The following is a 56,341-nucleotide window of genomic DNA, read 5'->3' as shown; positions in this document are numbered from 1 at the left end:
TGTCGACGGTAAAGTGAAACCGCTCTTCATCATCCCAGGTAGCAGCCGGCGCTTGCGAACGGTTCTTCGCAACAGTCAGGATCTCGTCGCCATAGGTGCCGGAACCGGTCTTAAGCCCATTGAGAACCATGTAGCCCGCCTCAAGAAACACTTCGAGCGAAAACAGGTGGCGCCACTGCGTCATGGTTGAATGGAGGGAGGCGACCATCCCGGTCCGGGAGTTTTTCATGATCGCAAAGACATTGTCCTCAATGCCATCGAGTTGCCAGTAGAGGCTGGAGACGAACGCGTTCACCTCGTCAAAGCTTCCGCCAAGATGAAGGAAGAGGTCGAGCATATGAATGCCCTGGTCGAGCAGAATGCCGCCGCCGGCAAGCTCCTTTTTTGCCCGCCAGGTGTCCAGATAGCTGCTGTCGACGCTTTTGCCGTAGCGCCCGCGCATCCAAAGCACTTTGCCGTAGCGTCCGCTATCGACCAGCTCCTTGATTTTGACCACTGCATCATGGTGACGATGGTTAAAACCGTACATCAGCTTTTTGCCGGTGGCCTTCTCAACCTCGATCACCTCTTGAACTTCCGCAGCGGTAAATGCGGGGGGCTTTTCGCAAAAGACGTGTTTACCGGCCTTCAAGGCTTCCAAAGTCAGCGGTTGGTTAAACGCAGTGGGCAGGCACAAGACAACCGCATCGACTTCTGGTGAATTGATGATAGCGGAATAGTGAGCGGCGACCGGATAGTTCGCTGCCGTTATCCGGTCGTTGTCGTAGATCAGGGCAATCTCCCCGCCGACGGCTGCAAAAGTTTCAGCTCTCAGCTGACCCATCTTGCCATAGCCGATAATTCCGAAACGGATCATTCCAATAACCTCTTCTGCGTGTGCCACCCGTACCGCTTGATAACAGACTGCCTCTCGGACACCAGAGTGTGGCTCGCTTTTTCAGTGCAAATCGAGGTTGCAGTACTGCCTGGGCCGATGGACGGGCGTATTTGAGACGCAGGATGAGAGGCCGGCGCTGTCGACTTAGACACTCAGGACCTTAAGTGCCAAGGTCTGGCCCTGGTGCTCAAGGGTGACACGAATCGGAGTGCCCTCGTTCACTGACAGTGTCGTCTCGAAGCCGGCTTCATCCTGCTCATAGATGGGATGCGCCTTGGCCACGTCTGGACGCTTCAACCGCCGCATGATGGTTTCCTGCTGATTACCATAGTGGATGCAAAGCTTAGCCGCGGTGTACGGCGACAGAACCCAGCCGCGGACATGTACAACCTTGGCATCCAGCCGCTTTCCGCTCACCTTCAGCAGCGTTTCCAAATCCGACGAGCAACTGCTCTCAGGCTTTTCCGGAATTGGCCTGTCATGGTTTTCCGAAATTTGCGTGAGGGAAATCCGGCCGTTGCGAGGCGACAATCCCTTGCGTTCGTACCAGTCCGGATCCAGCTCTCTCTCGGAGAATGCCGGAATGTAGGAGGTTTTCAAAGAGGTGTAGCGCTTGCCATGCAGGCGTTCACCCTCCTCCAGAGTAGAACGAACGGAATCCTCATGCCGACCATAGGCGCCCTGTTTTCGGTGGGTGTCGAAGGTCGGATGACAAAGATGGCCCGTCTCGACCAGATCGTGGTACTGAACGGTCTTGGAATGCGCCCAGAAGTCTTCGTTGTCTGCTTCGGGTTTCCTGCCGTCGCAGCCGAGAATGTAGATGTCATCCGCCACCGTCGCTGCCACGGGCAGCATGTGGATGTTCATGGTACTGTCCAGCATCGGAGCACTGAAGGATTTCAACAGGTCGAAATTCGGCCCCTTGTTCCTCTGTTCGATGAAGATGAATTTTTCCGCCATTTCCGGATAGTGGAGCGCAAGGATATAGCCAAAAGTCGCTGTTCCGAAGTAATGCAGATCACGCTGACTGAGGGCGCGACGCAGATCACTGCGGAATTTGGCTGCATAGGTGGATACGCCAAAATGGCTCACGGCATCGCCCGCCGTGATAAGTCGTGGCTTGATGTGATCCATTAGTCGATCATCTTGCACAGTAGAATTGCAGATGATCGTGAACGCGTCAGTGAAATCAAAGTCATAGGTAGCGTCGATCGATGGGCCGGTGCCAAAGACAGCGGCAGTGTTGACGCCTCGTTCACTCGCCTCGCTGATGAGTTGGCTAAATCGCCTGTAGCTGTCTTCAATGATCGCCTTCTTTTGCGGCTCAGATAGCATGTGCCTCCAGGCGATACCCGGATAGATGCCATATTCCTTGGACGCCAGATCGTTCGTGTTCACGTTCTCGATGACGACGCCCAGATGGCGGAAGAAGTCGAGCCAGCGGGACGATATCGACCCATCCCAGACCAAGATTACGTCGCTAGAAAACAGGTCCCACAGAAAGCGCCATTGCGAGGTCTTGAGACGTAAGTGGCGGGTCTTTTCGTCTGCAGCGGCATGCATGTGGTCCGCGGGCGGGGCCGGTTTAAAACCGCCGCTTCGGAAAAGGTTCACCTGATCGATCACCTCTTTTTTGTAAGGGAGGTACCATGCGGCGCGATAGTAGTGGTTCGCCAGCTGCTCAGGCGTCCTAAATCGCGGGAAATAGGTAACTTTCCCAGCCCTTCCAGTTCTTGCCCTCATCACTTTGCGCAATTTGCGCGCGACCCTCCCAATGAGAATGTCAAGCTTGGGCATAGAACACCGCACGCGCTTCGGCCGGCCATAGATCCTCTTGTAAACTGAATAATCGGGCTTTTGCCCCTGCAGGGGCATGAACGCCTCGGAAAGCTGTTTTGATGTCACGGAGAGCAGAGCTACTTCCGTAAGGTTCTCACCCGTCACCGGTCTCGGGTTTCGGAGCTGTTCTGCTACAAGGCGGTTGAAATCAGTCCAGTCACCGTGAACTGCGTAGGCGACGTCGTTTCCACAGGTCTCCCGCAGAACGGGAAGGTCAAAAACGACCACCGGGCAGCCGCAGTATCGAGCCTCAATCGGAGGGTAGCCGTAACCTTCGAAAAGTGATGGGAAAAGAAGAAGCTTCGACTGCTTATACAGCTCGAATTTCTCGTAATCGCTCACCTTGTACTTCCACTCGAGCGGAATGCCCAAGGCTCCGCATTTTTCGGTGATTTCGGCGTGCATATCCGCCGGGACCTGGCTGGTGCCGACCAGGATGGTCAGGGTACTCCCCAGCATTTGTTCGGTGATCAATTCCGTAACAGCATGGCTGCCTTTGTGTTCGCCACCCTCAAAGCGCGCCAGCAACAAGATGCGGAAGCGGGCGCTTTGCTCCGCTACGCGATCTGCTTCGTACTGATTGATGGGCGGATAGGCAAAGCTGAAGCGGCACGACGGACTAACATCTTTATAATATTCTTCGGCATACTTGCTTCCTTCGGAAGCTATGGAAAGGACGACCGAGCTCGCGGCCGCGACCCGACGCCAATGCGCCCATGCGTCCGAAGAGCGCTTTACTGGAGCGTACTGATTGAACCAGTTCTCTGATTCAAAATTGAGCAGCGCGATATGGGATTTACGCTTGACGGCCGTTTCGAGTGTGTTCTCATAAAACTCCGATATGCGCGAACCTGGGGCAATTATAACAAAATCCAAGTCCGTCGGTAGGTGCGTATCGGCCTTGTCGAGCTCGACAACTTGTATACTTGCATGATGCGGAAAATTGATAAAGTCGCTCCAGAATATCGGCAACAAGTTGGTGACGTAATACGTTTGCCAGCCCATCGCCGCAGCTGCTTCTGCCAACATCAAGGCGTGGTAACGCCCGCCGGAATACATTCCAGAGGGGTTGGTCACGAAAATTGCGAGCGAAGGAGTCTTAAGCTTTGAATTCATGAATCTTCTTTGCATATATGGTCTGCGAGAAGCGACCACTTAGATGCGTCAGCGGCCGTTGGCCTGTGTACTTTTCTGTTCCCATGGATTTTGTTATGTGAAATCGAAAATGATTTCTGCTTAGTAAGCCAAGTATGTCGACAAGATCGTGCTGCGGTCCGTACGCGCTACCGTGGTACTCAACGAACATGTTCTCAACTTTGTGAAGATGATCTTCAATGTCTTTCAATACATCTAGTTCCGCGCCTTCGATGTCTAGTTTTATAAACTGAATGCTACGTTCTTGTTCGAGCCAATCGCGGAGCCTTCTCGCCTGAACCTGTTCGACGGTGCTGTCGGCAGACAGCCTCTCGCCGAATAGAGAGCCAGCAAGAGAATCACTTCTAGGTGTAGAAAAGTTTAGCACACCCTCTTCGTTCGATAGGGCATATCCCAACACGCTTATTTGATGGGGGGAGAGCTGTGCAATATTGTGTTGCAGGATCGCCTGTATCTGCTCGCTCGGCTCGAAGCTGAGAATGCGTGCATTGGGACATAGCCATTTGAAGTAATATGTTGCAAGGCCGATGTTAGCGCCGCCATCGATAATCAGTGGTTCGTTCTCGTCGGTGCTAAAATAATAGTCTTCTGAACAGAATATCTCATTGAACGCGATCCAGAAGCCTCGCCAATCAAGGATCTTGAGCGTGTGACCGGTGAGGTTGACGGTGCCATCGACTTCGAAGATCGTACGAAACAGGTTCATGATGTCGTCACTGCCGTGCAGCAACTTGAACGCTGCTGTCTTGATCTTGTCTTCAGCCTCGTCCGGATAAGTCAGGAATTGCGATGCTGACTTTAACTGTGAAAAGAATGAGCCAAGCTTGGAAAGCCGCGTGGAAAGCTGGTTTATCCTGGTGGTGTCCGGCAGGTTTGCCTGGAGAATTCGCTCCAGCAGCAACTGGCTATTGCGCTTTGCCAGGTCCACCAAGAGTGCGTTGTCGGCCAAGAGCGCTGTTTTGGCGGCGTCCGTATTGAAGATCGCCTTCAGCAGGTTTGTGTGCTGGCCATTTAGTTCCTTTGTCGACGCCGAATCCGAAGACAGCGCCCTTAAAAGGAGTTTCAGCTGCCCCTCGTCCCACTTTGGCTGCGCAGCGGTGTTTCCCGTGGCCTCTGGCGCGACGCCCTCAGAATGACCTCGTTCTCGCGGAGTTTCGGTTGTCATTCGCGTTCTCACTGTCGCTGTATGTGTGGCTGAAGTTGACAAGCCCCCAGGTTAAGGTCTCGCCATTGATGGTTTTGAATCGGCCTACAATGTTTCGGAAGAGATAGCTGTGCCCTTCGTGGATTGATATGACGATCACATATTTTCCCGGGTTTATGTTTAGGTCATCAATGGCGATTTTATGAGCAATGACCCCTGGATGGTGCTTTCCTGTCATTTGTTGATTTAGTGTCGTTAACGTCGTTATCAGCAAGCCGTCTTCGCGATATATATTAACTGAAATGTTCAGGTTCGTAGTTGTCGCCTTTAGCGCAAATCTGTACTCGAACGTAATTGCCGTGTTGACATTGACCACACTTTTTTCTTCTCCGTCTTGCAGGATGCGAAACTGTAAGTCGTCAATGAATTCAAGTTCATCATGGATGGCGCCGTATAGTGTGTTCGTTTCTAATTTTTTCTGATTTTTGGGCTTTTTGTCGCCGGAGCCGGCATCCGGTTCCTCTTCAAGAAAGTTAAGGTAGTCTTTAAGGATAGGCGCGCAGTCCCCGAACCCCTTTACCTTTCCTCGGTGTAGCCAGAGCGCCTTGTTGCAGAATTGCGAGATTGCTGCATGGCTGTGCGAGACCAGCACCATTGTTACGCCACGGTTCTTCAATTCGTGCATCTTAGCGAAGCATTTGTTTTTAAAGGCATTGTCCCCAACAGCGAGGATCTCGTCTATGAGAATGATGTCCGGGCGCAGATGGGTGGCAACAGCAAACCCCAGTCGAGCATACATGCCAGAACTGTAGGTGAACACTGGGCTATCGATGAAGTCGCCAATATCTGCGAAAGCCAGGATCTCGGGGAGGATTTCAACGGTCTCTTTGCGAGACAGGCCCATTAGTGCGGCTGCGTGAAAGACATTTTCCCGCCCGCTTAGGCGACGTTCAAAGCCGGCGCCAAGGTTGATCAATGCCTGCATTTTCCCTTCAACAAGCACTTTTCCGCCGTCAGGTCTGATGACGCCATTGAGCATCTTGAGCAGCGTAGACTTGCCGCTGCCGTTCCTGCCGATCAGAGCCAGTGCGTCTCCCGGATTAAGTGTGAAGGAGACGTCAGAAACGGCCCAAAACTCATCCGTTCGCAGCGCGTTTTCTGTTGAACGCTCGGGTAGCAAAAATATTTCGCGGATCAGATCTTTAAAGGAGTCACCCTTGTGTTCTGTCTGGCGTTTCGAGTATTTCTTGAACAACTGATCGACCGTCAGGACCGGTTTCATTTTACACCTTCTCAGAAACGTGGCGCATGGAGGTGTGAAATACATACCATCCGACGGCAAAGAGCGTGATGAGCCCTATTGTGACGATGGTGATGCGAAATGCATCGGCAAAAAAATTGAGAAAGAGCAGGCTGCGGAAGTTCTCAATCAGTATGAAAAGGAAGTTGTAGCTGTTAATTGTTTCAAGGGTGCCGATAGTAGTGACCGGAAATACGACCCCGCTGATGAACATCATCGGCCGGAGAATGAGATTGACGACACGTAGCGTGTCCTCGGCTATGGCGTTGAATGGTGAAAGGAGAAAGCCAATTGACGCTGTGAGGAAGACTGCCGCGGTCAGATAGACGGCTGACAGACAGAACCCGATCAGGTTGAAGTGGCCATAGCTGATTGCAAAACCCCAGACGATCAGCAGTTTGAAAAAGAGGTTGTATAGCGCCCTGATCAGGCAGCTCCACATCAGCGCTTCAGGTGGGACTTGAGTGTTGAGTAAAAGCTCACGGGAAGAGATGATAACTTTCATCGGTATGGTGATGGCATCAACAAGAGATTGCCAGGCCATGATGCCGCTGATGACAAAAAGCGCAAACGGAACGGCAAGCTCAGGTTGCTGTAGCGTTTTGGTGCGATACAGCATGACAAATGTTAAGCCGACCAGCAGCGGCTCCGCAAGGTCCCAAATCGGTGCCAGAGTTGATTTGGTCCGCTCGGCAGAGATTTGCTTAAAACAGAGGCTGCGTCCTGCGTAAACGCTGGTGAACGCGGATCTGAGCATAGCCCGAACAATATCTACAAAGCCCTTGTCGGCATTATTCTTGGCATGGAAGCTCACCGTTTTCATTACGGATCTCCTTTCTTTAGAGCGGTATCCGTGATCCCAGGCGACGCCTTCGTGATGGCAAAGACGTATATTTGAGTGGCGAACTTTGAGTTGAGTGCTTGATAGATAAACCAGCACTTGTGCGCAATGGCGGAAATGTTACGGGCACATCCCCCATCCCCCAGACTAACTGCTCAACGAGCCGGTTCAATACGTCACGCGCAGATGCCCCCAACTTAGGTGTAATTCAAGGCCGGAAGCCGGGTCTCAGGTCACAGCGCCTCACTAATCGAAACGTGTAAACTCAATGCCGCCTACCCGCTTGCTCACTTGCATGACATCGTCAAAACTACATAGATAGAACCAGACCGAAGAGTTGATGCCGTGGAATAACTCGGAGAGGACGACTGGCTGATGTTCGCGGTCGGCCATCTTGTCATCGCAGGCTCTCGCCATAGCCGAATTTGGCCGCTGCCCTTCAATCATCCGCAAGCCGATTTTTAGATATAAGAGCACCGTATCATGGCTGCATGGGCATCCAACTTAACGAGACCCCGAGCCACCGGCACACTCTTAACGGTAGCCATCCTGGAGGTTCATCTCCCGCGACAAATATCAGTAGTGACTGCTTTCGCTTGCGGTCATTGGGGTGCCGGTCGCCATGCCCTGAAAATCTTCGCTGAACAAAAACATGTGCCGTCGGATCTGATGATCGGTGGCCCAGTTAGCGTTGAGGCTCGCACGAGTTTCATGGGGCCTCCGCCGCCTGCCCATCACCTGACAATTAGATGCCCCAACTCCAATCCCGGATATGCAATCGCGTTCAACAGCTCCACACGCTGTGCCAACACGCTTTGAACTAGTACCCCATACCCGCGCGTGACGAGATTGCCATTGCCATGGCCAAAAATGAAGTTGAACTCGTCATCGAGATAGCCAGCTCGCCTGAGAGCATCAACGGCGCCGTGGCGGAAAGAATAGAGAGAAATGCCGCGGCCTTTCTTCAATCCAATCTTGGTAAGATAGCGACCAAACTCCCGGCTGAAGTCGGCGATCATCTGTCCGCGTGCATTGCGCGTGGCGAATGGAAACACGCGGCTGTGTCCAGCCTTCTTTGCCTCGTTCAGGTAGTCCAGAAAGCCTAGCCGCACTAATTCTGGATGGATCGGCACGACGCGGCGCGACCCGAGTGTCTTGAGGCTCTTGAGATCTTCTTCGCCTTCATCTGACGTCTCCGTAATGTCCATGATCCAGGTTTCCTGATCCAGACGAATGTCCTTCACTGCGAGCTGGGCAATCTCTGCAGGGCGCGCGCCGGAATAGAGCATGATCAGAGGCACCCAGTAGCGGTGATCGCGGATAAGCACGGTGCCTGGCTTGTTCCAGAAGCGAGACGCTTCATCGCTCTTGCAGCCAGTAAAGAGCGGCGATTTGAAGAGCACGTTCATCTGCTCGACCGTGAACGGGAAGACCTTCTTTCTTTTGTCCTTGGCGAGCGACATCCCGTCTGTCGGATTGCTGTCGATGTAGCCGTGTGCCACCAACCAGCTACAGAAGGCGCCGAGGCTCGACAGGTAGCGGTTGACAGTGCGAGGGGTGAGCAAAGGCTTTCCCACGGTTTTTTTGTGCTCGACGATCTGGGCGATTTTCATGCCAGCGAATGCCTTCGTCTCGGTCGCCTTCACCGGATAGAGCATCAACAGCGCCTTCCACTCGCGTACGGCTTTCTTGTCAATCTTGGTCGCAGGGTAGGTCGCGCCGACATGCTGGACAAATATGCCGATATCGCGTCGGGCTTGGTTGATCGTGTCGACAGTGATGTTCCTGGGGTTCTCCTTGGCGTAAACTTCAAATAGCTCCATGATGCCCTCGCCAGGAGCTGCAACCTCCCGCACAGTCGCCTTAGCGGGCTTCACAATGGGATCCTTGGGCACGCCTGTAAAGTCACAGTTGTCGCGCTCGGTCGTGCGCTGTAGAGCTTCTATCTCTGCCCGAATGAGCAAGCTACATAACTCCCGGTATTCAGCAGAATGCTCGTCCAAAATTATCCGATGACGGGATGAGGAATCTGTCGCTGCCGCAGCAGCTGGTTTGACGTCGCCGGAACTCAGCGCTCTCTTCAGAAAGTTCAAACGTCTTGTGCGCAAATTTGCGTCGTCGGATCGGGGCTGCACCATAAGGTAGTAGTCCGTGTATGCATTGATCATGCCAGCGAAATCGTCGGATGTGATTTCTCCCATTTCCATTCGGCGATGCAACTGCTGCAGCCCCCATCGATCTGCTCTGGCGTCGGCATAGCCCGCTGCTTTTCCTCGTAATTTTGAAGCGTCGCCTCGTAGTGCTCCCACACGGCGACCGCTTTGTCGTTTAGGCTGACCTCTCTCCTCGAGCGGAGCTCGTCAAATAGCGCATCCCATTTGCCAAGCTCGGAGTTCAGCCGGCGCTTTGCGACGGCTTCGTCCTTCGTGCGGAGGGACACCTTTTTTTGTCCTCGCTGGGGAAGTGCTCTTCAAGATCAGCAGGCACGTAGATCCGCGCATAGTAGGTCCCACCTTCGCGTCGAATGAGGTTGGATCGTCGTGTCATCAGGAGCTCCCGGAACAGCTTGCCGGAACAGTAAACCGGAACACCTCTAGACCGGAAAGCTATTTAATGGCAATATGTTGAGGCAATTCAAGGCTGTGGATGAAGTTGGATTATGTTCCTGGCGCCCCAGCCGGTTCCATTTTTCCAAAGCAGCCTTCTGTCGCAGCCGCCCTTCATCTCGCAACGCCTCCCTCAGTCGCCCACATGCCCTACAGCTTCACCTTCACCGGCCGCCACACAATCGTCTCGGGCGTGCGGTCGTAGGGATTGTCCATCAGCGTGATCTTGCAATTGTGCTTGTTGCATTCGGTGCAGCGAAATTTCAGCGAAAAAGGGTCGCGGCCATGGCCATAAAAGGTGGCGAGGTCGCGGGCGAGGAAGCGGGCTTGGCGCTCGCAGTCGCGACAGGTAGCCACCACCAGCATGTTGTGGCGGAGCGCTTTTCCAAGAGTGTCGAGGGCCTGGGTCATGTGAGATGATGTGAACATATCAAGAACATCGTCAAGCGGGAATTCGGATATGTCCGCAGTTTTTCCCGCATTTCCAGGCGTTCGGATAGGCGTACATCCGCGCTTGAACCAGATACCGCGCTCCTTTCTCCAGTATCCATGTTCCATCACAAGTCACGGAAAATTAACCACAAAATCCGGCCGGCGTAGGGAAGTTGTTAACCTTGATATCGCTATAACCATAACGCTTCCATCAGGGTATAGCGTCGAGAAGCGCATCGGTTTCAGTCTCGCGTATCGGGGGAGGGCGTCATCCACGGCGTCCTCCCGTTGCGAGCCCGACCGGTTGTCGCCGGCATGCAGCCGGCCCCTTCCTTCCTCAGCAATGCCTGTATTCGTGCCAACAAAAAGCCTCCGGCCCAGATGGACCGGAGGCTTTGTCACTCTGATGATTGACGAGTTTATTCCGAGGCGAGGAATTCGGCGCAGTAGCTGGAGCCGCCATCGACGCCGGGGCGGTCGACCACGGTGCGGATGCTGCGGATGACATAGTCGGACGACACCGTCAGCTGGACTTCGCAGCGCAGATACTGGGTGCGCGCCGGGGTGAGCAACTTGCCCTTTTTGCCGCCGCCGAGATCTTCGTATGTCGCCGGGATCACGCGGGTCCTGTTGCCGCCGCGCCAGGTATAGAGCGTCGAATTGCCGGCTGCCGCGTCGGACACAGGCGGTCCGAACCGGGCGAAGAAGGCGCCGGCCTGCTGGCCGTTCCAGCGCGCTTCGACCAGGTTCTTCGCCACCCCTGTCGTCGTGCAGCCTGCGGCTGCCAGTCCGAAGGCAGCCACAAGGCCTGCCGTCACCATGTTGCGGAATATCATCTCTACTGCCCCTTGCACCATGAATAAGCATATTCCGGCTACACTTTGTGGTGCGCTGCCGGTCGCGCGTTCCCCACCTGCCTTATCGGCAAAAGCCGTCAGGGGAAATTGTTCGCGATGGTCACACACCGCAAAATTTCTGCCTGATGCGTCTGCGCAACGACAGGCCCCGTCAAATGTTCCGCCAGGGGATCCTTGAGGCGTTGCCTGTGGAGAAGCGAGCGCCTGGTCATGTGACGCGACGCCTGTTTGAAGGCTCGGGTCTCAGGGGGAACTGCCATAGGCTGACCCGGCAAACGCTTGGAAAACAGAGGCTTTCCTCAAGCGGCAGAAAAAATTCGCCTTTCCGTCGCGATTTTGTCACGTCCCCGCTTGTACTCGTAAAATCGCTGGTCTATAGAGGCGCCGCTGGTCACGGAGTGTAGCGCAGTCTGGTAGCGCACCACGTTCGGGACGTGGGGGTCGAGTGTTCGAATCACTCCACTCCGACCAGCTTGAAAACCCCGCTTCGGCGGGGTTTTTTCGTTGTGGCTGTGCGATAAGGGCGATACGGTTGGGTAAAGTCGGTGCCAGACTGCAACCCCGGCTACAGACTTTCGCGACGGCAAAGGGATCCGCTCGCCGCAGAACGCCAAGTCGTAGATCCCACTCATAGTTGTATAGAACAACAAAGAGCCTTCTGCGATCCCTCGGCGCTTTTGCCGCAACACATTGCACTGCTGTTTATTTAAGAATAAGCTTTATTGGTGCAATTGACATGTTCGGTGTTGACGCATCTGCTCCTTTAACTACCATTGGTTGAAGATTTTGCTAAAGTGGCACGCATGATTCCAAGCACCAAAAGGCGGCGTCACCGCCAGGAAAAAGTCACCCTGTCAGATGTGGCCCTGGCCGCCGGCGTCAGCGCCATTACTGTGTCGCGCGCCTTGCGGGATCCTGAAAAGGTCTCTCCGGCTTTGCGTGAGACGATCCTCAGGGTCGTCGAACAGATGGGCTATGTGCCCGATATGGCTGCCCGGGCGCTCGCCAGCAAGGACAGCGGCCTGATCGGCGTGTTGACCCCCGGCCTCACAAGCTACGCCTTCATCGCCGTCATGCGCGGCATCGAAGACAGGGTGCGCGCAACCGACCTGCGCATCCAGTATGCCAATCCCGGCAATGACGGCGAGGACGACGCCCGCAAGCTGCGCTTCTTCTTCTCGCAAAATCCGGCCGGCATCATCTATGTCGGGCGCCATCATGATCCCGCCCTCGACGATCTCTTGAAGCGCGCGCCCTGTCCGGTGGTCGAAATCATGGATGTCAGCCGTACGCCGGCCGAAATGGCCGTCGGTATTGATCACCGCATGGCGGCGGAAGCGGCGACCCGGCATCTGATCAACGAAGGCTATCGGCGCATCGGCCTTCTCGGTGGCGGTTGGGACAGCCGGTCGCTGCGCCGTCTGGAGGGCTATAAGGCTGTGATGGAGGCAGAAGGCCTCTTCGATCAGGCCCTTGTCCTCTCCATCGACAGCTATACCAGCGTTGGGCTCGGCGCCCATCTGCTCGAACGCCTGCTGAGTGCCTGCCCGGATGCCGATGCCGCCTTCTGCCATAGTGACGATCTGGCGCTCGGAGCGCTGTTCGAATGCCAGCGCAAGGGGCTTCGCATCCCGCAGGACTTCGGCATCTGCGGCTTCAATGACTTCGATTATGCCGGCGTCGCCTATCCCTCGCTCACCTCGGTCAGGCTGCCGCGCTACGAGATCGGCTACCGTGCCGCCGACATGCTCATTCGGGCGACCGGCGGTGGGCGGCAGCCGCCCACCCTGGTCGATCTCGGCTTTCAGCTCATTCCGCGCCAGTCGACGGCGCGTATCGCGGCACAGCAGCCGTCAGGCGCACCGGCATAAAGCGGTGCCGCGTCCACAGCCGGAAACCGGGGCGGCCGGCTCACACTCACGCTGCCCGGTCCATCTCGTGACGCTGGCTGCTCCAGCCGTTCGAAGGACGGTTTGAGCTCCCCAGATTGAACTGGCCGATCATGCCGCGCAGCTTCATCGCCTCGCTGGCAAGCGTTGCCGCAGCGGCGCTGCTTTCCTCGACCATGGCGGCATTCTGCTGCGTGGTCTGGTCCATGCCGTTGACGGCGCCGTTCACTTCCGAAAGACCGGTCGACTGCTCGCGCGCGGCGGTCGAGATGGCCACGACATGGTCGTTGATGTCGACGATCAGCTTCGAAATCGTGCGGAGCGCCCCGCCGGTGTCGCTCACCAGCTTTACGCCGCTCGAAACCTCGGCCGCAGAATTCTGGATCAGGTCCTTGATCTCCTTGGCAGCCTTTGCCGAACGCTGAGCAAGCTCGCGCACCTCCTGCGCCACGACCGCAAAGCCACGACCGGCCTCGCCGGCGCGCGCCGCCTCGACACCGGCATTGAGCGCCAGCAAATTGGTCTGGAAGGCGATCTCGTCGATCACCCCGATGATATTGGAGATCTTGGAAGAGGAATCTTCGATCCGGCTCATCGCATCGACCGCCTGGGCAACCACATTGCCGGACGATTCGGCATTGGCCTTGGCATTGCCGGCCACTTCCCGTGCCTCCTGGGCGCGCTGCGCTGATGACGTCACATTGGCGGTGATCTCCTCAAGGGCTGCCGCCGTTTCTTCGAGGCTCGCCGCCTGGCTTTCGGTGCGCTTCGACAGGTCGCTCACACCCTGGCCGATCTCCCGCGTTCCCTGGCCGATCACCTCGACGCTGGCGGAAATCTCCTTGAACGTGTCGCAGAGCTGGGTGACCGACCGGTTGAGATCATGGCGCAGGAACTCGAATTCCGGCGCGAAGGGATCCGTCAGCTGGAAGCCGAAATCACCGGAGCAGAGGCGCTTCAAGGCGTCACCGAGCGCACCCACTGTCTTCACGCGCTCCGTCACATCGGTAGCGAACTTGACGACCTTGACCACCTTGCCGTGGACATCGAGGATCGGATTGTAGGAGGCGGCAATGGTCACCTCACTGCCGTTCTTGCACCTTCGCTTGAATTCGGCTGCCTGATAACGGCCTTCGCGCAGGGCTGCCCAGAAGGTCTTGTAGTCTTCCGAAGCCTGGTAATCCTTATCCACGAACATGCTGTGGTGCTGGCCGACAATCTCGTTCAGGCTGTAACCCATCAGCTTCAGAAAGTTCTCGTTCGCGCCCATGACGCGGCCGTCGACGCCAAATTCGATGATCGCCTGCGACCGGCTGATGGCCGCGATCTGCGCTGCATAGTCGAGATTGAGCAGACGCGCCTTGGCATCCGCCCATTCGACGACGAAACCGACGGTCTTTGCTCCTTCCTTCAGGGGGGTCACCAGAAGGTCGAACACGCGCGTGCCCACCGTGATTGTCGCGCTGTGGCGCTTTTGAAGCGCGGCCAGCATGCCGCGCTGATGCGCCGGATTCTTGTGAAAGACGTCGATATTGCTGCCGATCAAACTTGCCACACTGAATTTTGGCAGCTCCTTCTTCAGATCGGCTTCGGCCTCTTTGAGCAGTTCGATCACTGCGGGATTCATGTAGGTGATGTTCAGTTTCGCATCTGCAACCATCACATTCGCCTGCAGGGCTTCCAGAGCCAGGGTCTTGGCGGCTGTCTTGGCATTCATAAAGGAGGCAAGTCCCATTTTCATCCCATTCTGCTGGCCGGGTTGGACAGGTTGCGCAAGCGCCGGCGGGTTAGGTTAGCAGTGGTGAAAATATCGACAAGAAATAAAGAAATGGCTAATTGATTGCTGATCTGTATACCTTCGGTGCCCAGATCTCACACTAGAGGCTAGCTCTTGCTTCTCTCCGGAGGCAAATTACAGGCGCCGTGCGGGCCGCAATTTGCCTTTGCTATCGAGAAAGTCTCGAAGAGCATCGAAATGCGGCAGGAACTGCACGCCGTCGATGGCGGGCAGGGCAGCATAGGCCGGGCCACCGGTCACCACCGCTATGTCTTCGGGCAGCGTGGCGCGCAATTGCCGCAGCTCTGCCTCCAGCCGTGCCGGCTTGCCATTCACCCCACTCAGGCAGACGCAGCACACGCCCCTGGTCATGGCCGCTGCCTCCACTTCCTCTGGCGGCAGATTGGGCCCGAGATGCAGACTGTCCCAGCCATGCAGGCGCGCGACAAGCGATGCGGCGAGAGCGCCGATCTCGTGCTCCTCACCGGAGAGGGTGGCGCTCATCATCCGGGGAGCCCCGGCGCGCGGGCTGGGCGCCTCGTCGATCATCGCACCCAGCAGCCGCCTAATCTTGACCGAAGCCAGGTGTTCGGCGGCAATCGAAAGGCTGCCCTGCGACCACAAATCACCGATATCCCGCAGCAGCGGCAGGATGGTCGCGTCGAGAAACCCCTCCGGGCCCTCGGCATCGGCGCGCGTCAACAGCATGTCGCGGAAATCGTCTCCGTTCATCGCGCCAAGAGCCGCGATCAATGGCGCGTTCCGCTGCCGGGCGACAGCCGAGACTTCGAGCCGGCGCAGATCATCCAGCGGCAGGTTGAAGATGGTTCCGATCCGGTGGCCGGCGTCGCTGCAGGCTTTCAAAAGCCTCAGTCGCTCTGCCTGGTCGCGGGTATAGAAGCGCCGCCCCGTTTCGCTGCGTTCGGCAGGCTCCATGCCATAGCGCCGTTCCCAGGCATGCAGCACAAGCTTGGTGATGCCGCTGATCGAAAGCACATCGGCCAGGCTCAATAGGCTCCGGTCGTCATTCTTTCCGCTGCCTGTCATCCGCATGCTGTGTCTGGTCCCCGCTCTGCCCACAATGAGTGGCGTAAATAAGCGAAAACGCAAGTAATACTATCGCGATTCCTCGCATTTTTTCAAACGCAAATGGCCCGCCGGGAGGGCGGGCCATCAGCATGATCCGAATTGGAAGCTCAGCCTTCGAGATCGTCGAGCAGCTTTCGTGCAGCCGAGGTGGTCACCCGGCGGCTCTCCACTTCGTCGCGACGCGCAGACAGTAGCTCGGTCGCCAGCAGCTGCTCGGCAAGATCGGTCGGCAGCGACAGGATCACCCGGCCTTCATGGGCGTTCAGCCCGCCAAACTCCGTGCGCTTGGCGGTGATCATGCCGCCGGCCACCGTGTTGTTGGTGTCGGGGTCGATCAGGATGAACGAGCCCGTGCCGCGGTTCTGTTCGTAAGGATCGAAGATTGCCGTTTCATCAAAGGCAAGATGCACCTTGCCGATTCCGTTCATCGGCAGGCTCTCGGCGGAAAGCCACTTGCCCGACTTCAATTCGAGCTGCTGTACCGGCTCCACCTGCACGCGCTGGCGGCGCGATCCCGCCTTCAGCCAATAGCGTTTGTTCGGCACGATGCCATCCGGCTGCAGCGCAACAAGCTGTGCGTCAAAGGCAAGCCCCATCTGCGGTTGGGCTTCGAGCGAAACGATCATGTCGCCACGCGCCACGTCCACCTGGCGGTCCAGCACCAGCGTGATCGCGTCGCCGGAAACGGCGGCATTGCGCACCAGATCGAAGGTGACGATCTGCTTGACGTTCGCAACCTGACCGGACGGCAGGATCGCGACGCTGTCGCCAGGCTTCACGGCACCGCCGGCAACCGTGCCCTGATACCCGCGAAAACTTTCGCCCGGCCGCGACACGCGCTGCACCGGCAGGCGGAACCCGGTCGACTGACCGGAGCGCAGCGTGGCAAGCTCCAGCGTTTCGACCAGCGTCGGCCCGTCATACCAGGGCATCACGGCCGCACCCGAATAGACGACGTTCTCGCCCTTCAGCGCCGACATCGGGATCGCCGTCACCTGGCGAACGCCAAGCGTCAGGGCCAGTTCACGGAAATCATGGCTGATCTTTTCGAAGCCGGCACGGTCATAGCCTGTCAGGTCGATCTTATTGACCGCCAGCACGAACTGCTTGATGCCCATCAGCGAGGCGATGGTGGCATGACGACGGGTCTGTTCGAGCAGGCCGGCGCGAGCGTCAACCAGAAGCACGGCGAGATCGGCATTCGAGGCGCCGGTCGCCATGTTGCGGGTATACTGCTCATGGCCGGGCGTATCGGCAACGATGAAGGAGCGGCGGTCCGTCGAGAAATAGCGATAGGCGACATCGATGGTGATGCCCTGTTCGCGTTCGGCCTGAAGGCCATCCAGCAGCAGCGCGAAATCGGGCAGGCCAAGATCGTTCTGGCTGCCGCTGTCGCGGTTGAGTGCGGCGGCCTGGTCTTCCTTGACAGCCTTGGTGTCCCACAGCAGTCGGCCGATCAGCGTCGACTTGCCGTCGTCGACGGAGCCGCAGGTGATCAGTCTCAGCGGGCGCGAATCGCGGGTGACCGGAGCGGCGTCGGCGTGGGGCGCCTCGGTGGCGAGGGCGGTGTTTGCAGCTGCGGTCATCTCAGAAATATCCTTCGCGCTTCTTCTTTTCCATCGAGCCGGCCTGGTCGCGGTCGATGGCGCGGCCCTGGCGTTCGGAGACGGTGGCGATTTCGAGTTCGGCGATCACCTCGTCGAGAGTGGTCGCATTAGAGCGGATGCCGCCGGTCAGCGGCCAGCAGCCGAGCGTGCGGAAGCGGATGTTGCCTTCCTGGATCTGCTCGCCGGGCAGGGGCTCGAAGCGCGGATCTTCTGCCCACATCAGCATGCCGTCGCGCTCCACATACTTCTGGCGCTTGGCATAGTAGAGCGGCGGCAGTTCGATGTTTTCGGCCTGAATGTAGCGCCAGATGTCGACTTCGGTCCAGTTCGACAGCGGGAAGGCGCGCACGCTTTCGCCGCGGCGAATCATGCCGTTATAGATGTTCCAGAGTTCCGGACGCTGGTTGCGCGGATCCCATTTGTGGTCGGGCGTGCGGAAGGAATAAATGCGCTCCTTGGCGCGGCTGGCTTCTTCGTCGCGGCGCGCGCCGCCAAAGGCGGCGTCATACTTGCCGGCATCGAGCGCCTGGCGCAGCGCTTCCGTCTTCATCACGTCGGTATGATAGGCCGAGCCATGGGTGAACGGGCCGATGCCTTCTTGCCTGCCGCGCGGATTGGTGTGCACGATGAGGTCGAGATCGAACTTCTCAGCCGTCGCATCGCGAAACGCGATCATTTCCGGGAATTTCCAACCGGTATCGATATGCAGCAGCGGGAAGGGCACCCGGCCGGGGAAAAAGGCCTTACGCGCAAGATGCAGCAGCACGGACGAATCCTTGCCGATCGAATAAAGCATGACCGGCTTTTCAAACTCGGCCGCCACTTCGCGGAAGATATAGATCGCCTCGTTTTCCAGCGCCTTCAGATGCGGATCAAGCGGCGCCTTGGTGACCGGATCCTTGGAATGCGGATCGAATTCGGATGTGTGTACGTGCATTTGCCTATCTGCCTTGATGGCCATCAGCGATGGCATTTCGTGGCACCCCCCTCTGCCTGCCGGCATCTCCCCACAAGGGGGGAGACCGAAACCCGCTTCTTTGGCGCCAGATCTTGGCGGGAAGGCGGGTGGCTGGCACCCCGCTCTCCCCCTTGTGGGGGAGATGTCACGAAGTGACAGAGGGGGGTGAATTCTCGTTCCTATTCAAGCCGGCGTCGGGATCGCCGAGGCCGCAGCCTCCGGCACATGCAGCCCGCATTCGCGCTTCTCGTCGTTTTCCCACCACCAGCGGCCGGCGCGTTCCGGCTCACCGGGCTTGATCGCGCGCGTGCAGGGCTCGCAGCCGATCGACGGGTAGCCTTTGCTGTGCAGCGGGTTGGTCGGCACGCTCTCGGCCTCGACATATGCGTTTATATCATCGATGGACCAGTCGGCCAGCGGATTGACTTTGATCAGGTCGCGCTCGGCGTCATACTCGGCAAAGGGTGTGGCAGCCCGATTGCCCGACTGCGAGCGGCGCAAGCCCGTGACCCAGAAGCGGGCGCCGTTGAGCGCCTCTGCCAAGGGAACCAGCTTGCGCACATGACAGCAGGCGTGGCGGGCTTCGACGCTCTCGTAGAAACCGTTCAGGCCATACTTCGCCGCATAGGCGTCGATGTCGTCGGGCTTGGGATAAAAGCGCTTGATGGATATTCCGAAGCGCTCTTCGGTCTCGGCGATCAGATCGACGGTTTCCTTGAACAGCCGCCCGGTCTCAAGCGTGGACACCTCGACCGGCAGGCCGTTCAGCCCGATCGCCGCGGTGATCACCTGGTCTTCGATCCCGAGCGAGGTGGTGAACACGGCCCGGCCTTCGAGGCCGGCGACAAGGCGCAGGCGTTCGCTCAGATCGAGTTCGGCGAGCTGGGCATCCAGAGAAGCTGCAAACGCGGCGGCATTGGAAAGGGACATCACATGGGTTCCTGCTGACTGTGCCGGAGTATGCCCGAAAGCGCCGCTGCAAAACAGAAATCGCCTTTCACGGGCTTCGGGCTGGAGAGCATATCTCACTAAGGAGTGCGACATCTGCGCGATAAAGTCCCCTCTCGCAGCTGGGGCGTCCCAAGGCGACCGGCGGATCTCGCCTCCGTTGGGGCCCTTATTTCCCGGATTTGGGAGCGCAACCACGCTCCTTGCAGTTTTCGCGGGCGGTGGCATAGTTGCCACGCTAAAAAGGGGGACTGAAATCATGCCTACACTGTCCATCTGGTATTTTCGAACGGCCATCCTGTTTCTGATCGCCGGCATCTGTGTCGGCCTCTACATGTCGATCACGCATCAATTCGAAGGCACAGGCGCACATGCCCATATCAACCTGCTCGGCTGGGTGACCATGTCGATCTTCGGCATCTATTATGCGCTCAATCCGGCCCAGGCCGCGAGCCGCATCGCCAGGATCCAGTACATGGTGTATACGCTCGGCATCCTGGTCATGGGCCCGTCGCTCTTCCTGATGCTGACCGGCAGCACGGCGCTTGAGCCCGTCGTGGCCGTGTCCTCGCTGGTGACCTTTGCCGGGGTCCTGCTGTTCGCGGTGATTTTGTTCACGCGGAAGGCTTAAGGGGAGGAGCGTCGGCAGGCGGCAAGGGATGTCTCCCGATGTGCCGGTTCACCTGACCGACGCCTGATCCTGCAGGGCCTGAGTGATTGCCTGTCCGGCAAGCCGTGCAATCGCCAAAAGCCGATCGAGGGAAAGACCTGTACGGGCCTTGGCGGACATTCCCGACATGGTGGCGCTGACGAAATCCGCCAGCTCTCCAGCCTTTTCCGGATGCCGCGCGGCAATATAGGATCGGATCACGTCCTCTGCGCCCTTTTGGTAGCTGCAAGCCGCCGCCCGCGCATCCGTGTCGTCCGATCGGATACCCTCGACCACCAGGCACCCGGTCGCCTCTGGATTGCGCGCATAGCGCCTCGCAGCGTCTTCCAGTAGCGCGCCAAGGCATTCGGCCACTGTTCGGTCGGATCTCAGCAGGTCGCCAAGCGGGATCGCACCGGTTTTAGCATAACGGGTGAGGACGCGGTTATAGAGCTCCAGTTTGTTGCCGAAGGCCGCATAAAAGCTTGGCGGGTTGATGCCGAGGGCTGCCGTGATGTCGGCCACGCCGACAGCGTCATAGCCACGGGCATGGAACAGCTCCTGTGCCACGGCCACACCTTGCTCCGGGTCAAAGCGACGAGGGCGACCTCGCGGCTGAACATTTTTTGTAATCATTATTACAAAAATCCTTGAATGTCTCTGTTGAGTGTTTATGTAGCAGTCGTTACTTAAATTCTCAAGGAGCGAAAATGTCCAACTTTCAGGGAAAATCCGTGCTGGTGCTGGGCGGCAGCCGCGGCATTGGAGCAGCCATCGTCCGACGGTTCGCCGCCGATGGGGCAAATGTCACCTTCACCTATGCGGGCTCGCAGCAAGCCGCCGAGCAACTTGCCGAAGAGACCGGGAGCACGGCACTCGTCACCGATAGCGCAGACCGCGACGCCGTGATCACGCGGGTGCGCGACAGCGGCCCGCTTGACATTCTGGTGGTCAATTCCGGCATCGCGCTATTCGGAGATGCGCTGGACCAGGATCCGGATGCCGTCGACCGGCTCTTCCAGATCAACATCCAGACGCCCTACCACGCCTCGGTGGAAGCGGCACGCCAGATGCCGGAAGGCGGCCGTATCATTGTCATGGGCTCCGTCAACGGCGATCGCATGCCGGTCCCTGGCATGGCGTCCTATGCCGTCAGCAAGTCGGCACTGCAGGGCCTTGCACGCGGTCTGGCGCGTGACTTCGGCCCGCGCGGGATCACCATCAATGTCGTCCAGCCTGGTCCCATCGATACGGATGCCAATCCGGAAAACGGGCCGATGAAGGACCTGATGCACAGCTTCATGGCGATCAAGCGTCATGGCCGGCCGGAAGAGGTTGCCGGCATGGTTGCCTGGCTTGCAGGCCCGGAGGCGAGCTTCGTAACGGGTGCCATGCACACGATCGATGGTGCCTTCGGCGCCTGACCAAGGTTCTCTGACGCCGAGCGGGGCCGGTCCGGTGCCGCTCGGCCGGCGGGTTAACTGTCAGCCGCTTAGCGCTGCCACCGCTCCAGCGCCTCATGCCCCGCCGGTGTCAGCCCGTAGACGCCCCGCTCCACCCGCTCGAACCAGCCATAGACATTGCCCTGCAAGATCTTGGCCGCCTCGGGAACGCTCGCCCGGATCTCGCGCACCTTGAGCGGCCCTCCCGCCAGCACCGCAGCACAACCAAGCGCCTGCTGCCGATAGGCGGTCATCAGCGGTGTGCGCGTGCTGCCGCCAATCGCGGGATCGCCCTTGCGCTTCTGGTGTTCCCGCATCAGGCGCGACCGCCGCTTCGGATTGGTCCTCGGCATTGGCACGACCGAGCCGACGATCACGCTGACTTCACCGTTGTCGGCAACCCCAAGCATGCCGAAGCCGAGCCGTCGGCAGAGATCGCGGTAGCGCCTGTCGCTCTCGCGCCCCCGGCCCTTGGCCGAGACGCGCGCCGCAATCCACACCTCGTCAGCGACCGACGCGCGATCGACGGCCTGCAGAATGAGTTCGAGGTTGAAGCTGAGCTTCAGCTCGCAGACGACCAAAACGGAGGGATCCGCCTCGCTTACGCCAACGAGATCGCAACCGCCGATCTCGCCCTTGACGGTATAGCCCGCTTCTTCAAGGAAGGTTTTGACGGGCAAGTAGAGCGAGGTTTCCATGGGCCTGGTGAGTCTGGTTGCGAGGCCCGAGACCTATCGCGCTTCGCCCTTCGGCGACAGCCGAAATTCCTCACACCAGAAACACCGAGATGATTGGGAAGGCCGTTAAAAGCACGATGCGAAAGAGGTCGGCGCTGACGAAGGGCACGATTGCCTTGTAGGTGTCGCGGATCGGCACGTCCCGCGCCATCGCCGAGATGATGAAGAGGTTCAAGCCTACGGGTGGTGTGATCATGCCGATCTCGGCCACCATCAGCACCAGGATGCCGAACCAGATGGCGAAATGCTCCGGGCTCATGCCGAAATCCATCGCCGTCACGATCGGAAAGAAGATCGGGATGGTGAGCACGATCATCGAGAGCGAATCCATGATGCAGCCGAAGACAATGTAGAGGATGAGGATGATGATCAGCACGGTCATCGGCGCAAAGCCCTGGGCCGTGACCCATTCCGCGCCCATCTGCGGCAGGCGGGAAAAGGCGAGGAAGGAATTGAACACCGAGGCGCCGAGGATGATGAAGAAGATCATCCCCGTCGAAACCGCCGTCTCCTTGAAGCAGTCGAAGAGCGATCTGCGGTCGAGCCCGCCATTGACGAAGGCGACGAGACCGGCACCGGTCGCCCCGATCGCAGCCGCCTGGGTCGGGGTGAACCAGCCGAGATAGATGCCGCCGACGACCAGGAAAAAGATGGCAACAACGGGCCAGACGGCGATCAGCGCCGGCACCCGCTTGGCCCAGGGGATGCGCGCCGCCTGGCCCGCAGATTCCGGCCGCAGCCGCACATAGATGGCGATGACCGTCAGATAGGACAGGGCCGCGATGATCCCGGGCACGAAGGCGGCAAGGAACAGCTTGGCGATGTTCTGCTCGGCCAGGATCGCATAGATGACCAGTACGACGGAAGGCGGGATCAGGATGCCGAGCGTGCCGCCGGCGGCAAGCGTCGCGGTGGCAAGCCCGCCAGCATAGCCATTGCGCTTCAGTTCCGGCAGGGCCACCTGCGCCATGGTCGCGGCTGTCGCCAGCGACGAGCCGCAGATCGAGCCGAAGCCGGCACAGGCGCCGACGGCGGCCATAGCGACACCCCCCTTGCGATGCCCGAGAAAGGCTGCCGCTGCGTTGAACAGTGACTGGCTCATGCCGCCGCGCGCCGCAAACTGCCCCATCAGCAGGAAAAGCGGGATGATCGACAGCGAGTAGTTCGCATTGGTGTTCCAGGCGAGCGCCTTCATTTGCGCCAGGATCGGCGTCCATTTGCCAAGCACCAGGAAGGTGCCGACCACGCCGGTGCCAAGCATGGCGGCCCCGATCGGGACGCGCAGAAAGATGAGCAGAATGAGAACGGGGAAGGACCAGAGGCCGATTTCAACGCTGCTCATTAATGGGCTCCAAGCGATGCGACGATGGTGCGACGGTCGCGAATGTCGCGGATGTCGGAGAGGATGACGAAGAGGCAGACGAAGATGTTGGCGATGAGCAACGCTGCACCGATGGCAAATCCCCACCAGACCTCCAGCAACAGGATCGGCGTCGTTTCGCCATTGCCGAACTTGTCCATGGTACCGACCACATGCCTCCATGTGACGAGGCTAATCAGTCCGGCGATAATCACGTCGCCGATCAGTTGGGTCCAGTTCATCGCCTTCGGTCCGAAGGCGGCGATCAGAATGTCGACGCCGACATGGCCGCGCTTCAGCTGGCAATAGGGCAGGAAGGCAAAGACCGCTAGACCACACAGGATCTCGACAACCTCGATTTCACCCGGCAGCGGCCGGATCGCAAGGCCGCCCACGATCGAGGCGGCGGTGAGCGTGCAGGCGATGACGAGACACAGGCCGCCGAAGGCGACGAGGCCGTTAGCGAGCGCATAAGTCGCCTTTTCCAAGCGGTGAAAGGCGGGGGAGGCCGGCTGGTCCATCAGAGAGTCCTTGGAAAGTCCATGTAAAAAAGTCCGGGCGCTCCCGACTGGGCGCCCGGACAAAATGGGAGGCTACGTTATTTGCTGTACTCGGCGATCAGCGCTGTCGCGTCGTTATACAGGCCGGTGCCGTCAAGGCCCTTGGCGTCCATGTCGGCGATCCAGGCCTTGGTCACGGCTTCGCCGGCTGCCTTCCAGCGTGCCGTCTCTGTCTCGTCCAGCACGAAGGTGGTATTGCCGGCCTTGTCCGCCAGGTCCTTGCCGCGCACGTCGCCCTCGTCCATCGCCTTGCCGAAGAGGCGCGCGAGTTCGCGGCCGGAATTGTCGTCGATCACCTTCTTCAGGTCGTCGGGCAGGGCCTCATAGCTGTCCTTGTTCATGGCAAAGACGAAGGTGCCGGTGTAAAGTCCGGTGCCGCCGGAAAAGGCGGTGTGGTTCGGCGCCAGTTCCGCGATCTTGATCGCCGGCGTCACTTCCCAGGGAACGACCGAGCCGTCGATGACGCTTTTCGACAAGCTTTCCGGCACGGCCGTGACTGGCATGCCGACCGCCGAAGCCCCCATGGCCTCCAGCATCTGGTTCACCACCTTCGACGTGCCGCGCAGCTTCAGCCCCTTCATGTCCTCAAGCGATTTGACCGGCTTGGCGGCAATGGTGTGAATGAGGCCCGGGCCATGTGTGTGCACGGCCAGAACATGATAGTCGGCCAGTTCGTCCTTCAGATGTTTGTCGGCATAGTCCTGAAAGGCAACCGAAGTCGCCTCCGCCGTGGTCACCATGAAGGGGAGCTCGAAGGCCTCTGACTTCGGAAAACGACCGGGCGTATAACCGAACAGCGTCCAGGTCAGGTCGACAACGCCGTCCTTGACCTGGTCGACCAGGTCGGATGGCTTGCCGCCGAGCTGCATCGCCGGATAGAGCTCGACCTCAATGCGGCCGCCGGACTCGGCTTTGATCTTGTCGGCCCAGGGCTGCAGAACCTTGGCCGGGATGGTCGCCTGCGGCGGCAGCATCTGGTGCAGCTTCAACGTGACGTCTGCCGCATTGGCGGTAAAGGCGCTGACGGAAAGGGCAATCCCGGACAGGCCGGCAAGCAGGAAATGGCGCAACATGGTCTCCTCCCAGAAACGATCGAAAGACGGAATGAAATCGCCACATCGGTCATCCGCACCCCCGACGACGCTGAAACGTCTTGATCGGCCGGTGACGATGTCCGGCTCCTCTCAGCCGGCGATTTCTCCCCTAATGGTTATGGTTACAGAACAGCTTGTCCCGCGCAAATAATAATGTGGCGGGAAATCATAACCCGGAAGATATGTATCGGCAGCGTAATTCCAGGGTTCCACAGCGGGAACCTTGGATCCGCCCGCTCTTGGCGAACGGCTGCCATCCCTTTATAGCTCCCCTCCGGCCATCATGACGACGGCCTGCGCTGTCGAACAGCATGAGGACAAGTTGCATGAAGCGTCGCCCTTTCGATCGGTCGTTTTCCCGCAGGGTTTCCCTTGGCGCCCTGTGTCTGATCGTCGGCCAGGTGCTGACAGCCTGCGCTGGGCGGCCCGGGCCGGAAACCCTGTCTTCGGTGACATTGACCGATTTCCAGCCGAAGCAGGTTGAAACGCTCTACAGCGTCACGACGCGCGACCGCACGGAGCCGGGCAAGAATGTCTTCGGCATTGAAAAGACGCTTCAGCCCAATTATGCCCGTTTCGACATTTCCATTCCGCCGAACCACAAGCCGGCCAATATCGAATGGCCGAAGCGTAAGACGGTTGATCCGCGTACCGATTTCGCCGTGCTCTCGCAGAAGATGCTCGGACGCGCCGATCTGCTGCAGGCCGTGGGCGCTGCGAATGCGGCCCCGCCCATCGTCTTCGTTCACGGCTACAACTACAATTTTCAGGAATCGCTCTATCGCCTGGCCCAGCTGAAGACCGACAGCAGCATCGATGGCATCCCCATTCTTTTCTCCTGGCCTTCGCATGCCGCCCTGCCGGCCTATGTCGCCGACAAGGAGGCCGCCACCTATTCCCGCGATGCACTGGCCGGCCTGATGGCCGACCTCGTGACTGCTCGCAAGGGTGAGGTGGATATCTTCGCCCATTCGATGGGAGGATGGTTGACCGTCGAGGCGCTGCGCCAGTTGAAGCTCCAGGGCCGCACCGATGTTCTCGACCGGCTGCGCGTCATCATGGCGGCCCCTGATATCGACGAGGATGTCTTCACCGCCCAGCTCGACGTCATCGGCCGAATGAAGATCCCGATCCTGCTTCTGGTTGCGGCCGACGACCGCGCTCTGCAGGTCTCGAGCATCCTCGGCGCCGGGTCCCAGCGTGTCGGCGCGCTCGATGCCCGTAACCCGGCTGTCGCGGCGGCGGCCAAGAAGGCCGGCGTCACCATCGTCGACATTTCCTCGCTGGAATCCGCGGACGCCACCAACCACAACCGCTTCTTCGACGTGAGCCAGATTGCCGGCGCGCTGAGCCAGCCGGCCGCAAGCGCAACACTGGGGGACGCGGGTGCCTTCGTCTTCGATGCGGCCGCGAGAACCATTTCCAGCCCCTTCTCGCTGGCAGCAACCGTCTTGCGCCAGCGGTGACGGCAGGGTGAGCGGCGACAGTAGGCGCCTTGCACATTCCCCGTGATGGCAAATGGAAAGATCGACCATGGCATCCCGTCCTGCCGACGGGGGCGAAATGCGCTGTGCTGCGGTGGTGGCCGACGAAATCCTGGCGCGCATCCGTCCCCACTGAACGCCCGCCTTATCAGCTCCCGTTTTCTGCGCTATCATCGGCACCACGCGCAGGAGCCGACGTCCATGACCGAAACCGCGAAACCCACTGTCCTCGACGACGAGGAATTCCACGCAGCCGCCGAACGTGTGCTGCGCGAAGGCGAGACCGTCGCAGACCTCATCGATCGCTCGGCAAGGGCGGAGGTGGAGTATCGGCGCGAACAGGCGGCCTTTATTGCAAGAGGGCTCGCTTCCCTGGAAGAGGCCGAACGCACCGGCGTCTGGTACAGCGCCGAAGAGGTTCACGCTGAACTCAGGGCCAAACTCGAAAAGAGGAAGGCCGAGTTGAACCAATGAGCCGGAAGATCCGCTACAATGCCAAGGCACGGGCGGATCTGAACAGGCTTTACGATTTTCTGCTGGACCGGGACGCGGCCACAGCCGAGCGGGCGCTGGATGCGATCGTTGAATGCGTGATGGGGCTCGCCCAATACCCAAATACCGGCCGCAAGATCGAACAAGACGGCCAGCAATTCCGGGAACTCGTGATCCCCTTCGGTCGCACCGGCTATCTCGCGCTGTACCAGCTCTCTCCAACTGGCGATGTCAACATCCTTGCCGTCCGCCACCAGCGCGAAGACGATTATCGCTGACCCGTCTTACCGGTCGCTAACCTCCCAGCGCGGATTGATCCACGGTTCCTGATTGGAGCGGGGCAGGGGCTGCCTGCCCAGAATATGATCCGCCGCCTTCTCCCCCGTCATGATCGAGGGGCCATTCAGGTTGCCATAAGTCACATGCGGGAAGATTGAGCTATCGGCTACACGCAACCCCTCCACGCCGATCACCTTGGTCGTGGGATCAACGACCGCCATCGGGTCGTCCGCACGACCCATTTTGCAGGTGCCGCAGGGGTGATAGGCGCCTTCCAGATGCTCGGCGAGATAGGCGTCGATCTCCGCGTCCGACTGCACATTCGGCCCCGGCGCCACTTCCGCCTCGCGGTAGGGATCAAACGCCTTCTGGGCAAAAATCTCGCGGGTGACGCGCACGGCATGGCGGAATTTCACCCAGTCTTCCGGGTCGCTCATATAGTTGAAACGCAGTACCGGCGCGTCCTTCACATCAGGCGAGCGTAACGTCACCGAGCCGCGCGACTTCGACATGTTGTAGCCGACATGGGCCTGGAAGCCGTGACCGCCGACGGCCGACTTGCCGTCATATGAGATCGCGATCGGCAGGAAATGATACTGGATGTCAGGCCATTTGACGCCCGCAGCCGAACGAATGAAGGCCGCCGCCTCGAACTGGTTGGAGGTGCCAAGCCCCTTCTTGAAGAACAGCCACTGCGCGCCGACCACCCCCATCCAGAACCAGTTGTTCTTCGAATGCAGCGTGATCGGCAGCTTCGACTTGAACTGGTGGTAATATTCCAGGTGATCCTGCAGGTTCTGCCCGACCCCTGGACGCTTTGCCACGACGGGAATGCCCATTTCCTGCAGGTGCGCAGCGGGCCCGATGCCTGAGAGCATCAGGATCTTCGGCGAGTTGAAGGCCGAAGCTGCCACGATGACTTCGCGGTTCGCCCTGACAACCTCGATCCTGCCGCCGATTTCGACCTCGACACCAACGGCGCGGGTGCCTTCCATCACGACCTTGCGGGCGTAACAGCGGATCAGCGACACATTCGGGCGTTTGAGCGCGGGCTTGAGGTAAGCATTCGCCGTCGACCAGCGCCGCCCCTGCCAACTCGTCTGCTCCATCAGGCCGAAGCCCTCCTGCTGCCGGCCGTTATAGTCTTCGGTCACAGGAAAACCGGCCTGCCGCCCGGCCTCTATAAAGGCGCGGTAGAGCGGGTTCTTCACCTCGCCACGCCGCACATGCAGCGGCCCGTCCGTCCCCCGCCAGCCCTCTTCGCCGCCATGCGATGTCTCCTGGCGCTTGAAATAGGGCAAGACGTCGGCATAACCCCAGCCGCTCGCCCCCATCTCCTCCCAGCGATTAAAATCCTCCGCATGGCCGCGCACATAAACCATGCCGTTGATCGAGGACGACCCGCCCATCACCTTGCCGCGCGGCGCAATCATCCGGCGGTTGTTTAAGTGCGGCTCGGGCTCGGTCATGTAGCCCCAGTTGTAGCGCTCCATGTTCATCGGATAGGCAAGTGCTGCCGGCATCTGCACGAAGGGCCCGATGTCCGATCCGCCGAATTCCAAGACGATCACGGTGTTCTTGCCGTCTTCCGACAGGCGATAAGCCATGGCGGCCCCTGCGGAGCCGGAACCGATGATGACGAAATCTGCGCTACTCATGCCTATCCCCAAAACAATCTTGCCTTGTCGCCCTCGTCCCCGGAAGAGGAGATCTGATGAAGCGCGGCGGCGGTGTCTCAACACCCTCCCCTTGAGGGGGAGGGTCGCGGGGTGGGGTGATCCCTAGGGATGGACAACCTCATAGCGGTCACCCCCACCCGCGCGTGCCGCGCGACCTCCCCCCTCAAGGGGGAGGTGAAAACTCAATAGGGCGCCTCGCATTTGCCCATGCCGACATAAACCGTCTTCAACTCGGAATAATGCTCCAGCGCCGCTGCGGAATTCTCCCGCCCAAAGCCCGACTGCTTGGACCCGCCAAAGGGGATTTCGACCGGGCAGAGATTATAGGTATTGATCCAGAGCGTGCCGGCTTCCAACTGATCGACCACGCGATGAGCGCGCGAAAAGTCGGCGGTAAACACGCCGGCCGACAGACCGAATTCAGTCGCGTTCGCGCGCGCGATCACCTCCGCCTCGTCGTCGAAATCGAGCACGCACATCACGGGCCCGAAGATCTCCTCGCGTGCGATGGTCATGTCGTCGGTGACATCGGCAAACACCGTCGGCTGGATGAAATAGCCTTCACCCGACACGGTGTTCGGAATGCCGCCACCGGTCACCAGCGTGGCGCCCTCAGCCTTGCCCTTCTCGATATAGCCGAGAACTTTTTCGCGCTGCGCATAGGAGACCATCGGCCCCATCTGCGTCGCCTCGTCCTGCGGGTCGCCGATCAGGATCGCTTCCGTGCGGGCCTTCAGCCGCGCGAGGAACGTCTCCTTGATCGCCTTGTGCACGAAGACGCGCGTGCCGTTGGAGCAGACCTGGCCGGTCGAATAGAAGTTGCCGAGCATGGCGCCCGAAATCGCGCTGTCGATATCAGCATCGTCGAAGACGACGATCGGCGATTTGCCGCCAAGCTCCATGGTGACATGCTTTAGCTGGGAAGCGGCGGCTCCCGCCACTTTGCGGCCCGTCGGCACGGAGCCGGTCAGCGACACCTTGGCGACATCGGGATGGCTGACGAGCAGCGGCCCGGTCTCACGGTCGCCCTGGATGACATTGTAGACGCCCTTCGGCGCTCCTGCCTCGATCAGGATCTCGGCGATCTTGAGCGCGCCGAGCGGTGTTACTTCCGACGGCTTGAACACCATGGCATTGCCGGCGGCGAGCGCCGGTGCGCCCTTCCAGCAGGCGATCTGCTGCGGATAGTTCCAGGCGCCGATACCGACGACGACACCGAGCGGCACGCGCTTGGTATAGGCCCAGTCGCCACCGAGCGGGATCTGGCTGCCGTTCATGGCGGTCGCGATGATGCCGCCGAAGAATTCGAAACTGTCGGCGCCCGAGGTCGGATCGGCCACGATCGTCTCCTGGATCGGCTTGCCGGTATCGAGCGTCTCGAGTTCGGAAAGCTCGCGATTGCGTGTCCGCATGATTTCGGCCGCCTTTTTCAGGACGCGCCCACGGGCAGCGGGGCTCCAGGAGGCCCATTCCTTCTGCGCCCGCTTGGCAGACGCGATCGCTTTTTCGATGATCGCAGGGGTCGCCGCATGTAGCCGTGCGATCACCTCGCCGGTCGCCGGATAGATGCTCTCGATGACGGTGCCGTCGGTATCCTCGACATATTCCCCGTCGATGTAATGGGAGGCTTGCGGTTGGGCTTTCATGTCCTGTCTCCAGACGGGTGTTTTCTCTCCACCTCCCCCTCGAGGGGGGAGGTCGCCGCAAAGCGGCGGGTGTGGGTGATCTTGGTCTCTAGCAATACGGTCGTCGTCACGGCTCACCCCACCCCGGACCTGCGGTCCGACGCTCCCCCTCAAGGGGAGGGTGGGTGACAAGCTGGCCCGCCACATAATCCTCGACCAATGCGACAGAGGCATCAATCGACAAGGGTGCGGCTTTCAGAGATTGCCGGATATAGAGCCCGTCAATCATCGCCGCTGCGCCATCGGCAATCCGGCTCGCGTCGATTGCCCCGCACAGCGGCTTCAAACCGGACAACAGGTTCGAATGCAGCCGCCGCGCATAGATGACGAGCAGCCGGCGCACCTCTTCCGAACGCTGCGCCTCCGAATAGAAGGCGAGCCAGGCGGCAACGACATCAGGGGCGAACTGGTCGGCCTGGAAGGAGACGCGGATCAGTGCCGAAATCCGCGCACGCGGCGTTTCCGCAGCGACCAGCGCCGTGACGGCATCCGCCCTCAGCTGCCGCAAAAGCGAGCGGATGGTCTCGATCAGCAACTGGTCTTTCGAACCGAAATAGTGATGGGCAAGCGCCGCCGAGACACCCGCCTCGCGCGCAATCTCGGACATGGTCACGGTCAGCGAACCATGATGGCCGATCGCCTTCAGCGCGGCATCGACAAGCGCCTTGCGCCGAACAGGCTCCATTCCGATTTTCGGCATCCGGTTCCCCTTGGTTTACAGCAGAATAAATTTGATTGACTGATCAATCAATAAAAAATTTTGGCAGCCGCATGGTTCGGATAACGCGCACCGGCAGGCGTGAGGATTAACGGTAAATCGTCGGGCACGCTGCGTTGCCATGGAGGCGCATCGGGCCCTGCCAGATGTCCTTAAACCGGCCAAGACACGCCCTCGGTCGGCTTGTTTTGCAGGGCTTTGGGCGCAGAAGTGATGCCACACCGCCTCCGGCCATCTGCGAGACGCTTGCCGATTGGCCAGCTTCTCCTCCGTCAATCTTCATCGAACTGTCACATCCGGGAAAGGCTTTCTTGACGATTGCCCGCCACGATCTCTCCATAAAAAACAAAGGTATATTGGAGAAGATTATGGCATTGGGGGCGGTCGAAGAGGGCGCAGTTGTGCGCCGGTTCGCCAATGATCAACTGCTGACACTGGCCAAACTGGTTGTCGAAAATGCCCTCCAGCCCATTGTCGAAGTCGGCACCGGCGCCGTCTTCGGTTACGAGAGCCTGCTGCGCGGCCATGACCGGCTGGGTTTTGGCTCGCCGCTTGATCTGCTCGATCAGGCGGCCGAGACGGGCCATCTGCTCGCACTCGAACAGATGGTGGCGAGCCGCGCGCTCGCGAAATTTGCCACACTCCCCGATCGCGCCGGCTCAACGCTCTTCCTCAATCTCGATGTGCGCCTGATCCCGGAGGGCAATGCGCTGGTCGACACGCTGCTAGACCAGTTGCGCAAGGCACAGATCCCGCCATCCTCCGTCTGCTTCGAACTCTCCGAGCGCTTCGACAACACCCGCGTTCCGGAATTCGCCGCTCTGGTCGAGCGCCTGCGCCGCTCCGGCTTCAAGCTCGCCATCGACGATTTCGGCGTTGGACATGGCGAGATGAAGCTGCTTTGCGACTTTCCCGTCGATTATGTGAAGATCGACCGGCATTTCATTTCGGGCCTCGACAGCAATCCGCGCAAGCGCCACCTGGTCAAGAACATCGTCAATTTCTGCCATGTGCTGGGCGTGCGCGTCATTGCCGAAGGCATCGAGACCGAGGGCGAATTCATCGCCTGCCGCGAATTCGGCGTCGATCTCGTCCAGGGCTGGTTCATCGCCCGCCCGACCACGCTGACATCAGAATTGAAGAGTGCCTTCCCGCATCTGCAGGACGTCGGCAAGATCCGTCGCTCCAGCCAGTCGCTCGATGAAATCCTCATTCGCCGCCAGATCGAGACGCTTCCGACCGTCTACGAGCACGAGAACATCGAGCACGTCTTCGATCTCTTCCGCCGCCATCCCGGCCAGACCTTCTTTCCTGTCCTCAACGCCAATGGCGAACCACGCGGCATCATCAACGAGCGCCATCTCAAGGAATATATCTACCAGCCCTTCGGCCGCGACCTGTTGAAGAACAAGCTCTATGAGCGTTCGATCTCGCAATTCGTCGACCGCGCTCCCATTGTCGGTCTCGATGCCGATGCCGAACGCCTGATGACGATCTTCGCCAATATGGAAGGTTCCGACTGCGTCATCCTGACGGAAAACATGCGTTATGCCGGCATCGTCTCTGCCGCCTCGCTCATCCGCATCATCAACGAAAAGCAGCTGAAGACCGCCCAGGACCAGAACCCGCTGACCGGCCTTCCCGGCAACCGCGCCATCGGCGATTTCATCCAGGACACCGCCCGCGACGGCGACGATGTCAGGTTCTTTTGCTACTGCGACTTCGACCACTTCAAGCCGTTCAACGATCACTACGGCTTCCACCATGGCGACCACGCCATCTCGCTCTTTGCCGCCCTGCTGCGCCGCTATTTCTTCTCGGAAGGCGATTTCCTCGGCCATGTCGGCGGCGACGATTTCTTCATCGGCGTAACCGACTGGACCCGCGCGGAACTGAACGAGATCCTTGACCGCCTGCTGTCCGACTTCCACGACGATGTCGTCACCCTCTATTCCGAAGCCGACCGCCAGGCCGGTCGCATCAAGGGCGTGGACCGCCAGGGTCTGGAGCGCGATTTCCCCCTGATGCGCTGCTCGATCGGCGTCATCGAACTCCCGCAAGGTCTCGTCATCGACGATGTCAACCGCATCAGCGCCGAGATCGCCGAGCTGAAGAAGCAGGCGAAGGAGAGCGAGGAGGGACTGGTGATCGGGGTGTTTGGGGATGGGTGAGCGGGACCTCGTTGCTCCGCCGGTTACTGCCGCTATGATGACCAAGCGGATGGATCGGAGCGGGATACGGCATGGATGTTTTCATTTCGGTTGAACCACCCGACCAGCCCGCCATCGCGGCCCTGCTGCAGCTGTCCGACGCTATCGCCGCACGCCTCTATCCCGGCGCCTTCCGGCAAGCCTTGAACCCCGCCACCCTGTCGCGCCCCGACATCACCCTCTTCGTCGCCCGCGACAAGGCTGGGCAAGCCCTCGGCTGCGCTGCCCTCCTCGATCTCGGCGATGGCACGGGTGAACTCAAGCGCATGATCGTCGATCCCGAGCATGCCGGGCAGGGCGTCGGCCGCCAGCTCGTCACCGCCATTCTCCAGTCCGCCCGGCAGCGCAATCTCCGCGCCGTCCTGCTCGAAGTCGGCATCCGCAATGTCGAGGCGCGCCGCCTTTATGCGCGCGCCGGCTTCCGGGATCGCGGCCCTTTTGGCCGTTACGAACAGACCCCGATCGCAACCTTCATGGAAATCGCCCTGGACGAGCCCGCCGGCTGAGGCCGGTCGCCACCATTTGTCGCGGGCGGCAAAGGGCCTCCTTTTCATCGCATTTCAGAGGCTCTATGCCGGACCAACCGCCGATCTTCCCAAAAGCTTCCAGGAGTGCGCGCCCATGTCCGACCACGCGATGTCCCGTCCAGCGACCCAGTTTCTTCCCGCCACGATGCGGTATGTCGATCTCCCCGCCCATGGCGCGCCCGAGGTGATGCGGCTTGCGACGGGCCCGATCCCCCGGCCACGCCCTGGCGAAATTCTCGTCCGGGTCGAGGCGGCGGGCGTCAACCGGCCGGATGTCGCCCAGCGCCAGGGCACCTATCCGCCGCCGAAGGATGCAAGCCCCGTGCTTGGCCTTGAAATCGCGGGCGAGGTGGTCGACCTCGGCGACGGCGTGACCGACTTCCAGATCTGCGACCATGTCTGCGCGCTCGCCAATGGCGGCGGTTATGCCGAATATTGCACGGTTCCCGCCACCCAGGCGCTGAGCGTCCCCAAGGGCTATGACGCCGTGAAGGCGGCAGCTTTGCCGGAAACCTTTTTCACCGTCTGGGCCAATCTCTTCCAGATGGCGGGCCTGACCGAAGGCGAAACCGTGCTCATCCATGGCGGGTCCTCCGGCATCGGCACCACCGCCATCCAGCTGGCAAAAGCCTTTGGCGCAACCGTCTACACGACCGCAGGCTCGGCGGAAAAATGCGCCGCCTGCATGGATCTGGGCGCAGCGCGTGCGATCAACTACAAGGCCGAGGATTTCGTCGAGATCGTTAAAGAAGAAACCGGCGGCAAGGGCGTCGACGTCATCCTCGACATGATCGGCGCCGCCTATTTCGACCGCAACCTGCAGATCCTCGCGAAAGACGGCTGCCTCTCCATCATCGCCTTCCTCGGCGGCTCGACCGTCGAAAAAGCGAACCTCGCCCCGATCATGGTCAAGCGCCTCACTGTCACCGGCTCCACCATGCGCCCGCGCACAGCGGAGGAGAAGCGGGCCATCCGCGACGAATTGATGGCGGAAGTCTGGCCGCTGATCGAAGGCGGCGAAGTCGCCCCGGTCATCCACGCCGTTCTGCCGTTCGAGGACGTGGTCGAGGCACACCGGCTGATGGAAAGCTCGGCTCATATCGGCAAGATTGTGCTGAAGATGGGGTGAAGGCGCGCGACGCTCGTGATAGTCAGCAGCGTCACGAGCGGTCCTCACGCGGCGATGGAAAACCTGCCAAGATCAAGCATTGCTGGGATTTCGCGGTCGATGCCGCCGCCGTTGCGCTTGGCGCGGTAGGAGGCCGTATCGGCTGTCGCCATCATCTGTTCCAGCGTCAGAGAGCCGGAAAGCGCCATGGTATAGCCGAAGCTGATGCCGATGGTGACCTCTTCTGCGGCAATCGGGTAGGGCGCACGCAAGAGATCAACGACCCTGCGCGCCAGAGCGTCGGCATGGTCCGGATCCCGGACATCAGGTTGCAGGATGACGAATTCATCGCCGCCGATCCGAACGGCGATATCAGGCGCGGCAAGGGCGTCGTGCAGCCGCCCGGCAATCCCCTTGAGCAAGGCGTCGCCGACGGCGTGCCCGAAGCGGTCGTTGATGTCCTTGAAACCATCGAGGTCGAAGCAATGCACGCAGGTGAGCACATCGTCAGCCCTGCCAAGGCCCCGATAAGCCTCGCTCAGCGCCGCGCGGTTCAAAAGCCCCGTCAGCGGATCGTGGCGGGCCTGATGCTCCATGTCGAGAAACAGCCGGATTTGCCGGACGGTCGTGCGATAGACATGCAGCATGCTCTGCATCGCCGCCATCAGGAAGATCACACTCAACAGACCGAGTATCAAATGGGCGGTGTCGCCATAAAGCAGGATCGACATTGTCGTCGGCAGGGCTGCAATCAGAAGCGTCGTCGCGGCGATCCAGGGCCGAACCGAGATCCGGACCGTCACCCCGGCGCAGTAGCCGAAGGTCAGCGCTGCCGCGAGCATGTGGACGGACAGGTCCCGGTAGGCGAAGGCAAGAGTGGCGATGGTCCCCACACAGGCCGCAATGAGAAAGATGAAGAGACCCTGCAGCCTCTCCCAGCGCGCGGCATCCGCAACCGTCGAGCGCCTCGTGACGTCCGCGCGCCGATGGGCAAGGGACACGGCGATCTTGGCCATGGAAGCAATGGCGCCGCTAATCGTGGCCATCAGAACAACAGTGCTGCCAAGGCTCTCATAGGCAAACAGCCCAACGGCAAGGATGGTCATCCCCATGATCGTGGTCGGTGTCAGCGTCGAGTGCAGCTCCGATACCAGCGTCTTGAACACTTCGTCGGTTTCTCTGTAGCGCACGCCAGATCCCTCAAGCACATGGTTTGGGACCCGCTGGAGGTCCGGAGCTGTGAGCATATTGATGCCGGGGAATTTAAGATTCGGTCAGGCTGAGCGACAAAATCTAATATTTTGATGGACAACTTGGTTTCGCCGAAAGCCCGGTTTTACGCGTCGTCCCGGTAACGGCGCTCGGCAAGCGCTGGACCGCTGGCCTCAATCCGGCAAAGAAATCCCGATCATCCATGCAGTGCTGCTTTTCAAAGGGTGGAGGCGCAACGGCTGATGGAGAGCCCGGCGCCTGTCGGGTAGATTATGGTGAGGATACCGATGACTCGGATCATGTAGCCATCACGACCTTTTAGGAGTTGTCCATGCAAAACATGAAAAATGGTGATTGGCTGAACAGACCGCCGACGCTCTCGGTTTCAGAGCACGAACTTTGTGTTGTAACCGGACCGAACACCGATTTCTGGCGCGAGACACACTACGGATTTGTCCGCGATAGTGGACATTTCTATGCCTTCGAGGCAACTGACGGCTTCACAGCACAGGTTCGGGTTCAAGCTCAATTCCAGCACCTCTATGACCAAGCGGGCCTCATGGTCCGGGTCGACGAAAGTCGCTGGGTCAAGACAGGCATCGAGTTTTCTGACGGACACGGACTGCTCGGTAGCGTATTGACCGATGGGCTATCGGATTGGGCGACGGGACAGTACGCGGGCGATCCATCGGATTTCTGGGTAAGGGTGACGGTTCAGGCCGGAGTATTGAGAATACAGGCGTCGAGTGATGGCTTGATTTGGCCACTGGTGCGTCTCAGCCCGTTTCCAAAATCAGAACGATACCTTGTCGGCCCGATGTGCTGCACGCCGGAGCGTTCCGGATTGAAGGTGCGGTTTACAGAATGGCTCCTGGGCCCGGCACTGGGAAAAGACCTCCACGACTTAACCTAGTCTTCCCCCAAGGCTCCATAGCTTCGCGTTCAGTATGCCGCCGCTGCATGGCAATTTCGGCTGCATCCTCTCAGCCTTGATTCCGCCCCCTTCTTAAGCGCTTGTTAACGCTTCTGATCGGCTGGAGGTCTTCATGGCGCTTGGCGCTTCGCATCGTTTACAGGATGGCGTCTTAGCCGTCGAAACCATGACCCGTTTTGCGCTGGCCGTTCTGGCGCTCGCCTCCGGCGTCTATACCTATCTTGGGGTGCGCAGCATTCTCGACGGTTCGGCGATGGCGGTTTTCTTTGCCGCCGTGATCTATTCGGCTTCGGTCTCGGTCGCGATCTATGCCTTCTGGTCCTATATGGCGCGCTTTTATCCGCATGTGACGGGCGCTGCCGCCCGTGGTGCGCTGCTCGGCGTCATGGCGCTCGGCTGCGCCATGATCATCGCCATGTCGAGCTGGCTGAATGCGGCGGCCCTTGCCGGTTCCGCGGCGCTGGAGCAGCATCTGGCCGAAACCGTGCAGGATTACACCGCCGACCTCGACAAGGCGCATCAGAACGCGCTCGCCGCCCAAAGCCTGCTGCCTGACATCCAGCGCACCTCGGAGCGCTTTTCAAGGCTTGCCGAAGACGAACGACAGAACGGTGCGCTGACGGGTACCACCGGTTCCGGCAGCGTCGTGCAACTCCTGACCCAGATGTCCGCCCAGCTGAACGAGCTGGAAACCGGCATCACGGCCTCGCGCGAACGCGTCACCACCCTCTTCGATCAGGGCCGGGCCCACCTGGCCACCATGCGCACGCTGGTGTCGGCACCGGGCGCGATCGCCCCGCGCAGCGACGAGTTCTCGGCCGAGGTCGTGGCGCTCTCGGGCGTCATCACCTCGCTGGAACAGACCTCGATTGCCCCTTCCGTCAAGCGCGCGGCCGAGGACCTGTCGCTCGGTTTCATTGCTCCCGTCGCCGATGGTCAGGCGGCTGATCTGGCAAACCGCCAGGACCAGGTGATGCAGACGATCCGCGCCTCGGTCACGGCGCAGTCGCAGGTGCTGTCGCAGGCAGCCGACGATATCCTTTCGCGCGAGCCGGTGGCCGAGCGCCGCTTCGTGCCCCTCTCTTCGGCCGAAGCGGTCTTGCGTTATGCCGCCGATTTCATCCCGGCCTGGGCCGGCGCGATTTCCATCGATCTCTTGCCCGCCGTCCTCGTCTTCATCCTGGCCGTCGTGCATGGCGCCATCCGGCGGCAGGAGGAGCGCATGCCCTTTGCCCAGAGGATCACGGCGGCCGAACTTCTGGAAGCGCTCGAAGTGCAGCGGGCACTCAGCCGCCACGGGATCGATGTCGAACAGGCCCTCCAGGCGGCGGAAGCGGAGGACGAGCGAGACCGGATGGACTCCAACATCACCAGCCTCGACACGTCAGTGAAGACGCCGCGCAAAGGGCCGCCCGCGTGAGACCCGAAGCACTCTTCCCGCGCCTGAAGCATGCGTTTCTGAGCGCCGACGACGGCCTTCTGATGCGCGGCGCCTTCTTTGGCCTTCTGGTCGCAGCCGCCGCCTTCCTCTTCGTGGACGTCAGAGAACTGAGCCTCGCCAACACAGCACTGCCGGGCCACGATCCGATGACGACGGATGCGCCGGTTCTGCCGCCGGCCTTGACGGATGGCGTGCCCCAGGCGCCGCCGGTTACGCCGGAAAGCTCGCCAGAGGCGCTGCGCCAGCCCATGCGCTTCGACCTGCAACCGGGCGGCGTCCTGAAAGCGGAAGGCTCGATCGATCTTGGCGCTGCCGATCGCTTCGCCGAGGAGATTGCAGCGCGCGGCGAATATGTGAAGGCCGTCTCGCTCAATTCCCCTGGCGGCTCGGTCGAGGATGCGCTCGCCATGTCGAAGCTGATCCGCGAAAAGGGGCTGAACACCCGCGTGGCAACCAGGGCGCTCTGCGCCTCGTCCTGCCCCTTGATCTTTGCCGGCGGTGTGGCGCGCGAAGCGGCGGATAATGCCATTCTCGGCGTCCATCAGGTCTTCAATGCCGGCGAAAACAGGCCCTCGCCGGAAGAGGCGATGTCGGACGCCCAGCGCACGACGGCCCGCATTGCCCGCCACCTCGACGAAATGGGTATCGCCGACGGCCTGTGGATCCACGCGCTGGAAACACCGCCGGACCGGCTCTACTACCTGACCCCGGCAGAGATGGCGGAGTTCAACCTGGTGACCAAGCCGGTCGCGACGGCCAAGCAGGCAAAGAAGAAATAGCCTGCCTGGAGCGGCGCGGCCTCCCTAAACTCTGTCGCCTAAACCTTGTCGCCTACGCTTTGTCGACCGGCATCGAGCGCACCGTCAGCTTGTTGCCATCCGGGTCGCGCAGATAGGCGACGAATTGCCCATTGGGTCGCTCCGAGGGCGGGGTCTCAATGGACGTTCCGCCATTTGCCTTTCCTGCCGCATGCCAGGCGCGGACCTGCTCCGCATTCGCCGCCAGAATGCCGATCGTGCCGCCATTGGCCGAGGTCGCCGGCTGGCCGTCGATGGGCGTGGTGATCATCAGGCGACCGCCATTGTGGACATAGATCAGCCGTCCGCGCGCATCCGTCTCGCCCGGCGCGCCGCCCAGCGCCACAAAGGTGGCATCGTAAAAACGTTTCGACCGCGCAAGGTCGTTGCTGCCGATCATGACATGGGTGAACATGGTGTCTCCGGAGAATTCTGGCGCTTCGGCCAGCGATGAATGATGCGAGCTGGCGGTTGCGCCGGCCTTCCGTCAGGCAGAAAGGTTCAACGCGACCGTGCACCCGCACGGGCAAAACCACAAGACCGATCCGAAGTTCCCCAGACCTTGGACATGCCGAACAGGTGGCGGGCGGTCTTTGCCTCACGACACGCTCAGATGCCGGATCCATCCAGTTCCGCCTCGTCCTCGCCCTCCCAGGCCGGTGGCCGAACCATCCTGTCCGGATCGGCGCCGGGCAGCGGCATCCAGCATTTCAGCTCCGGCTCGGCATATTCGATGATCACGCCCGGCGTCGAATCCGACGAGCGCCAGCCATCGCTGCCAAACCGGTCGCCATCCGACCAGTAGACGAGATCGACAGCGCCCGGCCCCTGTTCGGACGCGCGAATGGTCACAAGAATACGGCTGCCGTCCCTCGGCGCGGACCGCATGCTCCGCCAGCGGATGAGGTCGTCCATGATGTGCTCCTCCCGTTTAAGGCGCAGTCTCTTCTCCGCCGGCCAGCCGGTCAATATGCAGTCTTGGCGCGCTTCCTGGCGTCACCCGAAACTGTCATCGGTCCAGATCAAAGGATGCCGTCGCGCATTGTAGACGCGGAGCACCCACAGCACGTTCCCGCGAACCGTATAGGGCAGAATGAAACCGTAGCGTGGCTCGATAGCCTCGCGAATATCGGGACGCGCCGTGGGTCTGCCACTCTGTGGCTGATCCTGAATGCGCAGCAAGGCCGCTCGGATGGCAGAGACCACGTGCCTGTGGCCGGACGGCGAGCGTGGCATCAGCCAGTCTCGCAGTTCCTCAAGGTCACGCACAGCATCAGGCGTAAAACGCAGCTTCATGGGAAGCTTCAGGTCGCCCTGGGCGGAGGAGCTCCTGGCTCGTCACCCCAGCGCTCCATCCACGCCAGTACGTCGTCACCGTCGTGCCCTTGGTCACTGTCCACGTCTGCAAGTGCCCGCTCCATATCGGCCTGCCAGCGCGCGCGGCCGTCGACATAGGCTACGACGGCGCGGGTGATGATGTCTTCTTGGCTTTGCCCGGTCTGACGCGACAGCGTCTCGACAGCACCGCTTATCGCATCCGGTAACATAATTTCGAGCTTCGTCATATTTCGTGCCTTGCCGTTTCTGCCCGACGCACCTACCTTACCTCTATCGGCAACGTAACGAAAGGAAGGTGATCCAATGTCTAATGAGATTTCGGTCTGCGTGTGTGACTTTGGAAAGGGTGCGGTTTTGACGGGGCAGCCCTCGGCCTGATCCAGCCTTCCTTCGGGCGGTTACCCCGTCCGGGTCCAGACAAAGGACTAAAGCTCATGGGAGCCACCCTCGCGGGTGGCTCTTTTGATTCCGCGATTTGGGCGCTTAAAACCCGATTGGCCCGAAGCCCGGCACCTTGAGGGCTGGCCGGGCGAGATCCACGCCGGCGACGAGGCCCAAAAAATTCACCTCCAGCCCGCTGCGCGCCCCCACCGAGAAACCGGCAAGACCGCCTAGGCTCACATGCAGGTCGCGGCCATCGGCGTCGAGCGCGTAGAAGGTCCCGTCGCCGAGATAATCGCGCCCCACCGCATCCGAAGGCAGAACAGCGCCGATTTCGGGCACCTGACGCAGCACATGGGCAACAAAGGTGTTCGAATTCGGCCCGGGATAGATCCGGTAGCCTCCCGGCTGGCGGTAAGGATAGGCTTCGATCGCCGCCTCCACCTTGGGGATCAGCCACTCGGCATCAGCACCCTTGATCTCGACCACGAGCCGCGGCCTGTTCGAATACCAAAAGGCGTCGGCCGGATAATTGTTCACCCGGATCGGTGTGCCCCAGCCCACCTTGTCATAGCGGCGATAGGCGCCGTTCTTCTCCTTGGTGACGATCCAGGCATGGCTTGCGATCGCCCCCTTGAAGCCGCCCGTCATCGCCGAGAAGACATAAATCGCGGCCTCCGGGCTGACTTCCTCCCCGCTCAGCATGCCCGTCGAACTCCAGTCGGCATCGCGCCAGCCGCGCGGATGCTCCCGCGTCGCCCAGAGCCCGGCGGAAACCAGCGTCGGCAAAACGAAGACCAGCAGGACGACGACGACGATACGCAGCAGAAATTTCAAGCCCGACCTCGAACAGATTGGCGATGCATGCTTTAACAAGGATCAGACAATCAGGGCAATTTGAGGCAGGTCATGAACAATCCGGTCACGGTCGAAGTCACGCGCGGTCAACTCGTGGAGAGCCGTCATCGCGGCCTGGCGGTCGTCGTCGATGCGGAAGGGCAGGTGGTTTTCTCCGCCGGCGATATCGACGCGGCCGTCTTCCCGCGCTCGGCCTGCAAGGCCATGCAGGCACTGCCGCTCGTGGAAAGCGGCGCAGCTGACGCCCTTGGTTTCGGCAGTCGTGAGCTGGCGCTTGCCTGTGCTTCCCATTCCGGCGAGCCGGAACATGTGGCAACCGCTGCCGCCATGCTGAAAGCGGCAGGCCGCAGCGAGATCGATCTCGAATGCGGCGCCCACTGGTCCTTCGACCAGGCGACCATCATTGCCCAGGCCCGCAGCCTCGACCAACCGTCGGCACTCCACAACAACTGCTCCGGCAAGCATTCCGGCTTCATCTGCACCTGCGCCCATATGGGCGAAGACCCGAAGGGCTATTCGACCTATGATCACCCGTTGCAACAGTCGATCCGGGCGATCATGGAGGACCTGACCGGTGCGGTCCTTGGCCCCGACAATTGCGGCACCGACGGCTGTTCCATCCCGACCTATGCCGTCCCCTTGAAAGGGCTCGCTTATGGCTTTGCCAAACTCGGCATGGGGCAGGGCCTTGCCCCCATCCGCGCCGCAGCCGCCCGCCGCTTGATCGAGGCCTGCATGGCCGAGCCCTTCTATGTCGCCGGCACGAAACGTTTCTGCACCAAGCTGATGCAGGTGGCGCCTGGAAAAATCTTCGCCAAGACCGGCGCCGAAGGCGTCTTCTGCGCGCTCCTCCCGGAGAAGGGCCTGTCTTTCGCCGTCAAGGCCGAGGATGGCGCAACCCGCGCCGCCGAAGCCATGATCGCTGCCCTTCTTGCCCGGCATTTCGAAGCTGACACGGACGAGCATGCAGCCCTGATGCGGCTTGCCAATCACGGCATGCGCAACTGGAACGGCATCGAAGTCGGCCAGGTGCGGGTGACGGACGTGCTGTTCGGCTGAGGCTGAGCGCTCACGCCGGGATCATTTCGGCGCCCGCCGCCCGATAACCGGCGAGAACATCCTCCGGCGCCTCGGCGCCGACGATCAGCCCCGTGACCTCGGAAAGCGGCACGATGCCGAAGGGCGAGACGGCCCCAAGCTTCTCCGCCGTCAACGGGCAGTAAGTCGCAGTGCTGCGCTTGGCGATCTGTCGCTTGATCGCCGCCTCCTCGAAATCCCCGGTTGAGAGCCCCTCTGTGGGGTGCGCGGCAGTGGCGCCGACGAAGAAGGTGTCGGGCCGGATCCGCCCGATTGCCGAGAGGGCGGTCGGTCCCACAGCCACCATCGAATGCTTAAAGAGCCGCCCGCCGATCAGGATCACCTCGACCTGGGCATGACGCTCGAATTCTGCAGCAATCGTCGGCGCATGGGTCACGACCGTCAGCGCCATATCGATGGGGATCTGCCGCGCGATCTCCGCCGTCGTCGTGCCGCCATCGAGAAACACCGTTTGCCCGGGGTTGATCAGCCGGACGCAGGCGGCCGCCAGCCGCCGTTTCTCCTCGGTCGAAAGGTTCTGTCGGGCGGAGAAATCGGGCAGGGGGGCGGCGACCGGCAAGGCTCCCCCATGCACCCTGACCAGCAGCCCCGCCGCCGCCATATCGCGCATGTCGCGGCGGATCGTATCCTCCGACACATCCCACAGCCGCGCCAGTTCCCCCGCCAGCGCCCGCCCGTCGCGCTTCAGCACCTCCAGGATCTCTCTGCGTCTTTGTTCGGTCAGCATGCTTTCGCCGGTTTGTTCACGATATTTCCGGATATTACCGGTTTATATTCGACATTCCAGAAGAATCATGCGGATATGTGCACATTTCCGCATGAGGCGGACGAAAAGGAGTGAGACATGTTGATATTGATTGCCGGTCCCTATCGCTCGGGCACGGGGGATGACTCGGAAAAGATGGCCGCCAACCTTAAGGTGCTGGAAGCGCCGTCCCATGCGTTGTTTCAGGCTGGCCATGTGCCGATGATCGGCGAATGGGTGGCGCTGCCCATCTGGCATGCCGCCGGCGGCAAGGCCGTCGGCGATGATCTCTACGAACAGATCTTCCACCCCGTCGCCGGGCGCCTTCTGGCGCTCTGCGAAGGCGTCCTGCGGCTCCCCGGCGCCTCCAAAGGCGCCGACAACGACGTCCGCATCGCCACCGAACGCGGCATTCCCGTCTGGTATAGGCTGGAGGATGTGCCGGGGTGCGACTGAGGGGAACGGGCGCGCTGCCTGCGGCAATTGAAGAAACTCGGCGTCATGAGTTATTGTCGATCATGACGGGAAAAATCAAATGGCAGGCGGCAAAAACCTGCTGGGCGGAAGAACGCGACGCCCGGCCAATCCCAATTGCGGTACATTTCGAGCGCGAGACCGAGCGGATCGTCGTCGACTTCACCAACGGCGCTGCCTTCCTCGTGCCGGCCCGAGCGCTCGAAGGCCTCCAACAGGCGACGTCGGAGGAAATTGCCGAGGTCGAATTGCTGGGCGAAACCGGTCTTCACTGGGAAAGGCTGGATGTCGACTACACCATCCAAGGCCTCATGGCCGGCATCTTCGGGTCTCGCGCCTTCCTCGAAGCGCAGCGCCGGGGAGGGCAGTCCCGCTCACCTGCCAAGATCGCCGCCAGCCGGGCGAACGGCGCCAAGGGCGGTCGGCCGCGCAAGATTGCGGGCTGAGCGGCGATGGCGTAGCCCCGTCACTCCACCTCGGCCAGCCGCTTCTCCCACATCGCCTTGAAGCCCGGCCGCGCCTGAACATGGGCAAGCCACGCGGCCGTCTTCGGATGCGCGTCGAACAGTGGCTGGTAAGCCTGGGCGTAGCGCACGATCTCGGCAAGGTTGATATCGGCCACCGTGAAGCGTCCGCCGACAGCATAGTCGTTGTGCGAGAAATGCTTTTCCAAGACGCCGAAGGGCCGGGCGAGAATGCGGGCCAGAACCTTGGCTTCCTGCTGGCCGGCTTCGGTGGACAAGCGGCCTTCATTGTTGGCAGTCGAGATCTTCAGCGCGTCCGTCTCGATCGAGGTTGCGGCAAACAGCGACCATTGCAGCATCTGCGCTTCCTCGTGGAGATCGCGCGGGCCCATCGGTCCGCCCTGCTTCTTTGCTACATACAGCGTCTGCGCCAGAGACTCGTTCAATACCAGCCCGTCATCCTCAATGGTCGGAATGCTGCCCATCGGATTAATGGCCAGAAATTCCGGCGAGCGGGTGTTGAGCCTCACGCCCTCGGCCATCGGGTCTTTCAGCTTGTAGGCCTGCAGCACCGGCACCAGCTCGAAAGGCACGCCCAGCTCCTCGACCAGCCAGAGAATGCGCGTCGCGCGCGACTTGTAGACGCCGTAGATCTTCAGCATGCCGGTCTCCGTGTGATGTTTGGCCAAGTGATGTTGTGCCAGACGCTATCCCGGCACAGCCGCCCGGAAAAGCCGTGGCGGGTGATGCAACCGATGAAATTCTCTGATGAAAGCGCTCGGTTGACAGGATCTCCCGTCTGGCCTTATCGGTTGGGCCATGGGTCCGCAGTTCACCCAGGCGTCACCGCCCCGACAAGGGGAGCTAAACCTGCCTCTCTTCTTCATCGACGTCAGCTCGTTTCCCCGTGCCCCGTCGGAAGTCGGTGACCACCGGCCTTGATGGCTGCCTTCCAGCGCCAGGGTACGACTTGGAGATGATGAGATGTCGAGGACGACCCATGCCTATGCCGCGCCCGATCTGTCGGCGCTGGCCAAATCCCTGAAGCGCGAACTGGAGGCGCGGGCGGACAAGCCCGGCCATGTCGAGCTTTTGAACATGCTGACCCGCGCGGTCGGCTTTCGCAATTACCAGCATTTCAAGGCCAGTCGCGCCGCGGAAGATCGGCTGGCCCGCCCGGTCGTCACCGAGCCAGAACCACCGGTCGATTTTCGCCGTGTGGAGCTTGCTGCGCGCTGCTTTGCCGGCACAAACGTGCTTGTCCGCTGGCCGGGCAAGCTCAACCAGCAGCAGCTGGCGCTCTGGGTCATGTGGTCTTATCTGCCGGCGGGTGTCGATCTCGGCGAAAAGGACGTGAATGCGGTGCTCATGCGCCACAGCGGTTTCGGCGACCACGTGCTGCTCCGCCGTGAACTGGTCAATATGGGCCTGCTCAGCCGCACCCGCGACTGCCGGCTCTATCGCCGCATCGAAAAGCGTTCGCCACCGGAAGCCCGCGAACTGATCCGCCTGGTCACGGCCGCCGGCAGCCGGAATATTCGCGAGTAACGGATCGGGCGGGGGCGGGGAGGCAGTCCGTCGCCGCCAGCCGCAATCACGGGCAATCAGCCCGCCGCAGCCTGGGGGAGTTCCCGCTCGCTTTCCAGCAGGAAGGCGCTCCAGGCAGAGATGTGATTGTCCTTGCGGAGCAGCGCCTCGATCGCGTCGCTGCTCATCGGCCGGGCGAAGAAATAGCCCTGGCCGGACGCGCAGTCGAGCGACAGCAATTGCTCCGCCTGGCTGCGTTCCTCGATCCCCTCGGCCACCACGACAATCCCCAGCCCGCGCGCAATCTCCAGCAGGCCGCGGATAATCACGGCGCCGGTATTCGCTTCCGAAAGCCGCTTGACGAAGCATTTGTCGATCTTGATGATGTCGATTGGCACGGTCAGTAGATGGGTGAGCGAGGCAAAGCCGGTGCCGAAATCGTCAAGCGCCACCTTGATGCCTGCCTCGCGCAGCGCATGAATTTCGTCCGAGACAACGCTGTCTTTCTGGCTGAGGTAAACCGATTCCGTCACCTCCGCGACGATCATGCTGGGAGAGAGATTGTGCCGGGCGAATGTCTCCGTGAGCCTGCGCGTCAGTCCGCCGCGGTAAAAATCGGCCGCCGTGAGATTGAAGCCGACACGGGAGAAGCCGAGGCCCATCGCATTCCAGCGGCCGCAGTCGGATGCGATCCGCTCCAGCATACGATCGGTGATGTCCAGGCCGACATGGGCATCCTTCATCGCCTCCATGAAACGCGCTGCCGGAAGGATCTCTCCCTCGCGCGTCGTCATGCGGCAGAGCGATTCCAGGCCCATGATCCGTCCGGTCGCAAGCTCCACCACGGGCTGGTAATGCGCGCTGATACGATCCTCGCGCAGCGCGAGCCCCACCTCCTGAACCGCACGGAATCGCTCGACGATGGAGGTACCGAGACCAGGGGTGTATTGCACATAGCGCCCGCGTGCCCGTTCCTTGGCATGATAGAGCGCGTAATCGGCGTTCTGCCGAACCTGATCCGGCCCTTCGCCGGCAACGATCACCGCACCGCCCATGGTGACCGCCGGATAGATCAGGTGCCCGCCGCAATCGGCCGTCTCCTTGATCAGGGCAATCAGCCTTGCGGCGAGATCGGCAGGCCGCAAGGTATCGATGCAGGGAATGATCACGGCGAATTCGTCGCCACCGAGGCGGAAGGCCATGCCCTCAGGCGCCGTTTCGGCAATCCGGTGTGCCACCACGCGGATCAGGTCGTCTCCGGCTCCGTGACCGAAGGTATCGTTGACCATCTTCAGATTGTCGAGGTCGAGCAGCAACAGGCTCCAGACCTGCGGCCGCTGCGCGACTTCGCCAAGCACGGTGTTGAACCGGCTGCGGTTTGGCAGGCCGGTCAGCCCGTCCGTCTCTGCCATGCGCTTGCGGTCGGCGATGCGCTGGTCGCGCTCCATGGCGATGGCGCAGAGGTGTACGCAGGCCTGAACGATCGCCTTCTCGGCGTCGGAAGGGCCACGCGCAACCCGGTAATAGAAGGCAAACGTGCCAAGCACCTTGCCGGAGGCCACGATCGGTGTCGACCAGCAGGCCTTCAGTCCGAGCGGCAGTGCCAGCCCCTTGTAGGGCTGCCAATAGGGATGGGTTTCGATGTCCTCGACCTGCACCGGCCGGCCGATGAACGCGGCCGTGCCGCAGGACCCCACGCCCGGCCCGATCTGGATACCGTCGATGGCATCGGTGTATTCGAGCGGCAACGATGGCCCTGCCAGATGGCGCAGGCGGTGATCCTCGTCGAGCAGCAACACAGAACAGACGACGTCCTGTGCGAGCGCCTCCACCTCCCGGCAGAGATAGTCGATCGTCTCCGCCAGCGATTGACCCGTGGCGATCTTCTCGAGGATGGTGTTCTGCAATTGCAACAGCATGGCGACCGCACAAGGTTCATTTCGGTCATTAAGCCATGGATCGCTTAATCGTCACTTACGAAGATCCTGCAATTCTAATATTGGTTCTTATCGCGTTAACGACGCAATCGGCTCCTGTGCCGTTCGAAGACAGGAAGATGCGGCCTTTAGAAGCCCCAGGCCTGTCCGCCTGACGGCCAAATCAGCTTGAGCGATTGCCCGAGATCACCAGATGCGCAAACCCGCCGCCATCGGAAATCAGTTCGCCAGTCGCCGGATCCGCCCAGCGATAGCCGAGGATCGCGCCGTCCTTCACCTCCTGCAGAACATTGCCCGAGATGACGGCCTGTCCCGCCCCCTCGACCACGCTCACCCGCATGCCGGTGCGTGCCTTGCGCACGATATTGCCGGAGACGACGAGGTTTCGCAGATAAGGCCCCCAGCCGAGCTGCATACCGGCCGTCGCTGCATCCTCGATCACATTGCCAGAGACCACCGTATCGGCCTCGACCGAAATCCCGAAGCCGAAGCCGCCGACCTCCTGAGGGTAGGGGCCCTTGTCGACGAGGTGGCGGATGACATTGCCAGACACGGTCGACAGCCTGCCGCCCTGGTCGAAATTGACCACGCAGATGCCGTTCGCCGCCCCGTCGATCACATTGTCGCCGATCAAGGCCCCTTCGAAGGCGAACTCGGCATAGATGGCCGTTTCGCCCGAGCGAAAACACTGGTTGCCAGTGATCGAGACATTCGAGGCCGAATTCGCCCGGATCGCCGAAAAGGCGCAGTCGGAGATGTGGTTGCCTGAAATGATCACATTGTCGGCCCGAAACAGGTTGATGCCATTGCCGTTCTGCCCGGTGCCGCCTTCCGCCGCCCCGATCCGCGCCACCCGGTTGCCGGAAATGACCGTGCCGTCCTCGCCCTTGGTCCAGCGATGCACCAGGATGCCGCCATTGCCACAGTCCAGGATCTCGTTGTCGCGGATCGCAAAGCCCTGGCCTTCGATCGCCCAGATCGCCGAAAGGGTGGCCCCGCTCACCCGGCAGCGCTCGATCCACCCGCCGCATTGCGCCAGATGCAGCCCGTATTTCCGGCTGCCGGTCACCGCGCAATCCTCGATCACGACAGACCCGACATTGCGAAACGACAGAAGCCCCTCGGTATAATCGGCAAGCCAGCGATTGGCGCCGTCGAAGGTGATGCCGGAAAGGCTCACATGCTTGACATCCTGCGCCGCGATCAGATGCCCGTCGCCGCGATAGGAAAGCCGTGTCAGCCCCGGCACGCCCGCAAGCCGCGTCCCCTCAGGCAATTGGAGATTGGCGACCTCATAGGTGCCCGCCGGCAGAAACACCGGCTGCCCGGCCTTGGCCGCCGCGTCGAGAAGCGCCTGTAGCTTGCGGCTCTGGTCGTCCTCAGCGCCGGGGAGAATGCCAGCCTCCGCCGCATCAAAGCCGCCACGCAATTCCGCCATGGCGAGCGCCTGGGCGGAGGCGGATGCCGGGCGCCACAGGCCTAAGGCGGGCGCAAGCGCAAGGCTTGTGAGTCCCGATAGCACCTGGCGTCTCATCGGCATGGTCATGGAACGGATGTCCTAAAGCCTCCGCGCCATCATGGCCGGATGTGCCCAAATTTGGCTGATGGGTAGCTGAAGGACAAGCCGAGGTGGGATGCCATCCATCTTCATGGTGAATCCGGGGCGCCTCCGATCGGTTTTTTCGTTTGAAAACAGAAGATTGCATACGGGGTGCCCGAACCGTCGGTGCCCACAATTGGTTTCATCCGCATCGACCATCCCACTTTTGGCCGATCGCGCCCGCTGTGAGGGGCCGCCGTGGCTGGATAGAGGCTGAGCGTATTACCTCCTCCATTTCGGTTTTCGCCATGTTGCATCTGCCCCGTTTCAAACAGGCATTCCTTCTGCTGGCCCTGTCTTTTGCTGCGCTCTTCTCCCCGTTGGAGCGGGCCTCGGCAGCGGATACAACGCTGACATACCAGGTGGGAGTTTATAGCCGTCAGTTCTTCAATCTGCCGAACCCCGGCTATGATTTCACGCTCAGCGGCCCTGTGATCTCCGGATCTGTGCCTGGCATGACCGCAGAAAACATCGATGGCGGTAGTATCTACCATGTTGGCTTCAAAGGCACGCCCACCACGGCGGGAACCTACACAGGGGAGATTCGCCGAAATTACCTCTTCAGCGGCTATGACCCTGACTATGGGGAAGATATAACGGAATGGCGCACCTATACCTGGACATGGGAGGTCATCGTCCTGCCAGCCCCTCCGGCAGTCAGCGATCTCAATGTCACCGTTGAAGCCAATAGCAGCAGCAATAGCATTGGTCCTGGGGTCGACAGCGGGGCCACGCTGGCTGTCGCGTCCCAGCCGTCCCACGGATCGGTCACGGTGGAGGGCGGGATTTTCCGCTACACGCCGACGGCGGACTATTCCGGCACCGACAGCTTCACCTATACCGCGACCAAGGACGCCAGCACCTCGGCGGCGGCCACCGTCAGCATAACGGTCAACCCGCCGCCCCCCTATGCCGGAACCTTCGATACGACGGTGTCCGAGAATTCGACTGACAACCAGATCCAGATCGTTGCGAGCAATTCACCGACAAGCGGATCGATCATCTACCCACCTGAAAATGGAACGGCAACCATGTCGGGATTGACGATCGCCTACACCCCCACGCCGGGCTTTTATGGCTCCGATAGCATCGGCTATGTCGCCTATAACGTCTCCGGAGGGTCGAACGTCGCTACGATCAGGGTCACGGTCACCAAGACCGCGCCGACTGCAACGGATCAGACCGTTTCGGTTGCCGCCAACTCCACAGACAATGCCGTGACCCTTTCGACCACCGGCATCGTCGACCATTCCGAGATTATCAGCGATCCCAGCCGCGGCACGGCCTCCCTTTCCGGCACGTCGCTCACCTACACGCCCGCAAGCGGCTATTCCGGCACCGACAGCCTGACTCACCGCGTGGCGAACGACGGCGGATACGACGAGGCCACCATGACGATTACCGTCACCGCCCCGACGCTCGCCATCGCGCCATCGACGCTGTCTGAGGCCCAGGTCGGCTCCTCTTACAGCGAAAGCCTCTCCGCCACGCTTGGCACCGCTCCCTATAGCTTCTCAGCCACAGGCTTGCCGGACGGCCTGACCCTGTCTGATGACGGCACTTTTTCCGGCACCCCGGAAGAAGCGGGCGATTTCACGGTGACGGTAACGGCAACCGACGCCCTCGGCGCCACCGGTCAGGCGGACCTGTCGCTGACCGTCCTGCCGGAAGAGCCGGTCGCCGCGGATGTCTCCGCAACGGTCGCCGAAGGCACCAGCGACAATGCCATCACGCTCTCCTTGAGTGGCGGTGCGGCGGCAAGTGTTTCGGTCGACAGCGCCCCGGCCCACGGCACGGCCACAGCCTCGGGCACGACCATCCTCTACACCCCGACATCAGGCTATATCGGCACCGACAGCTTCACCTATACCGCCACCAACGCCGCCGGCACCTCCGCACCGGCCACGGTATCGATCACCGTCACCTCCACCGCTGCAACCATCGCCTTTTCACCGGATGGCGGCGCGCTGGACGAGGCCATGGCCGGGGAGGACTATACCGCCTCGATCTCCGCATCGGGCGGCGCAGGCGACCTCACTTACAGTCTGACATCCGGCAGCCTGCCGGACGGCGTCACGCTCAACGTCTCCACCGGTGCGCTCACGGGTCCGCTGTCGGAAGATGCGACGCTCGGCACGTATGGCTTCACCCTCACCGCAACCGACAGTCGCGGCGAATATGCCTCCGCCAACTTCACCCTCTCGGTCATCGCACGCGCTGTCACCGTCGAGGATACCACCGTCACCGTGGCGGAGGGTGGCACTCCGCCCGACCTCTACCTCAACGACAAGGCAACCGGCGGGCCCATTACCGATGCCGATGTCGTCGGTGTCTCCCCGGCCAATGCCGGCACGGCCAAGATCGTGCGCGGCGAACTCGCCTCGACCTCGTCCTCGACCCCCGTCGGCTATTACCTGCGTTTCACCCCGAGCGTCTATTTCACCGGCAATGCCCGCGTCGTCTACAAGCTCTCGAGCGCCATCGGCGTCGCCAACGGCACCGTCACCTATACGCTCACCGCAGACGACCAGCAGGTCGCCAATGCCGTCGACAGCGCCGTGCGCGATTTCGTCAGCACCCGCCAGAGCCTGCTGATCAACCAGATCCATGTGCCCAATCTCAAGGACCGCCGTCGCATGGCGGCGGCGACCGAACCGGTCACCGTTACCGCCAATGGCACCGATGCCTCGGGCGCTGCCACCTTCGGTTTTGCCACCAGCCTCGCCGCCGTCGAATCCGCCCGTCGCATCGCCGCAGGCGAGGACAGTCCCGCGGCCGGCCTCGGCGACGACTTCAACATCTGGCTCGACGGCAGCGTCCAACTCTACCGCGACGATGGCGCCGGCGACTGGGGCACCTTCGGCCTCCTCAATCTCGGCGCGGATTATCTGGTCTCCGATCACCTCCTCGTCGGCCTGTCCTTGCATCTCGACCGCATGTCCGACCCGACCGACGAGGACGAACGTTTGACCGGCCTCGGCTGGCTCGCCGGCCCCTATGCCTCGATGGAGATCGCCCGCGACATCTTCCTCGACACCAGTCTTCGCTATGGCGGCTCCGCCAATAACATCCAAGCCGGCGACTGGACCGGCGATTTCGACACGAGCCGCTGGATGGCCGATATTGCGCTCAGCGGCGAATGGCAGGTCGGACCGGATACGAACCTGACGCCAGCCATGCGTCTCGTCTATTTCGACGAAAAGGTGGACGCCTACGAAATCTCGGATGGTGCCGGCAGCATTCTCGGCATTGACGGTTTCAACGAGCGCCAGTTGCGCGCCAATCTCGGCCTCGACCTCTCCCACGGGATCGAGTTGTCGAACGGCCTCGAGCTCACGCCCTCGGCTGGCGTCAAGCTCGGTTACGCAGCGCTTGATGGCAACGGCTTGTTCGGCTCCGTCTCCGCCGGTCTCGGCCTGTCCGATGGGTCCGGCTGGAATGCCGATGCCAAGCTCCTTTATTCCGTCGAAAGCGGCGGAAGCCAGTCGCTCGGCGCCAATCTCGGTCTGCGCGTCAGATTCTGATCAGAACCGTGCGGGATGGGGAAGGCAGGTCACCTCTGGCCCGCCCTTCATCGTGGTCGCGCCCCTCTTCGCCTTTTGTCTAATCCCGCAACTGTCGCGATTTGCGCCAGATCAAGGAAGTTGGTGATGAGGGCGCTATTGTCGTCTTCGAAGGGTTCCGCAGGGCAGTGTCTGCACCGGAACACCGAAGCGACAGTTCGGAGGTCGGATCATGCTACGTCTTGCTGCGGTTCTTTACATCCTCGTTGCCAGCGCAGTTGCGGGCGCGGCGGTGATCGCGGTGCTGACGCTCGACATGCGCCAGGGGTGGCAGATTGCATCGGCCTTTGGCGCTGGCCTCGTGATCGCATTGCCGATCGCCGCCGTGCTGGCTCGCCGCATCTACAATGCCCTGCAGGGACCGAAACCGGTCTGAGCAGCACATCCACTTCGGCACGGGGTGTAACCGGTCCTGTCCTGGCGGAACGGGATCGGCGGTGAAAACCAGCCTCGTGACGACCGGCCGGCATTTTCTCGGGGGAGGAGATGCCGGCCGGGTCGTTGTTGCATCTCGCTCAATCAGCGGCGATTGCTCGACAGCCGCAAGTCACGCCTCGTCCTGTTCGAACCTGTCGAACTGCGCCTCGAGCCCCTCCGTGAAGCGGGCATAAAGCCGGGCAAAAGTCTCGATCTCTTCCGCCGTCCAGCCGGCGGTGGCCTCGATGATTGTCTCGCGCTTGATAGCTTCGATCTCGTCGAGCACGCCGCGTCCGGCAGCCGTGATCCGCACCAGGCTGCGCCGCCCATCCTCCTGCGAGGCCGCCCGTTCCAGCATTCCCTGGCGCACGAGATCGGCAACGATCCGGCTGCCGCGCGACGGATCGATCCGCATCTGCTCGGCAATCGCTCCGACCGTTACCTCCTGCTGGCTGCCGATCCGCTTGATCACGCCGATCGCATCAATGTCAGAGAGCTCGAGCCCCGTTCCCATGCGCTTCAGAGCAATGCGGCCGATAAAGCGCCGGCCGATCAGCAGGCGCATGCGTGTCATCGCCTGGCCGACCAGGGCGAGACCCCTGGCCGCCCCTGCAGCCTCTGCGGCGGGGCGATCGGTTTCCGGGGCGTCGGTCAAAGGAGCTGTGTTGTGCATGGCGCCACTTTAGCATCTCCGCAGACCTGAACAAGCAAAAATGCATGCCAAGCGCAAATATGTGCTATTGACATATAAATGCGAGAGGCACATTTTGGCGCCACACAGGAGCCCCCGATCCCATGGACAACCGCGTCGTCGATCCCGTAGATACCACCGCCGGCTCACACCCGGCTCCCCGTCTTGAACCGCATCCGGCCACGGCCTCTCCGCGAGAGGCGACGCCACCGGGCACGTCCAATGCCGCGTCCGCCCGGTCCGCCGCAGCCGGGGAGGGGCCTCTGGTCAGCGACCCGCGCCTGCGCCTTTTCGTCTATCTGCTCCTGATGTCGGCCATGTTCATGGCCACCCTCGACAACCAGATCGTCTCGACGGCCCTTCCCACCATCGTCGGTGAATTCGGCGATCTCGAACGCTTCGGCTGGGTCGGCTCGGCCTATCTGCTGACGACGTCTGCCGTCATGCCGCTTTATGGCAAGCTGGGCGATCTCTTCGGCCGCAAATACGTGATCATGACGGCCATCGCCATCTTCACCCTCGGCTCGCTCGTCTGCGGTCTTGCCGTTTCGATGAACACGCTGATCGCCGCTCGCGTACTGCAGGCGCTCGGCGGCGGCGGCATCATGGTCTCGATCTTCTCGATCAATGCTGATCTCTTCGAGCCGCGCGAACGCGCCCGCTACCAGAGCTATGCCAGCCTCGTGTTGATGATCTCAGGCGCCGTTGGCCCGGTTCTCGGCGGCACGCTGTCGGATCTCTTCGGCTGGCGCTCGATCTTCCTCGTCAACCTGCCGATCGGTATCGCCGTCTTGACCGGCCTTGCCTTCCTGCTGCCCTATCGCAAGCCGCATCGGAAGCCCAAGATCGACTATGCCGGTGCCATCCTGCTGGCCGGTGCCGTCGCCTCGGTCGTCTTCTGGGCCGACAGCGCACAGCTGTTCGGCGGACTACTCGCCCCGCAAAGCCTCGGCATCGTCGCCTTCGGTGCCCTCTGCGCCATCGGCTGGGTGCTGGTCGAACGTCGCGCGCCCGAACCGGTCGTGCCGCTCTCGCTCTTCTCCAAGCCGACGATCAACCTCTTGCTGATCATCTCCATCGTCTCCGGCGCCATCGGCATCGGCTCGGTCAATTATGTCGCGCTCTTCCTGCAGACTACCACCGGCCTCTCGCCCTCCATGGCCGGTCTGCTCTTCATCGCAACGACCGGCGGCATTGCCGCGGGCTCGCTGACCTCCGGCCGCCTGATTGCCAAATCCGGTCGCTACAAACCTTATAGCATTGCCTCCGCAGCGCTGGGCGTCCTCAGTTTCATCGCCTTCTCACTTGTCCATGCCGGAACGCCCGTCTTGCTCATTGGCCTCGTCATGCTGCTGCAAGGCATCGGCGTCGGCATCGGCCAGCAGGTGCCTGTTATCGGCGTGCAAAACGCCGCCTCAAAGGCCGATGTCGGCGCCGCCACCGGCACGGTCACGCTCACCCGCACGGGCGGGGCGGCCATCGCGATTTCGATCTATGGCGCGATCATCGGCACAAGCCTGT

General features: G+C 61.0%; 53 protein-coding genes and 1 tRNA gene (2 of these 54 cut by a window edge). 20 read left to right on the top strand and 34 right to left on the bottom strand.

All coding sequences use genetic code 11. From position 1 onward, the window contains the following. From ASE36_RS03420 to ASE36_RS03380, 10 genes are all read right to left on the bottom strand, one after another. Positions 1-856: the 5' portion of a Gfo/Idh/MocA family protein gene (locus tag ASE36_RS03420; protein ID WP_062275592.1), read on the bottom strand. The gene continues 176 nt to the left of window position 1, outside the view; only the first 856 of its 1,032 coding nucleotides appear in the window; the start codon lies at positions 854-856; its stop codon lies beyond the left edge, outside the window. Between the two features lie 165 nt (positions 857-1,021). Then, positions 1,022-3,832 carry a glycosyltransferase family 4 protein gene (locus ASE36_RS03415; RefSeq protein ID WP_062611245.1) on the bottom strand — a complete coding sequence of 937 codons (2,811 nt, stop codon included), beginning with the start codon at positions 3,830-3,832 and terminating at the stop codon, positions 1,022-1,024. Then, positions 3,816-5,036 carry an FkbM family methyltransferase gene (locus tag ASE36_RS03410; RefSeq protein ID WP_062275588.1) on the bottom strand — a complete coding sequence of 407 codons (1,221 nt, stop codon included), beginning with the start codon at positions 5,034-5,036 and terminating at the stop codon, positions 3,816-3,818. Before ASE36_RS03410 ends, ASE36_RS03415 begins: the two co-directional genes overlap by 17 nt. After that, the gene (locus ASE36_RS03405) at positions 4,999-6,297 is read right to left on the bottom strand and encodes an ABC transporter ATP-binding protein (RefSeq protein WP_062275586.1); all 1,299 of its coding nucleotides are present in this window, start codon (positions 6,295-6,297) and stop codon (positions 4,999-5,001) included. The genes ASE36_RS03410 and ASE36_RS03405 overlap by 38 nt, the downstream gene beginning before the upstream one ends. A gap of 1 nt (position 6,298) precedes the next feature. Beyond that, on the bottom strand, positions 6,299-7,138 hold the full coding sequence (locus ASE36_RS03400; RefSeq protein ID WP_062275584.1) for an ABC transporter permease: 840 nt from the start codon (positions 7,136-7,138) through the stop codon (positions 6,299-6,301). A gap of 752 nt (positions 7,139-7,890) precedes the next feature. Further along, positions 7,891-9,324 (bottom strand): site-specific integrase, encoded by a 1,434-nt coding sequence (locus tag ASE36_RS03390; RefSeq protein ID WP_244474650.1) that lies wholly within the window; start codon positions 9,322-9,324, stop codon positions 7,891-7,893. Then, positions 9,321-9,596 carry a DUF6538 domain-containing protein gene (locus ASE36_RS23000; RefSeq protein ID WP_244474649.1) on the bottom strand — a complete coding sequence of 92 codons (276 nt, stop codon included), beginning with the start codon at positions 9,594-9,596 and terminating at the stop codon, positions 9,321-9,323. Before ASE36_RS23000 ends, ASE36_RS03390 begins: the two co-directional genes overlap by 4 nt. Further along, complete coding sequence (locus ASE36_RS23250) at positions 9,551-9,703, bottom strand: DUF6538 domain-containing protein (protein ID WP_338012407.1); 153 nt, start codon at positions 9,701-9,703, stop codon at positions 9,551-9,553. Before ASE36_RS23250 ends, ASE36_RS23000 begins: the two co-directional genes overlap by 46 nt. Before the next feature lie 209 nt (positions 9,704-9,912). Beyond that, positions 9,913-10,191 (bottom strand): hypothetical protein, encoded by a 279-nt coding sequence (locus tag ASE36_RS03385; RefSeq protein ID WP_156378553.1) that lies wholly within the window; start codon positions 10,189-10,191, stop codon positions 9,913-9,915. A 422-nt stretch (positions 10,192-10,613) separates the two neighbouring features. Then, positions 10,614-11,030 carry a hypothetical protein gene (locus tag ASE36_RS03380; protein WP_062275579.1) on the bottom strand — a complete coding sequence of 139 codons (417 nt, stop codon included), beginning with the start codon at positions 11,028-11,030 and terminating at the stop codon, positions 10,614-10,616. A gap of 415 nt (positions 11,031-11,445) precedes the next feature. Here ASE36_RS03380 and ASE36_RS03375 point away from each other — a divergent pair. After that, positions 11,446-11,522, top strand: a tRNA-Pro gene (locus ASE36_RS03375). A gap of 332 nt (positions 11,523-11,854) precedes the next feature. Continuing rightward, positions 11,855-12,922 (top strand): LacI family DNA-binding transcriptional regulator, encoded by a 1,068-nt coding sequence (locus tag ASE36_RS03370; protein ID WP_062275574.1) that lies wholly within the window; start codon positions 11,855-11,857, stop codon positions 12,920-12,922. A 46-nt stretch (positions 12,923-12,968) separates the two neighbouring features. On the opposite strand, the gene ASE36_RS03365 is transcribed toward ASE36_RS03370, so the two are convergent. The 5 genes from ASE36_RS03365 to ASE36_RS03345 all read right to left on the bottom strand — a co-directional run bounded on the left by ASE36_RS03365 (position 12,969) and on the right by ASE36_RS03345 (position 19,301). Further along, positions 12,969-14,675, bottom strand: coding sequence for a methyl-accepting chemotaxis protein (locus ASE36_RS03365; RefSeq protein WP_062277952.1), 1,707 nt, complete (start codon positions 14,673-14,675; stop codon positions 12,969-12,971). A 177-nt stretch (positions 14,676-14,852) separates the two neighbouring features. Further along, positions 14,853-15,764 (bottom strand): MerR family transcriptional regulator, encoded by a 912-nt coding sequence (locus ASE36_RS03360; protein WP_162255304.1) that lies wholly within the window; start codon positions 15,762-15,764, stop codon positions 14,853-14,855. A gap of 149 nt (positions 15,765-15,913) precedes the next feature. Beyond that, positions 15,914-17,392, bottom strand: a complete 1,479-nt coding sequence (gene cysN, locus ASE36_RS03355; RefSeq protein WP_062275570.1) for a sulfate adenylyltransferase subunit CysN — start codon at positions 17,390-17,392, stop codon at positions 15,914-15,916. Position 17,393: 1 nt separating this feature from the next. Continuing rightward, positions 17,394-18,350, bottom strand: coding sequence for a sulfate adenylyltransferase subunit CysD (gene cysD, locus ASE36_RS03350; protein ID WP_062277949.1), 957 nt, complete (start codon positions 18,348-18,350; stop codon positions 17,394-17,396). Between the two features lie 204 nt (positions 18,351-18,554). Beyond that, on the bottom strand, positions 18,555-19,301 hold the full coding sequence (locus ASE36_RS03345; protein WP_062275568.1) for a phosphoadenylyl-sulfate reductase: 747 nt from the start codon (positions 19,299-19,301) through the stop codon (positions 18,555-18,557). Positions 19,302-19,578: 277 nt separating this feature from the next. On the opposite strand from ASE36_RS03345, the gene ASE36_RS03340 reads away from it, so the two are divergent. After that, positions 19,579-19,950 (top strand): hypothetical protein, encoded by a 372-nt coding sequence (locus ASE36_RS03340; RefSeq protein ID WP_062275566.1) that lies wholly within the window; start codon positions 19,579-19,581, stop codon positions 19,948-19,950. A 48-nt stretch (positions 19,951-19,998) separates the two neighbouring features. Here ASE36_RS03340 and ASE36_RS03335 read toward each other — a convergent pair whose 3' ends face one another. Further along, positions 19,999-20,538, bottom strand: a complete 540-nt coding sequence (locus ASE36_RS03335) for a TetR/AcrR family transcriptional regulator (RefSeq protein WP_244474647.1) — start codon at positions 20,536-20,538, stop codon at positions 19,999-20,001. A 140-nt stretch (positions 20,539-20,678) separates the two neighbouring features. Between ASE36_RS03335 and bdcA the strand changes: the two genes are divergently transcribed. Further along, entirely contained in the window at positions 20,679-21,392 is a 714-nt protein-coding gene (gene bdcA, locus ASE36_RS03330) for an SDR family oxidoreductase (protein ID WP_062275562.1), read from the top strand. 68 nt (positions 21,393-21,460) lie between these two features. On the opposite strand, the gene ASE36_RS03325 is transcribed toward bdcA, so the two are convergent. The 4 genes from ASE36_RS03325 to ASE36_RS03310 all read right to left on the bottom strand — a co-directional run bounded on the left by ASE36_RS03325 (position 21,461) and on the right by ASE36_RS03310 (position 25,140). Continuing rightward, positions 21,461-22,108 carry a DUF2161 domain-containing phosphodiesterase gene (locus ASE36_RS03325; protein ID WP_062275560.1) on the bottom strand — a complete coding sequence of 216 codons (648 nt, stop codon included), beginning with the start codon at positions 22,106-22,108 and terminating at the stop codon, positions 21,461-21,463. A 70-nt stretch (positions 22,109-22,178) separates the two neighbouring features. Next, the gene (locus tag ASE36_RS03320) at positions 22,179-23,489 is read right to left on the bottom strand and encodes a TRAP transporter large permease (RefSeq protein ID WP_062275558.1); all 1,311 of its coding nucleotides are present in this window, start codon (positions 23,487-23,489) and stop codon (positions 22,179-22,181) included. After that, positions 23,489-24,028 (bottom strand): TRAP transporter small permease, encoded by a 540-nt coding sequence (locus tag ASE36_RS03315; protein ID WP_062275556.1) that lies wholly within the window; start codon positions 24,026-24,028, stop codon positions 23,489-23,491. Before ASE36_RS03315 ends, ASE36_RS03320 begins: the two co-directional genes overlap by 1 nt. 77 nt (positions 24,029-24,105) lie before the next feature. Then, a complete protein-coding gene (locus ASE36_RS03310; RefSeq protein ID WP_062275554.1) occupies positions 24,106-25,140 on the bottom strand; it encodes a TRAP transporter substrate-binding protein in 1,035 nt (344 codons plus the stop codon). A gap of 347 nt (positions 25,141-25,487) precedes the next feature. Between ASE36_RS03310 and ASE36_RS03305 the strand changes: the two genes are divergently transcribed. From ASE36_RS03305 to ASE36_RS03295, 3 genes are all read left to right on the top strand, one after another. Further along, positions 25,488-26,627, top strand: a complete 1,140-nt coding sequence (locus ASE36_RS03305; protein ID WP_062275551.1) for an alpha/beta hydrolase — start codon at positions 25,488-25,490, stop codon at positions 26,625-26,627. A gap of 219 nt (positions 26,628-26,846) precedes the next feature. Beyond that, on the top strand, positions 26,847-27,119 hold the full coding sequence (locus ASE36_RS03300; RefSeq protein ID WP_062275549.1) for a hypothetical protein: 273 nt from the start codon (positions 26,847-26,849) through the stop codon (positions 27,117-27,119). Further along, a complete protein-coding gene (locus tag ASE36_RS03295) occupies positions 27,116-27,415 on the top strand; it encodes a type II toxin-antitoxin system RelE/ParE family toxin (RefSeq protein WP_062275547.1) in 300 nt (99 codons plus the stop codon). Before ASE36_RS03300 ends, ASE36_RS03295 begins: the two co-directional genes overlap by 4 nt. Positions 27,416-27,421: 6 nt before the next feature. On the opposite strand, the gene betA is transcribed toward ASE36_RS03295, so the two are convergent. The 3 genes from betA to betI form a co-directional block, all read right to left on the bottom strand. Beyond that, entirely contained in the window at positions 27,422-29,074 is a 1,653-nt protein-coding gene (betA, locus tag ASE36_RS03290) for a choline dehydrogenase (protein WP_062275545.1), read from the bottom strand. A 203-nt stretch (positions 29,075-29,277) separates the two neighbouring features. After that, a complete protein-coding gene (gene betB, locus ASE36_RS03285; RefSeq protein ID WP_062275543.1) occupies positions 29,278-30,741 on the bottom strand; it encodes a betaine-aldehyde dehydrogenase in 1,464 nt (487 codons plus the stop codon). Between the two features lie 106 nt (positions 30,742-30,847). Further along, complete coding sequence (gene betI, locus ASE36_RS03280; protein WP_062275541.1) at positions 30,848-31,480, bottom strand: transcriptional regulator BetI; 633 nt, start codon at positions 31,478-31,480, stop codon at positions 30,848-30,850. 386 nt (positions 31,481-31,866) lie between these two features. Between betI and ASE36_RS03275 the strand changes: the two genes are divergently transcribed. The 3 genes from ASE36_RS03275 to ASE36_RS03265 all read left to right on the top strand — a co-directional run bounded on the left by ASE36_RS03275 (position 31,867) and on the right by ASE36_RS03265 (position 35,364). Further along, on the top strand, positions 31,867-33,669 hold the full coding sequence (locus ASE36_RS03275) for a bifunctional diguanylate cyclase/phosphodiesterase (RefSeq protein WP_062275539.1): 1,803 nt from the start codon (positions 31,867-31,869) through the stop codon (positions 33,667-33,669). 71 nt (positions 33,670-33,740) lie between these two features. Beyond that, complete coding sequence (locus ASE36_RS03270; protein WP_062275537.1) at positions 33,741-34,214, top strand: GNAT family N-acetyltransferase; 474 nt, start codon at positions 33,741-33,743, stop codon at positions 34,212-34,214. Between the two features lie 115 nt (positions 34,215-34,329). Continuing rightward, positions 34,330-35,364 carry an NAD(P)H-quinone oxidoreductase gene (locus ASE36_RS03265; protein ID WP_082510929.1) on the top strand — a complete coding sequence of 345 codons (1,035 nt, stop codon included), beginning with the start codon at positions 34,330-34,332 and terminating at the stop codon, positions 35,362-35,364. Between the two features lie 44 nt (positions 35,365-35,408). Here the strand turns inward: ASE36_RS03265 and ASE36_RS03260 are convergent, their stop codons facing one another. Next, positions 35,409-36,533, bottom strand: coding sequence for a GGDEF domain-containing protein (locus ASE36_RS03260; protein ID WP_062275534.1), 1,125 nt, complete (start codon positions 36,531-36,533; stop codon positions 35,409-35,411). A 353-nt stretch (positions 36,534-36,886) separates the two neighbouring features. Here ASE36_RS03260 and ASE36_RS03255 point away from each other — a divergent pair, with 353 nt between their 5' ends. From ASE36_RS03255 to ASE36_RS03245, 3 genes are all read left to right on the top strand, one after another. Then, positions 36,887-37,468, top strand: a complete 582-nt coding sequence (locus ASE36_RS03255; RefSeq protein ID WP_062275532.1) for a DUF1349 domain-containing protein — start codon at positions 36,887-36,889, stop codon at positions 37,466-37,468. 133 nt (positions 37,469-37,601) lie between these two features. Continuing rightward, a complete protein-coding gene (locus tag ASE36_RS03250) occupies positions 37,602-38,909 on the top strand; it encodes a hypothetical protein (protein ID WP_062275530.1) in 1,308 nt (435 codons plus the stop codon). Positions 38,910-38,971: 62 nt separating this feature from the next. Further along, positions 38,972-39,709: a hypothetical protein gene (locus ASE36_RS03245; RefSeq protein WP_062277943.1), complete on the top strand. Its 738-nt coding sequence runs from the start codon at positions 38,972-38,974 to the stop codon at positions 39,707-39,709. Positions 39,710-39,761: 52 nt separating this feature from the next. On the opposite strand, the gene ASE36_RS03240 is transcribed toward ASE36_RS03245, so the two are convergent. The 5 genes from ASE36_RS03240 to ASE36_RS03220 all read right to left on the bottom strand — a co-directional run bounded on the left by ASE36_RS03240 (position 39,762) and on the right by ASE36_RS03220 (position 42,283). Next, positions 39,762-40,142, bottom strand: coding sequence for a VOC family protein (locus ASE36_RS03240; protein WP_062275528.1), 381 nt, complete (start codon positions 40,140-40,142; stop codon positions 39,762-39,764). A gap of 194 nt (positions 40,143-40,336) precedes the next feature. After that, on the bottom strand, positions 40,337-40,642 hold the full coding sequence (locus ASE36_RS03235) for a hypothetical protein (RefSeq protein ID WP_062275526.1): 306 nt from the start codon (positions 40,640-40,642) through the stop codon (positions 40,337-40,339). Positions 40,643-40,723: 81 nt separating this feature from the next. Continuing rightward, positions 40,724-41,023: a type II toxin-antitoxin system RelE/ParE family toxin gene (locus ASE36_RS03230; protein WP_062275524.1), complete on the bottom strand. Its 300-nt coding sequence runs from the start codon at positions 41,021-41,023 to the stop codon at positions 40,724-40,726. A gap of 8 nt (positions 41,024-41,031) precedes the next feature. Further along, the gene (locus ASE36_RS03225) at positions 41,032-41,292 is read right to left on the bottom strand and encodes a hypothetical protein (protein ID WP_062275522.1); all 261 of its coding nucleotides are present in this window, start codon (positions 41,290-41,292) and stop codon (positions 41,032-41,034) included. Between the two features lie 256 nt (positions 41,293-41,548). Further along, positions 41,549-42,283: a DUF3750 domain-containing protein gene (locus ASE36_RS03220; protein ID WP_062275520.1), complete on the bottom strand. Its 735-nt coding sequence runs from the start codon at positions 42,281-42,283 to the stop codon at positions 41,549-41,551. Between the two features lie 72 nt (positions 42,284-42,355). Here ASE36_RS03220 and ASE36_RS03215 point away from each other — a divergent pair, with 72 nt between their 5' ends. Continuing rightward, a complete protein-coding gene (locus ASE36_RS03215; RefSeq protein ID WP_062275518.1) occupies positions 42,356-43,363 on the top strand; it encodes an asparaginase in 1,008 nt (335 codons plus the stop codon). Positions 43,364-43,373: 10 nt separating this feature from the next. Here ASE36_RS03215 and ASE36_RS03210 read toward each other — a convergent pair whose 3' ends face one another. Continuing rightward, the gene (locus ASE36_RS03210) at positions 43,374-44,129 is read right to left on the bottom strand and encodes a DeoR/GlpR family DNA-binding transcription regulator (RefSeq protein WP_062275516.1); all 756 of its coding nucleotides are present in this window, start codon (positions 44,127-44,129) and stop codon (positions 43,374-43,376) included. 117 nt (positions 44,130-44,246) lie between these two features. Here ASE36_RS03210 and ASE36_RS03205 point away from each other — a divergent pair, with 117 nt between their 5' ends. Together ASE36_RS03205 and ASE36_RS03200 are read left to right on the top strand one after the other, a co-directional pair. Further along, complete coding sequence (locus ASE36_RS03205; protein WP_062275514.1) at positions 44,247-44,603, top strand: hypothetical protein; 357 nt, start codon at positions 44,247-44,249, stop codon at positions 44,601-44,603. Between the two features lie 62 nt (positions 44,604-44,665). After that, positions 44,666-45,067: a DUF2442 domain-containing protein gene (locus ASE36_RS03200; protein ID WP_062275512.1), complete on the top strand. Its 402-nt coding sequence runs from the start codon at positions 44,666-44,668 to the stop codon at positions 45,065-45,067. A 20-nt stretch (positions 45,068-45,087) separates the two neighbouring features. On the opposite strand, the gene ASE36_RS03195 is transcribed toward ASE36_RS03200, so the two are convergent. Then, on the bottom strand, positions 45,088-45,747 hold the full coding sequence (locus ASE36_RS03195) for a glutathione S-transferase family protein (RefSeq protein ID WP_062275510.1): 660 nt from the start codon (positions 45,745-45,747) through the stop codon (positions 45,088-45,090). Positions 45,748-46,069: 322 nt separating this feature from the next. Between ASE36_RS03195 and ASE36_RS03190 the strand changes: the two genes are divergently transcribed. Continuing rightward, positions 46,070-46,633 (top strand): DUF2087 domain-containing protein, encoded by a 564-nt coding sequence (locus ASE36_RS03190; protein WP_062275508.1) that lies wholly within the window; start codon positions 46,070-46,072, stop codon positions 46,631-46,633. A gap of 56 nt (positions 46,634-46,689) precedes the next feature. On the opposite strand, the gene ASE36_RS03185 is transcribed toward ASE36_RS03190, so the two are convergent. Both ASE36_RS03185 and ASE36_RS03180 read right to left on the bottom strand, forming a co-directional pair. Then, entirely contained in the window at positions 46,690-48,531 is a 1,842-nt protein-coding gene (locus ASE36_RS03185) for a putative bifunctional diguanylate cyclase/phosphodiesterase (RefSeq protein WP_062275507.1), read from the bottom strand. A gap of 181 nt (positions 48,532-48,712) precedes the next feature. Further along, positions 48,713-50,089: a TIGR03808 family TAT-translocated repetitive protein gene (locus tag ASE36_RS03180; protein WP_062277940.1), complete on the bottom strand. Its 1,377-nt coding sequence runs from the start codon at positions 50,087-50,089 to the stop codon at positions 48,713-48,715. 308 nt (positions 50,090-50,397) lie between these two features. Between ASE36_RS03180 and ASE36_RS03175 the strand changes: the two genes are divergently transcribed. Both ASE36_RS03175 and ASE36_RS03170 read left to right on the top strand, forming a co-directional pair. Then, complete coding sequence (locus ASE36_RS03175) at positions 50,398-53,673, top strand: Ig-like domain-containing protein (RefSeq protein ID WP_062275506.1); 3,276 nt, start codon at positions 50,398-50,400, stop codon at positions 53,671-53,673. Between the two features lie 211 nt (positions 53,674-53,884). Next, the gene (locus ASE36_RS03170) at positions 53,885-54,088 is read left to right on the top strand and encodes a hypothetical protein (protein ID WP_062275505.1); all 204 of its coding nucleotides are present in this window, start codon (positions 53,885-53,887) and stop codon (positions 54,086-54,088) included. 171 nt (positions 54,089-54,259) lie between these two features. On the opposite strand, the gene ASE36_RS03165 is transcribed toward ASE36_RS03170, so the two are convergent. Further along, the gene (locus ASE36_RS03165) at positions 54,260-54,802 is read right to left on the bottom strand and encodes a MarR family winged helix-turn-helix transcriptional regulator (protein ID WP_244474646.1); all 543 of its coding nucleotides are present in this window, start codon (positions 54,800-54,802) and stop codon (positions 54,260-54,262) included. 122 nt (positions 54,803-54,924) lie between these two features. Between ASE36_RS03165 and ASE36_RS03160 the strand changes: the two genes are divergently transcribed. Beyond that, positions 54,925-56,341, top strand: partial view of an MDR family MFS transporter gene (locus ASE36_RS03160; RefSeq protein ID WP_082510786.1) — the 5' portion only. Its footprint extends 224 nt past the window's final position; 1,417 of the gene's 1,641 nt are visible here — the first part of the coding sequence; the start codon lies at positions 54,925-54,927; the stop codon falls past the right edge of the window.

The sequence above is a fragment of the Rhizobium sp. Root274 genome, from assembly GCF_001429245.1.
GTDB lineage: Bacteria > Pseudomonadota > Alphaproteobacteria > Rhizobiales > Rhizobiaceae > Allorhizobium.
This window is presented reverse-complemented; position numbering and strand designations above follow the sequence as displayed.

Coding starts and splice junctions, on each gene's coding strand:
- ASE36_RS03300 (WP_062275549.1), top strand. CDS start 26,847: ATGACCGAAACCGCGAAACCCACTGTCCTCGACGACGAGGAATTCCAC.
- ASE36_RS03390 (WP_244474650.1), bottom strand. CDS start 9,324: ATGATCAATGCATACACGGACTACTACCTTATGGTGCAGCCCCGATCC.
- ASE36_RS03385 (WP_156378553.1), bottom strand. CDS start 10,191: ATGTTCACATCATCTCACATGACCCAGGCCCTCGACACTCTTGGAAAA.
- ASE36_RS03265 (WP_082510929.1), top strand. CDS start 34,330: ATGTCCGACCACGCGATGTCCCGTCCAGCGACCCAGTTTCTTCCCGCC.
- ASE36_RS03225 (WP_062275522.1), bottom strand. CDS start 41,292: ATGACGAAGCTCGAAATTATGTTACCGGATGCGATAAGCGGTGCTGTC.
- cysN (WP_062275570.1), bottom strand. CDS start 17,392: ATGACCGCAGCTGCAAACACCGCCCTCGCCACCGAGGCGCCCCACGCC.
- ASE36_RS03270 (WP_062275537.1), top strand. CDS start 33,741: ATGGATGTTTTCATTTCGGTTGAACCACCCGACCAGCCCGCCATCGCG.
- ASE36_RS03180 (WP_062277940.1), bottom strand. CDS start 50,089: ATGCCGATGAGACGCCAGGTGCTATCGGGACTCACAAGCCTTGCGCTT.
- ASE36_RS03410 (WP_062275588.1), bottom strand. CDS start 5,036: ATGACAACCGAAACTCCGCGAGAACGAGGTCATTCTGAGGGCGTCGCG.
- ASE36_RS03320 (WP_062275558.1), bottom strand. CDS start 23,489: ATGAGCAGCGTTGAAATCGGCCTCTGGTCCTTCCCCGTTCTCATTCTG.
- ASE36_RS03190 (WP_062275508.1), top strand. CDS start 46,070: ATGTCGAGGACGACCCATGCCTATGCCGCGCCCGATCTGTCGGCGCTG.
- ASE36_RS03245 (WP_062277943.1), top strand. CDS start 38,972: ATGCGCGGCGCCTTCTTTGGCCTTCTGGTCGCAGCCGCCGCCTTCCTC.
- ASE36_RS03200 (WP_062275512.1), top strand. CDS start 44,666: ATGACGGGAAAAATCAAATGGCAGGCGGCAAAAACCTGCTGGGCGGAA.
- ASE36_RS03250 (WP_062275530.1), top strand. CDS start 37,602: ATGGCGCTTGGCGCTTCGCATCGTTTACAGGATGGCGTCTTAGCCGTC.
- ASE36_RS03210 (WP_062275516.1), bottom strand. CDS start 44,129: ATGCTGACCGAACAAAGACGCAGAGAGATCCTGGAGGTGCTGAAGCGC.
- ASE36_RS03275 (WP_062275539.1), top strand. CDS start 31,867: ATGGCATTGGGGGCGGTCGAAGAGGGCGCAGTTGTGCGCCGGTTCGCC.
- ASE36_RS03365 (WP_062277952.1), bottom strand. CDS start 14,675: ATGGGACTTGCCTCCTTTATGAATGCCAAGACAGCCGCCAAGACCCTG.
- ASE36_RS03310 (WP_062275554.1), bottom strand. CDS start 25,140: ATGTTGCGCCATTTCCTGCTTGCCGGCCTGTCCGGGATTGCCCTTTCC.
- ASE36_RS03370 (WP_062275574.1), top strand. CDS start 11,855: ATGATTCCAAGCACCAAAAGGCGGCGTCACCGCCAGGAAAAAGTCACC.
- ASE36_RS23250 (WP_338012407.1), bottom strand. CDS start 9,703: ATGACACGACGATCCAACCTCATTCGACGCGAAGGTGGGACCTACTAT.
- ASE36_RS03205 (WP_062275514.1), top strand. CDS start 44,247: ATGTTGATATTGATTGCCGGTCCCTATCGCTCGGGCACGGGGGATGAC.
- ASE36_RS03165 (WP_244474646.1), bottom strand. CDS start 54,802: ATGCACAACACAGCTCCTTTGACCGACGCCCCGGAAACCGATCGCCCC.
- ASE36_RS03185 (WP_062275507.1), bottom strand. CDS start 48,531: ATGCTGTTGCAATTGCAGAACACCATCCTCGAGAAGATCGCCACGGGT.
- ASE36_RS03360 (WP_162255304.1), bottom strand. CDS start 15,764: ATGACAGGCAGCGGAAAGAATGACGACCGGAGCCTATTGAGCCTGGCC.
- ASE36_RS03400 (WP_062275584.1), bottom strand. CDS start 7,138: ATGAAAACGGTGAGCTTCCATGCCAAGAATAATGCCGACAAGGGCTTT.
- ASE36_RS03380 (WP_062275579.1), bottom strand. CDS start 11,030: ATGATATTCCGCAACATGGTGACGGCAGGCCTTGTGGCTGCCTTCGGA.
- ASE36_RS03170 (WP_062275505.1), top strand. CDS start 53,885: ATGCTACGTCTTGCTGCGGTTCTTTACATCCTCGTTGCCAGCGCAGTT.
- ASE36_RS03240 (WP_062275528.1), bottom strand. CDS start 40,142: ATGTTCACCCATGTCATGATCGGCAGCAACGACCTTGCGCGGTCGAAA.
- ASE36_RS03195 (WP_062275510.1), bottom strand. CDS start 45,747: ATGCTGAAGATCTACGGCGTCTACAAGTCGCGCGCGACGCGCATTCTC.
- ASE36_RS03345 (WP_062275568.1), bottom strand. CDS start 19,301: ATGTCCCTTTCCAATGCCGCCGCGTTTGCAGCTTCTCTGGATGCCCAG.
- bdcA (WP_062275562.1), top strand. CDS start 20,679: ATGTCCAACTTTCAGGGAAAATCCGTGCTGGTGCTGGGCGGCAGCCGC.
- betB (WP_062275543.1), bottom strand. CDS start 30,741: ATGAAAGCCCAACCGCAAGCCTCCCATTACATCGACGGGGAATATGTC.
- ASE36_RS03340 (WP_062275566.1), top strand. CDS start 19,579: ATGCCTACACTGTCCATCTGGTATTTTCGAACGGCCATCCTGTTTCTG.
- ASE36_RS03315 (WP_062275556.1), bottom strand. CDS start 24,028: ATGGACCAGCCGGCCTCCCCCGCCTTTCACCGCTTGGAAAAGGCGACT.
- ASE36_RS03325 (WP_062275560.1), bottom strand. CDS start 22,108: ATGGAAACCTCGCTCTACTTGCCCGTCAAAACCTTCCTTGAAGAAGCG.
- ASE36_RS03255 (WP_062275532.1), top strand. CDS start 36,887: ATGCAAAACATGAAAAATGGTGATTGGCTGAACAGACCGCCGACGCTC.
- ASE36_RS03305 (WP_062275551.1), top strand. CDS start 25,488: ATGAAGCGTCGCCCTTTCGATCGGTCGTTTTCCCGCAGGGTTTCCCTT.
- ASE36_RS03215 (WP_062275518.1), top strand. CDS start 42,356: ATGAACAATCCGGTCACGGTCGAAGTCACGCGCGGTCAACTCGTGGAG.
- ASE36_RS03175 (WP_062275506.1), top strand. CDS start 50,398: ATGTTGCATCTGCCCCGTTTCAAACAGGCATTCCTTCTGCTGGCCCTG.
- cysD (WP_062277949.1), bottom strand. CDS start 18,350: ATGCACGTACACACATCCGAATTCGATCCGCATTCCAAGGATCCGGTC.
- betA (WP_062275545.1), bottom strand. CDS start 29,074: ATGAGTAGCGCAGATTTCGTCATCATCGGTTCCGGCTCCGCAGGGGCC.
- ASE36_RS03405 (WP_062275586.1), bottom strand. CDS start 6,297: ATGAAACCGGTCCTGACGGTCGATCAGTTGTTCAAGAAATACTCGAAA.
- ASE36_RS03235 (WP_062275526.1), bottom strand. CDS start 40,642: ATGGACGACCTCATCCGCTGGCGGAGCATGCGGTCCGCGCCGAGGGAC.
- ASE36_RS03230 (WP_062275524.1), bottom strand. CDS start 41,023: ATGAAGCTGCGTTTTACGCCTGATGCTGTGCGTGACCTTGAGGAACTG.
- ASE36_RS03295 (WP_062275547.1), top strand. CDS start 27,116: ATGAGCCGGAAGATCCGCTACAATGCCAAGGCACGGGCGGATCTGAAC.
- betI (WP_062275541.1), bottom strand. CDS start 31,480: ATGCCGAAAATCGGAATGGAGCCTGTTCGGCGCAAGGCGCTTGTCGAT.
- ASE36_RS03415 (WP_062611245.1), bottom strand. CDS start 3,832: ATGAATTCAAAGCTTAAGACTCCTTCGCTCGCAATTTTCGTGACCAAC.